44 protein-coding genes and 1 tRNA gene (1 of these 45 cut by a window edge) are annotated in these 57,671 nt (G+C 62.7%); 22 read left to right on the top strand and 23 right to left on the bottom strand.

All coding sequences use genetic code 11. The annotated features are described in order from the left end of the window. The 3 genes from JSV08_03615 to JSV08_03605 form a co-directional block, all read right to left on the bottom strand. Nucleotides 1-393, bottom strand: the start of a protein-coding gene (locus JSV08_03615) for a carboxypeptidase regulatory-like domain-containing protein (GenBank protein UCF81510.1). Its footprint begins 543 nt before the window's first position; the window shows 393 of its 936 coding nt (coding positions 1-393); its start codon is at nucleotides 391-393; the stop codon falls past the left edge of the window. Between the two features lie 35 nt (nucleotides 394-428). Beyond that, nucleotides 429-1,265, bottom strand: a complete 837-nt coding sequence (locus JSV08_03610) for a hypothetical protein (protein ID UCF81509.1) — start codon at nucleotides 1,263-1,265, stop codon at nucleotides 429-431. A 348-nt stretch (nucleotides 1,266-1,613) separates the two neighbouring features. Then, nucleotides 1,614-3,014, bottom strand: coding sequence for a YchF/TatD family DNA exonuclease (locus JSV08_03605; protein UCF81508.1), 1,401 nt, complete (start codon nucleotides 3,012-3,014; stop codon nucleotides 1,614-1,616). A 595-nt stretch (nucleotides 3,015-3,609) separates the two neighbouring features. On the opposite strand from JSV08_03605, the gene JSV08_03600 reads away from it, so the two are divergent. Beyond that, on the top strand, nucleotides 3,610-5,199 hold the full coding sequence (locus JSV08_03600) for a hypothetical protein (GenBank protein UCF81507.1): 1,590 nt from the start codon (nucleotides 3,610-3,612) through the stop codon (nucleotides 5,197-5,199). Between the two features lie 582 nt (nucleotides 5,200-5,781). Here JSV08_03600 and JSV08_03595 read toward each other — a convergent pair. Further along, the gene (locus JSV08_03595; protein ID UCF81506.1) at nucleotides 5,782-7,284 is read right to left on the bottom strand and encodes a mechanosensitive ion channel; all 1,503 of its coding nucleotides are present in this window, start codon (nucleotides 7,282-7,284) and stop codon (nucleotides 5,782-5,784) included. Nucleotides 7,285-7,529: 245 nt separating this feature from the next. On the opposite strand from JSV08_03595, the gene JSV08_03590 reads away from it, so the two are divergent. Next, nucleotides 7,530-9,068, top strand: a complete 1,539-nt coding sequence (locus tag JSV08_03590; GenBank protein ID UCF81505.1) for a 2-isopropylmalate synthase — start codon at nucleotides 7,530-7,532, stop codon at nucleotides 9,066-9,068. Between the two features lie 12 nt (nucleotides 9,069-9,080). Here JSV08_03590 and JSV08_03585 read toward each other — a convergent pair whose 3' ends face one another. The 4 genes from JSV08_03585 to JSV08_03570 form a co-directional block, all read right to left on the bottom strand. Continuing rightward, nucleotides 9,081-12,098 (bottom strand): mechanosensitive ion channel, encoded by a 3,018-nt coding sequence (locus JSV08_03585; protein UCF81504.1) that lies wholly within the window; start codon nucleotides 12,096-12,098, stop codon nucleotides 9,081-9,083. 55 nt (nucleotides 12,099-12,153) lie between these two features. After that, nucleotides 12,154-13,203: a glutaminase A gene (gene glsA, locus JSV08_03580; protein UCF81503.1), complete on the bottom strand. Its 1,050-nt coding sequence runs from the start codon at nucleotides 13,201-13,203 to the stop codon at nucleotides 12,154-12,156. Nucleotides 13,204-13,369: 166 nt separating this feature from the next. Beyond that, nucleotides 13,370-15,853: a TAXI family TRAP transporter solute-binding subunit gene (locus JSV08_03575; protein ID UCF81502.1), complete on the bottom strand. Its 2,484-nt coding sequence runs from the start codon at nucleotides 15,851-15,853 to the stop codon at nucleotides 13,370-13,372. Between the two features lie 269 nt (nucleotides 15,854-16,122). Continuing rightward, nucleotides 16,123-17,544, bottom strand: coding sequence for a DASS family sodium-coupled anion symporter (locus tag JSV08_03570; protein ID UCF81501.1), 1,422 nt, complete (start codon nucleotides 17,542-17,544; stop codon nucleotides 16,123-16,125). A gap of 218 nt (nucleotides 17,545-17,762) precedes the next feature. Here JSV08_03570 and leuC point away from each other — a divergent pair, with 218 nt between their 5' ends. The 9 genes from leuC to glmS all read left to right on the top strand — a co-directional run bounded on the left by leuC (nucleotide 17,763) and on the right by glmS (nucleotide 30,394). Further along, on the top strand, nucleotides 17,763-19,151 hold the full coding sequence (gene leuC / locus JSV08_03565) for a 3-isopropylmalate dehydratase large subunit (GenBank protein UCF81500.1): 1,389 nt from the start codon (nucleotides 17,763-17,765) through the stop codon (nucleotides 19,149-19,151). Nucleotides 19,152-19,183: 32 nt separating this feature from the next. Beyond that, nucleotides 19,184-19,798, top strand: a complete 615-nt coding sequence (gene leuD, locus JSV08_03560; GenBank protein UCF81499.1) for a 3-isopropylmalate dehydratase small subunit — start codon at nucleotides 19,184-19,186, stop codon at nucleotides 19,796-19,798. After that, nucleotides 19,785-20,858, top strand: a complete 1,074-nt coding sequence (gene leuB, locus JSV08_03555; protein UCF81498.1) for a 3-isopropylmalate dehydrogenase — start codon at nucleotides 19,785-19,787, stop codon at nucleotides 20,856-20,858. The genes leuD and leuB overlap by 14 nt, the downstream gene beginning before the upstream one ends. Then, the gene (locus JSV08_03550) at nucleotides 20,855-21,463 is read left to right on the top strand and encodes a type II secretion system protein GspG (protein ID UCF81497.1); all 609 of its coding nucleotides are present in this window, start codon (nucleotides 20,855-20,857) and stop codon (nucleotides 21,461-21,463) included. The genes leuB and JSV08_03550 overlap by 4 nt, the downstream gene beginning before the upstream one ends. A gap of 259 nt (nucleotides 21,464-21,722) precedes the next feature. Beyond that, on the top strand, nucleotides 21,723-25,574 hold the full coding sequence (locus JSV08_03545; GenBank protein ID UCF81496.1) for a hypothetical protein: 3,852 nt from the start codon (nucleotides 21,723-21,725) through the stop codon (nucleotides 25,572-25,574). 17 nt (nucleotides 25,575-25,591) lie between these two features. Then, the gene (locus JSV08_03540; protein UCF81495.1) at nucleotides 25,592-26,143 is read left to right on the top strand and encodes a hypothetical protein; all 552 of its coding nucleotides are present in this window, start codon (nucleotides 25,592-25,594) and stop codon (nucleotides 26,141-26,143) included. A 195-nt stretch (nucleotides 26,144-26,338) separates the two neighbouring features. Next, entirely contained in the window at nucleotides 26,339-27,097 is a 759-nt protein-coding gene (locus JSV08_03535; protein UCF81494.1) for a hypothetical protein, read from the top strand. Between the two features lie 18 nt (nucleotides 27,098-27,115). Continuing rightward, nucleotides 27,116-28,540: a bifunctional UDP-N-acetylglucosamine diphosphorylase/glucosamine-1-phosphate N-acetyltransferase GlmU gene (glmU, locus tag JSV08_03530; protein UCF81493.1), complete on the top strand. Its 1,425-nt coding sequence runs from the start codon at nucleotides 27,116-27,118 to the stop codon at nucleotides 28,538-28,540. A gap of 6 nt (nucleotides 28,541-28,546) precedes the next feature. Further along, nucleotides 28,547-30,394, top strand: coding sequence for a glutamine--fructose-6-phosphate transaminase (isomerizing) (glmS, locus tag JSV08_03525; protein UCF81492.1), 1,848 nt, complete (start codon nucleotides 28,547-28,549; stop codon nucleotides 30,392-30,394). A 102-nt stretch (nucleotides 30,395-30,496) separates the two neighbouring features. Here glmS and JSV08_03520 read toward each other — a convergent pair whose 3' ends face one another. Together JSV08_03520 and JSV08_03515 are read right to left on the bottom strand one after the other, a co-directional pair. Continuing rightward, on the bottom strand, nucleotides 30,497-31,549 hold the full coding sequence (locus JSV08_03520; protein ID UCF81491.1) for a transglutaminase domain-containing protein: 1,053 nt from the start codon (nucleotides 31,547-31,549) through the stop codon (nucleotides 30,497-30,499). 75 nt (nucleotides 31,550-31,624) lie between these two features. After that, on the bottom strand, nucleotides 31,625-33,343 hold the full coding sequence (locus JSV08_03515) for an amidohydrolase (protein UCF81490.1): 1,719 nt from the start codon (nucleotides 33,341-33,343) through the stop codon (nucleotides 31,625-31,627). A gap of 260 nt (nucleotides 33,344-33,603) precedes the next feature. Between JSV08_03515 and JSV08_03510 the strand changes: the two genes are divergently transcribed. Then, a complete protein-coding gene (locus JSV08_03510; protein ID UCF81489.1) occupies nucleotides 33,604-34,782 on the top strand; it encodes a PQQ-binding-like beta-propeller repeat protein in 1,179 nt (392 codons plus the stop codon). A 24-nt stretch (nucleotides 34,783-34,806) separates the two neighbouring features. Here JSV08_03510 and JSV08_03505 read toward each other — a convergent pair whose 3' ends face one another. Continuing rightward, a complete protein-coding gene (locus JSV08_03505) occupies nucleotides 34,807-36,252 on the bottom strand; it encodes an RtcB family protein (GenBank protein ID UCF81488.1) in 1,446 nt (481 codons plus the stop codon). A 105-nt stretch (nucleotides 36,253-36,357) separates the two neighbouring features. On the opposite strand from JSV08_03505, the gene JSV08_03500 reads away from it, so the two are divergent. The 6 genes from JSV08_03500 to JSV08_03475 all read left to right on the top strand — a co-directional run bounded on the left by JSV08_03500 (nucleotide 36,358) and on the right by JSV08_03475 (nucleotide 41,079). Further along, nucleotides 36,358-37,071 (top strand): SDR family oxidoreductase, encoded by a 714-nt coding sequence (locus tag JSV08_03500; protein ID UCF81487.1) that lies wholly within the window; start codon nucleotides 36,358-36,360, stop codon nucleotides 37,069-37,071. Nucleotides 37,072-37,120: 49 nt separating this feature from the next. Then, nucleotides 37,121-37,831, top strand: coding sequence for an SDR family oxidoreductase (locus JSV08_03495; protein UCF81486.1), 711 nt, complete (start codon nucleotides 37,121-37,123; stop codon nucleotides 37,829-37,831). A 22-nt stretch (nucleotides 37,832-37,853) separates the two neighbouring features. Next, on the top strand, nucleotides 37,854-38,567 hold the full coding sequence (locus JSV08_03490) for an SDR family oxidoreductase (GenBank protein ID UCF81485.1): 714 nt from the start codon (nucleotides 37,854-37,856) through the stop codon (nucleotides 38,565-38,567). Nucleotides 38,568-38,616: 49 nt separating this feature from the next. After that, complete coding sequence (locus JSV08_03485) at nucleotides 38,617-39,327, top strand: SDR family oxidoreductase (GenBank protein UCF81484.1); 711 nt, start codon at nucleotides 38,617-38,619, stop codon at nucleotides 39,325-39,327. A 49-nt stretch (nucleotides 39,328-39,376) separates the two neighbouring features. Next, complete coding sequence (locus JSV08_03480; GenBank protein ID UCF81483.1) at nucleotides 39,377-40,084, top strand: SDR family oxidoreductase; 708 nt, start codon at nucleotides 39,377-39,379, stop codon at nucleotides 40,082-40,084. Nucleotides 40,085-40,206: 122 nt separating this feature from the next. Further along, nucleotides 40,207-41,079 carry a hypothetical protein gene (locus JSV08_03475; GenBank protein UCF81482.1) on the top strand — a complete coding sequence of 291 codons (873 nt, stop codon included), beginning with the start codon at nucleotides 40,207-40,209 and terminating at the stop codon, nucleotides 41,077-41,079. Between the two features lie 45 nt (nucleotides 41,080-41,124). On the opposite strand, the gene JSV08_03470 is transcribed toward JSV08_03475, so the two are convergent. Continuing rightward, on the bottom strand, nucleotides 41,125-41,634 hold the full coding sequence (locus JSV08_03470) for an SET domain-containing protein (protein UCF81481.1): 510 nt from the start codon (nucleotides 41,632-41,634) through the stop codon (nucleotides 41,125-41,127). Between the two features lie 103 nt (nucleotides 41,635-41,737). Between JSV08_03470 and queD the strand changes: the two genes are divergently transcribed. From queD to JSV08_03455, 3 genes are all read left to right on the top strand, one after another. Continuing rightward, the gene (gene queD, locus JSV08_03465) at nucleotides 41,738-42,127 is read left to right on the top strand and encodes a 6-carboxytetrahydropterin synthase QueD (GenBank protein UCF81480.1); all 390 of its coding nucleotides are present in this window, start codon (nucleotides 41,738-41,740) and stop codon (nucleotides 42,125-42,127) included. Further along, nucleotides 42,118-42,189, top strand: a tRNA-Val gene (locus JSV08_03460). The genes queD and JSV08_03460 overlap by 10 nt, the downstream gene beginning before the upstream one ends. Before the next feature lie 34 nt (nucleotides 42,190-42,223). Next, complete coding sequence (locus JSV08_03455; GenBank protein UCF81479.1) at nucleotides 42,224-43,081, top strand: UbiA family prenyltransferase; 858 nt, start codon at nucleotides 42,224-42,226, stop codon at nucleotides 43,079-43,081. A 4-nt stretch (nucleotides 43,082-43,085) separates the two neighbouring features. Here JSV08_03455 and JSV08_03450 read toward each other — a convergent pair whose 3' ends face one another. The 11 genes from JSV08_03450 to JSV08_03400 form a co-directional block, all read right to left on the bottom strand. Continuing rightward, nucleotides 43,086-44,102 carry a VWA domain-containing protein gene (locus JSV08_03450; GenBank protein ID UCF81478.1) on the bottom strand — a complete coding sequence of 339 codons (1,017 nt, stop codon included), beginning with the start codon at nucleotides 44,100-44,102 and terminating at the stop codon, nucleotides 43,086-43,088. A gap of 16 nt (nucleotides 44,103-44,118) precedes the next feature. Then, nucleotides 44,119-45,126, bottom strand: a complete 1,008-nt coding sequence (locus JSV08_03445; GenBank protein UCF81477.1) for a VWA domain-containing protein — start codon at nucleotides 45,124-45,126, stop codon at nucleotides 44,119-44,121. Then, nucleotides 45,123-46,073 carry a hypothetical protein gene (locus JSV08_03440; GenBank protein UCF81476.1) on the bottom strand — a complete coding sequence of 317 codons (951 nt, stop codon included), beginning with the start codon at nucleotides 46,071-46,073 and terminating at the stop codon, nucleotides 45,123-45,125. Before JSV08_03440 ends, JSV08_03445 begins: the two co-directional genes overlap by 4 nt. A gap of 114 nt (nucleotides 46,074-46,187) precedes the next feature. Continuing rightward, complete coding sequence (locus JSV08_03435) at nucleotides 46,188-47,081, bottom strand: DUF58 domain-containing protein (GenBank protein UCF81475.1); 894 nt, start codon at nucleotides 47,079-47,081, stop codon at nucleotides 46,188-46,190. A 100-nt stretch (nucleotides 47,082-47,181) separates the two neighbouring features. After that, the gene (locus JSV08_03430; protein ID UCF81474.1) at nucleotides 47,182-48,162 is read right to left on the bottom strand and encodes a MoxR family ATPase; all 981 of its coding nucleotides are present in this window, start codon (nucleotides 48,160-48,162) and stop codon (nucleotides 47,182-47,184) included. 81 nt (nucleotides 48,163-48,243) lie between these two features. Then, nucleotides 48,244-49,710, bottom strand: a complete 1,467-nt coding sequence (gene gcvPB / locus JSV08_03425; protein ID UCF81473.1) for an aminomethyl-transferring glycine dehydrogenase subunit GcvPB — start codon at nucleotides 49,708-49,710, stop codon at nucleotides 48,244-48,246. Continuing rightward, complete coding sequence (gene gcvPA / locus JSV08_03420; GenBank protein ID UCF81472.1) at nucleotides 49,707-51,062, bottom strand: aminomethyl-transferring glycine dehydrogenase subunit GcvPA; 1,356 nt, start codon at nucleotides 51,060-51,062, stop codon at nucleotides 49,707-49,709. The genes gcvPB and gcvPA overlap by 4 nt, the downstream gene beginning before the upstream one ends. A 9-nt stretch (nucleotides 51,063-51,071) precedes the next feature. Further along, nucleotides 51,072-51,470 carry a glycine cleavage system protein GcvH gene (gene gcvH, locus JSV08_03415; protein ID UCF81471.1) on the bottom strand — a complete coding sequence of 133 codons (399 nt, stop codon included), beginning with the start codon at nucleotides 51,468-51,470 and terminating at the stop codon, nucleotides 51,072-51,074. Continuing rightward, a complete protein-coding gene (gene gcvT / locus JSV08_03410; protein ID UCF81470.1) occupies nucleotides 51,467-52,594 on the bottom strand; it encodes a glycine cleavage system aminomethyltransferase GcvT in 1,128 nt (375 codons plus the stop codon). Before gcvT ends, gcvH begins: the two co-directional genes overlap by 4 nt. Beyond that, nucleotides 52,591-54,462, bottom strand: a complete 1,872-nt coding sequence (locus JSV08_03405; GenBank protein UCF81469.1) for a bifunctional homocysteine S-methyltransferase/methylenetetrahydrofolate reductase — start codon at nucleotides 54,460-54,462, stop codon at nucleotides 52,591-52,593. The genes gcvT and JSV08_03405 overlap by 4 nt, the downstream gene beginning before the upstream one ends. A gap of 194 nt (nucleotides 54,463-54,656) precedes the next feature. After that, entirely contained in the window at nucleotides 54,657-56,861 is a 2,205-nt protein-coding gene (locus JSV08_03400) for a hypothetical protein (protein UCF81468.1), read from the bottom strand. 428 nt (nucleotides 56,862-57,289) lie between these two features. Here JSV08_03400 and JSV08_03395 point away from each other — a divergent pair. Next, on the top strand, nucleotides 57,290-57,671 hold a 382-nt coding region (locus tag JSV08_03395), incomplete at its 3' end, for a hypothetical protein (GenBank protein ID UCF81467.1).

Genomic DNA, 57,671 nt, shown 5'->3' with positions numbered 1-57,671 from the left:
AACGATGATTTCTTTCGGAACAAACCCCGGAGTCTCCACCTCGATGGTATACGTGCCGGCCTCGACGTCCGGGAAGCGGTAGTAGCCGTTCTTGCGCGTTATCTGGGGGCCGATGCGCTCCTCGCGGTCCTCCTGGCTGAGATAGATGCAGCAGGCTTCGGAAAGGGGCTTCCCTTCGATCGTGGTGACGATGCCTTCGAGCACCCCTCCATGGGCAAGCGACGCGCCGCACAGGGCGGCGAGGGCGATCCAGCCCGGGAGCGAGGCGACGCCGCGCCTTTTTCCTCTTTCCTTGAGAGCGTGAAGGAGCGTCGTCAGGATGCGCGCGCCCGTGATGCAGGGCTTCCCATGGCAGGCGTTGGGGTCCATACTTAAGCGCTCACGCCAGTCCATGACGCTCTTAGAATACCACGCCTGGCCGATGGCGTTCAATTCGCGCCTTCGGATGGTTTCTCTTCCACTAAAAAACGGCCCTCTTTGTCGAGAATCGGAGTGTCTGCCAACTCGGCCACCGTTTCGGCAGCCTTGTAGATATTACAGTACCTGTCATACGTAACTTGTTCATCCAGAGTCTTTTTCAGTTCCTCGATGCAATGTTTTATTTTATTCGCCGCTTCGAGCGGGATGGTTAGCCCCTTTCTCTGGCGTTCCATTTCCGCAACGGTCGCCAGCATGCTGGCAATATTCCTTACGGCCCCGATTTGCTCATCGAGGAGTTCCCTTTTTTCTTCGATGGAGCTTCTTATTTCGCCGGCTCGCGCCGCGGCGAGGTTCAGTCCCTTTTGTCGGCGCTTTATTTCCTGGATGGTTGCCTCGATTTCGGCAATTTCTTTTTCAACCGCCGTTTTAAATTTTCCCGCTTGGAAATAATCCTTCATGCCGACCTCCAGAACAACGGGACCCGCAACCGTTCCGCCGAGCTTCTCAGCCCCGGCTCCGCCGCCGCTTTCTCCCGCCGCGATCGAGCCTGCTCGAAACCACGCCAGGGCGGCGTTCGTTGCGGCGGCGGCCGATAAAACGTTGATGGAGGTGCCGGGCGCGGCCGTGCCCAGCAACTTCACGAGTCCGTAAACGCCCGCGGCGGGGGCCCCTCCCTCCATCCTCGACGAGACGATGGCGTTAAATATTTCCGTCGCGTTGATGGATACGATGTTCCACTCCTTCAGCTTCTCGGCTTCAATGTCGGAGCTTTTACGAACCTCTTGATTTGTCAGTCTTGCCTTCCCCAGCAGGTCCGCGGCTTTTTCCATCGATACCGTCGCCACGAGTTTCGTCTTTCCCAGGTCATCGAAGGCTTCCTCGGCGGCTTTTCCTTTCTGCTGGTACTGCTCCTGGGCGCTCTGGTATTGTGCGACGGTGCGCTCGTGTTTTCTCCTGGTCGCCTTGAATTTTTTCCATGCCCTGTACGCCAGATACAGGCCGACGATCGCGGCAACGGCAAGGGCGGCCAATACGATAATCAGCGTTCGCATTTCAACGTTCATGGCTATCGGACGACGTTAATTAGAGTATCACTTTTCCATGAAATGAAACGTAAGCCACAATAGAGGCAAACAGAGTATCATAGTCCAGGTATTTATGCATAAAATCCTGTAAAGAAACTTCATCCGGAATTACCCCACCACGTTCAATTCCCGCGTCCGGAACGCCGCGCCCATCTTCTCCGCGATTCTCTTGCAGGTCTCGACGTTCACGCGCGGGTCCGCGACCGCCGTAAGCTCCACTTTCGGCTTGCCCCGACTACGTCGGGGCAGGAGCCGCACGCATTCCTCGGCGAATTTCAAGACCTCCGCGAAGACGTCCACCCCCTTGAACTTGGGCCGGCTCACCTCTTGATACGTCCTGCTGTCGTGCGCGTCGAGACTTACCGAGACGCGGTCGATGACGCCGACCAGCTCGGGCACGACGTTTCTTCCATGGATGAGGTTCGCGTGGCCGTTCGTGGTGAGGCGGAAGCCCCGCGCGCCGCGCTTGCGGAGCTCCTTCGCCGCGGCCTTGATGACGTCGAGGCGGAGCGTCGGCTCGCCGTAGCCGCAGAAGACGATCTCGTCGTAGCGCGACGGGTCGCCCACGGCGTCGAGCACCTCCCGCACCGAGGGTTCCTTCCGGAGCCAGAGGTAGTAGCCCGAGACGCCGTCGAGGTACTCCCGCACGCAGAACGAGCACTCGTTCGTGCAGCGGCTCGTCAGGTTGAGGTAGAGCGAGTCGCGGATCGGGTAAACATAAGTGTCCTCCTCCGGGCGCGTCGAGAGGCGAAAGAGCCTTTCGAAGTTGGCGAGCGTGATGCGCGCCACGTCGCCGGGGCTCAGGGGCATGAACTGCGCGACGGCCTCGGCCGTGTGGACGACGAAGGCCGGCTCGTTGCGCTTGCCGCGCACGGGGACGGGCGCGAGGTAGGGGCAGTCGGTTTCGATGAGGAGGTTTTCGTAAGGCAGCTTCTTGACCACGTCGCGCAGGGCGGTTGAGCTCGGGAACGTGACGATGCCCGAGAGCGAGACCATCCAGCCGTTCTCGATCGCCGCGCGCGCCATGCGCCCGCTCCCCGTGAAGGAATGAAAAATTCCGCCCGGGAGCCAGCCGTCCTCCTCGTCCAGGACGCGGAGCGTGTCCTCCTCGGCCTCGCGGGAATGCACGACCAGGGGCAGCCCCGTGTCCTTGGCCAGGCGGATGTGGCTGCGAAAAACCTCGCGTTGCGTCTCGCGCGGGGAGTTGTCGTAGTGGTAGTCGAGGCCGGTCTCGCCGATGGCGAGCACCTTCGCGTTTTTCGCGAGCTCGCGCAGGCGCTCGAACGCCGTGCCGTCGGCGGTCTTCGCCTCGTGCGGGTGGATGCCGACGGCGGCGTGCATGCCGTCGTGGCGCTCGGCAAGAGCGATGACTTTCTCGGAGTCGGCGAGGTCGCTTCCCGCGTTCAGAATGCGCACGACGCCCGCCTCGCGGGCGCGCTCGAGCACTGCGTCCAAGTCCGGGGCGAACTTCTCGTCCGTCAGGTGGGCGTGGGAGTCGAGGAGTTTCATGGGGATAGGCCGTTCCCCTTAGTGTAAATCCCGTTGCGGGCAGAGGCAAGGACATGTACGGGTCCCTGATCCCGACACAGGAATGACATGTTGGGGACTTTAGCAGGGGTTTCAAACTGTCAAAATGGCGGGGCTCGGATTTTCCATAAATTCCCTTGACAAACGCTTTTTTCCGTGATAAGCTTATATCTACATTATGCAAACGGGGTGCCTTAAGAGGGCGTCCCGGCCGGCGGAAGGGAGCCGATAATTTAGCCCCTCATTTAGCCTTTTGACCCCCTTCCAAAAGCCGAAAAAGGTCCGCCAAGAGCGGGCATAAGTGTGTGTAAACAAAAGAGGAAATTGGCTTTCGCCCTATAGGGTGGAGGTAGAAAAATACATATAGAATGGCTTACTGCGGAGGGGGTCGAAAGACCTCCCAAGGCATTAAAGCAGCGGCAGGCCCTAAGCGCCCCGATGGGCGGGGCGGCTGGGGCGTGCTCATTTCCCGACCCAAGGTCGGGGACTTTACCGGTAAAGGCTCCCGAGGGCCCTCCAGGGAACTTGGGGACCAAAGACAACTAACTTACTCTACCTTTAGGAGGTAGCGAAGAAAATGAAGAAACTGTTAATCATGTCCGTGGCGGCGCTGCTCGTCGCGCCTGTCTTTGCAGGCACCGTGACGACGGTCGGCAACACGGATCTCGAAGTCTCGGGGGGTCTCCGGATCCGCTGGGATTACTACAACAACATCTACGACTTCACGGATCACAATGACGACTGGAGCAGCAACGCTGTCTGCCCTTCCATCTTCTGTGACGACGACTTCTCCTACACCCCGTGGCGCGCGAACATCGTGTTGAAGGCTCTCGTGACGCGCAACGTGGACGTCGTGGTGAACCTCCAGGACGTGGGCTGGTTCGGCATGGGTTGGGGCGAAGACGGCTACATCTTTGGCCCCGAGAATGGCATGGCTCCCATCGTCCGGCAAGACGTCACGTTCGATGACTATTGGGAAACCGCCGGCTCAGGCCTCGGCACGCAGTATGACTACTTCAGCCTGTTCGAGGCCTACATCCACATCCGGAACGCCTGGGACAGCAACTGGTCGTTCAAGCTGGGCCGCCAGACCTCGCCCCTCGGGGACGAGTTCCTGATGGGCGACGACGACTGGTACGACGGCGTCTCGTTCGACGGCCTCCGCGCGGACTGGGGAAATGACCAGGTCGACCTCGCGATCTTCTGGTACAAGGTCTACACGAGGACCATCAACGATTACTCGAACGAGGACGACGGCGACCTCCGCGGCGTCTACACGACGTGGAGAGTCACCGACCGCCAGGGCGTCGAGGGCTACCTGCTGCACGGCAACTTCAACGCGAATGCTACGACCCAGGTGGCTTCGGACTTCGACACCATGACCCTGGGCGTGCGCTGGTTCAGCAGGGAGGCCTTTGCCGGCTTCGACTGGTCGGCTGAGCTCGCGTGGCAGGACAACAGCTGGGATACCGGCTGGGGCGGACCCATGAGCAAACAGGACGGCAACGGCATCGCCTTCAACGGCGTCATCGGCTACACGTTCGACAGCGATTACGAGCCGCGCCTCGCCTTCGGCCTCACCTACATCACGGGCGACGACGCGACGGACTATTCCGCCGATGAGGACCGGGACGGCTTCTGGCGCCTCTTCGGCGACAGCCACGGCCGCTGGGGCAACGCCGACCTCCTCTACTCGTCCATCCTGAGCAATGGCTGGAACTACGACATCACGTCGCCGTTCTACACCATGCTGGGTCCGACGAACGGCGCCTCGTCGGGCGCGCTCATCCCGCAGCTCAACTTCAAGATGAAGGCGAACGACTCCATCAACTTTGGTGCGAACCTCGTGTTCTTAATGGCTTTGGAGGACGAGTTCGACATGGGCAGTTACGACTGGTGGAACGATAGCACGCAAGACTCCATCGACGTGGATTCGGATCTGGCGACCGAGCTCGACGCCTGGCTCACCTACCAGTACAGCGAGCACCTCAGCTCGGCGTTCAACCTCTCCTACATCATCGAGGGCGACCGCGTGGCCGCTGCCACCGACGCCTACTACGGCGGCTGGGAATACTGGACAGACGAAGACGCGATCGACGATAGCGAGACCGAATGGGGCGAAGACAACGCGTACCGCGCGTACGCCAGCTTGGTGGCGACCTGGTAATCGTCTAAGCCACAACGACTCTTTTTTTGTAGGGGCGCGGCCACCGCGCCCCTACGATTTTAAGGGACTCGGGAGGCGGCGCAAGCCCGCCCTTTCGGTTTTTTGTAGGGCGGCCTCTCCATCTCCAGAAGTCAAAAGCGGCCAGTAGGGGCAACCCTTGTGGTTGCCCATGATCGTCAGGGCAGGCACGGAGGACTGCCCCTACAAAAAAGCGGCACGTCCGATGGTTGAAAACCCCCTTTGGTAGAGGGGGCCGGGGGGATTACTATAAAACAAGGAATCCATTCATGGTAATCCCCCTTGTTCCCCCTTCCTCGCTCCGCCGAAGCGCCCACCTTCCAAAGTTGCTCGTCGTTGCGGAACGTCTTGGCAGAACATCATAGTGCGGAGGACAGGCTTCGCGAAGGCGAGTAGAAAAGGGGGAAAAATCAGAAGCGGCAGATGCGGCAACCCCGACTTTGGTCGGGGCAGGCCCCTACGCTCCCGCAGAAAGCGGCACATCCCTTCTTCCTTCTTATGGGAGCTTTCCGTTCCCGACGCGATGCGTCGGGACAAGCCCCGCCGCTTCGCACGGGACAGGCGTCAGGACTTCTTGCTTTTGAGGGACTTGAGCCAGGCCTCAAGCTCGCGCGCCGCGATGTCCCGGCCCCCGAGGCCGAAGGCCAGGGCCACGGCCACGGCCACGGCCCCGAGCAGCAGGCCGAAGGCGAGATTGATGATCTCGTTCGCAAGGTCCATCTGCCGCAGGGCCATGGCGCCCCCGAGCGCGATGATGGAAACCCGCGTCGCGAGGGCGAGCAGGCTGGCCTGCGTCGTCCCGCTCGCGAGCACGGCCTGCGCCGCCACGCTGGCCAGGTAGAGGCCGATGGCGAAGACAAGCAGCCCCACGAGAACCTGGCCGGCCGCGACGAGGAACTGGTAGACCAGGTCGGCCACGAGGGAGAAGCCGAGAAGCTGGAACGCCTCCACGCTCGCAAAGAGCACGACCGCCACGAGAACCAGACCCCCCGCAATCTCGGAAGGCGTCCTCTCGCCCTCGGCGGGCTCCTTGCCGAGGCCGAGCTGGCGCAGGATGGCGTTGAAGCCCAGGCCCTCCAGCAGGTTGGTGATCCACCCGGCGACCACGCGCCCGATCCAGTAGGAAACCAGGAGCAGCAGAACGGCGGCGAAGATGTTGGGAAGGGCCACCCAGATCCTGTTCAGCATGTTGGTTGCGGGCTGCGTGATGGCCGCCAGTTTCAGCTTGTCGAGGGCGGCGATGAGCACGGGGATGAGGACCAGCACGTAGAGGATGAGCCCGAGCAGGTCGGAGAGCCGGTGTTTTCCGAGCACCGCGGTCAGCCCCGCCTGTTCGCTCAGCCGGTCCGCGCCGGCGGCGGCCGTAAGGTTGGCCACAATCCGCTGCAGAATGCGCGCGATGAGCCAGCCGCCCACCAGGATCACGCCGGCGTAAAGAATGTTCGGCAGAAAGCTGAAGACTTTGTTCATCATCCCCTGCACCGGCTCCAGCAGCCCCTGCAGCCCCAGCCCGCTCAGCACACTCAGCACCCCGGGCAGAAAGAGCAGGAAAACCAGCCAGTACGCCGCGTTGCTGAGCGTCTGACTCACCGCGGCCTGTCCCTCCTCTTCGAAGCCCGCGGAGGTTGCGAGGTGCTTGTCAAGTCTCGCGGCGCTCAACACCCGCATGAGGGTGAGCCTCAGCACCGTGGCCACGACCCAGGCGAAGAGCAGCAAGGCTCCCGCGCCGATCAGCTGCGGGGCCACCTCGGAGAGCTTGGTCAAAAACCGGATGAGCGGCTCGGTGATGAGCGTGAACCCCAGCACCTGGAAAGACAAGCCCAGGAAAACGACAAGGATGAGGTAGAAAATCACCTTTGCGATCGCCTGCTCCACTTCCATCGATCTTGCCCTCACGTCGCCGAGGAACCACCGCGCCAGCCGGTTGTCGATCTCCGTGCGGCGGAGCGCCGCCCGCACGATGATGAATAAGGCCAGGGCAAAGAGCACTCCAAAGACCAGAATGCCCACGGCCTTGAAGGCGTTTAAGATTCCCGTTTCCTCGGCAATGGCGAAAAGTTCTTGCATCGCGTTACCTCCTCTGGAAGGACGTGTCCCAGTCCGTCAGATTGAAAATAGGTCTTCCGACATGTTGCATTCGCATTCTTATTTTAAGTGTTCCGGCAAGCGTAAGAGTATATACAAAGGCGGCGTCCCATAGCAAGAGAAAAAGTCAAGCTGGACAACCGGTTCTTGACTCCGCCCCGAAGATGGTCTACTTTTATTAAAGATACGCGTCGAAGCGGAGCACGGCGAAGAAAAGGCGAGAAAAAATGTCCAAAAGGGTAATCATTTTCGACACCACCCTAAGGGATGGCGAGCAGAGCCCCGGGGCCAGCTTGACGATCAACGAAAAATTGATTATCGCCAAGCAGCTCGCGAAACTGGGTGTGGATGTCATCGAAGCTGGCTTCCCCATCGCCTCGGAAGGGGATTTCGAGGCCGTTAAGCTGGTTTCCAAGAACGTAAAAGGCTCCGTTATTTGCGGCCTGGCTAGAACTATGCCGCAGGACATTGACCGGGCATGGGAAGCGCTGAAGGATGCCGAGAAAGCCCGGATCCACATGTTCATAGCCACGTCCCAGATCCACCGGGAGAAAAAGCTCCGCAAAAGCAAGGAAGAAGTGATTGAAATGGCCACCGAGTCGATAAAGCGGGCGAAGGGATACACCGGGGACGTGGAGTTCAGCCCGGAGGACGCGGCCCGGACCGACCTGGACTACATGTGCGACGTGGTGCGCGAGGCCATTGCCGCGGGGGCCACGACCATCAACATCCCGGACACGGTCGGGTACGCGCAGCCCGAGGAGTTCGGGCAAAGGATAAAGTATATTTTTAAGAAGATTCCTGAAGCCAAGGACGTGGTGATCAGCGTCCACTGCCACAACGATTTGGGACTCGCCGTTCCCAACTCCCTCGCGGCCGTCCAAAACGGCGCCCTGCAGGTGGAGTGCACGGTCAACGGCATCGGCGAGAGGGCCGGAAACTGCTCCATGGAAGAGGTCGTGATGAACCTCAAGACGCGAAAGGATTTCTTCGGGGACTTCCACTGCAACGTCAATACGAAGGAAATCTTCAAGACATCGAGACTGGTTTCGAGCCTGACGGGCATCGCGGTCCAGAGAAACAAAGCCATCGTGGGGGCCAATGCGTTCGCCCACGAGGCCGGCGTCCACCAGCACGGCGTCATATCGCACAAGCGCACGTACGAAATTATGAACCCGGAGGACATCGGCTGGGTAGGCACGAATTTGGTCCTGGGAAAACATTCGGGCAGGCATGCCGTGGAGAAAGTGGTCCGGGAGATGGGCTACGACGTCAAGGAGGAGCAGGTGGACGAGATCGCCACGAAGGTCAAGGAGCTGGCCGACAAGAAAAAAGAATTGACGAGGGACGACATCGTCGCCATCGCGAGTGACGTGGTGGGAGAGCTGAGCGAAGAGGAGACCAAAATCCAGCTGGTGGATTTCCAGATCACGACGGGAAACAAGACGAGGCCGACGGCGACCGTCGAGCTTCAGGTGAACGGCGTGAGAAAAGTCGGGCAGGGCACCGGCGTGGGGCCGGTGGACGCCGCCTCGGCCGCCATTCGAAACGTGGTGGACCCGAAAATCAAATTGAAGGAATTCAAACTGAAAGCTATTACCGGAGGCACGGACGCCCTGGCCGACGTCACGGTGCGGCTGGAAGACGAGAACGGAAACATTTTCCTGGGGGACGCCATCGACCAGGACGTGATCATGGCCTCGGTGCTGGCGCTCATCAAGGGGATGAACCGGGCGCTGAACTTCAAGGCCTCGGCGTTGAATTAAGGGGTTTTTTCTTCACTCTTCTTTGGCTCGCGGGCCTTTTTCCGGTTCGAATGCGATCTGCGGGCCATCGAGCTGAAAGCGCCTGCGCGGCAGTGGAATCCCTTCCTCCTGAAATCTTCGAAGGGCATTGTCCAAAATATCGCAGCCAAGCCTCCATGCTTTATCAGGATCATCCGCCCATGCCGCAATCCACAGGCAGATGGTCTGCTCGCCCAGTTCCATGAACCACACCTCCGGCTCATCCTTTCCATTCCAGTTCTTGCTTTCCTTGGCTACCTCAATCAGGATCTCACGGGCTTTCTTCACATCGGCGTCGTAGTCGAGGTAGATCGGCACTTTGGTCCAAATTTTCTGGTCGCGTAGGGAGTAGTTGACGATCTCCCGCCCCGCCAGGACTTCGTTGGGAATGACCATACGCCGGTGGTCCCACACGAGGAAGATCGTATGGAATAGGCCGATGTCCTCAATCGTACCCCATTCGTCACCCATCTTGACCGTGTCGCCGATCCGGATCGGCTGGGAGAAGGCGAGCGTCACCCCCGCCACCGCGTTGGCAAGCAGGCTCCGGGCGGCGAGCCCAACGACGACGCCCGCGATTCCCGCCGAGGCGAGAATCGATAGGCTGATGCGCTGGAACGTCTCGAATTGCAGCAGGACAAGGAGGGTTCCCACAATGCCAATGAGTGGAACGGCAATCCGGCGGATCAGCACGTAGGGAGTGTGGATCCGTTTCGTCTTCTCGGGGTCCGTCACGCCCCGCAGGCTCAGGCGTTCCTTATCTCGAACCAGGCGATGGACCCACACGGCCAGCCCAATCGTAAGCGCGGCAAAAAAGCCAGCCAGCCCCCGCTTTCGAATCTTTTCGTTGAAGAGCTCTGTCTCTTCTTCGCGCAGCCGTGCCGCGGCATCCTCGGCGGCCCGGTGCATCGACTCGGCGTGGAGGCGTTTTTCTCGCGCTCGCTGCCTGTTTTCCTTCATCGACTGTTCGAGCTGGGACAGAGTTGTCTGGATGCGGGCCAGCGTGCCTTCTAGAAAATCAATCCTTTCCTGGGCGGCCGCGGTCGTATCCGGAGAAACCCCCTCCCTCTGGAGCCTCTTCAGCACATCCCGCGCATATCTCAGTTCCCACTCGAAGTCTGTCATTTCCTTCAACTCTGTGACGGTAAGCTCCCTGGCTTGATCGGCCTCCTCCTCAGCAAGGTCGGCTTTGTTCTCGGCGCTTTGGGCTTCAGCTTTCCTACGCTCCGTCTCCCGCTTGAGTTCGTCCAGGGTGGCGCCGGCAGGAAGGCTTCTCGTGGAATCGGGCCTCGCAGACACATCCGGTTTAGGCTCCAATTTCAGATGCTCCTTTGAGATCTCCAGTCGCTCTCGTGCCAAGGAGACCTGATTCTTCACTTGCTCCAGTCGCCGAGCGGCCGTGTCGGCATGTTGCGCGAGGATGGTGATTTCCCTGGGCGCCTGCTCCAGCTCGTCACGAAGGGTTTTTAGGTCTTCGGCAGCCACTTCCGTCTTCCCGGGTTCTGCCATCAGCTCTTTCAATAACTCCTGATGTCTGACGTATTCATGGCGCGCATCCTCCAACGAGTCCACCAGCGCCTGAACATAGCGATAGAGGTCTTCGGTCATGGCCACCCGCCGGTACGCGGCGTAGACTTCCTTGATCGACGTCGTCGTTGCTGCGGTTTCGGCCATGGACAGCCGGTGCTCCTTGAGCTTCCGCTCTTGTTCGAAAACACTCACCCGGTGCTTTTCGGCCTCGACACGGGCCGTGAGGGCTTTTTCTTTTGATTCTTGAGCAGCCTTCAGGGCCTTGGGCAGTTCGGCACGGAGGCGTTCGCGCACAGAATCCAGCTCCATTTCAGAATCGGCCAAATCATGCTTGGCCCGAAAGTACTCCTCCTGCGTCACACTTCGCCTGCCAAACTCGGTGGGAGGCTGTTGCCTGCGTTCCAAGGATCGAAGGTGTTCCGCAGCCGTCAAGGGGGCCTCCCTTGGTGGGCTCGGTGCAGCGGTTCTCGGAGGAGAGATTCCGACGCCGTGCGTGCGTCGCGCCAGAGTTTCGGATTGCTCCTTCAGAACGTTCGCCAGATCAGAGATGGTCTTGATACCGAGTTGTCGGGCTTGCTCGCTTCGCATAACAAGCGTCCAGGTGTTGTTAAAACCAAAGCGGTCCAGCCATACGAGGTCATACTCGTCTGCGAATTTGTGCCGAACCGTTTCAAACGCTTCGCCCGGCTCCTGGATGATCTGACTCAGCAGCGGCTCCAAGAGAATCAGCCCTGTCCCCGTGTATTCGACGTAGAGATCGATTTGGCCTCTCCGCAGCGCGTCGAAACAGGTTGCCGTCCCGATCAACTTCAACTTGCGCAAAACTTTGACGTTGGAATGGTGCTCGATTAGGACGGCCATCAGTCTTGTGAGGATGTCGTGCTCGGCGAAAAACTTGGCCCCAATTGTGATGGTGCCGGCCGATCCGTCTCCCGGCTCATTGCCTGGATCAATGAGCTTTCTTGAAACGAGAAAATCCCAGGCCACCTCTGCGGCGTCCTTGCCGCGGTACTCTACTTGATAGTTCATTTCACGAATTTGCTCTTCCGAAATCTGCCCGGCGAGCTTCCCGAGGATGTCCTTGAGTTCGGGATGCTCATCAAGCGTCTGCCGCCGAACGAGCGGCGCCGCTTCGTAGGGCAAAAAGAAATTCCTGTCGTCTTCCAATATGGCTAAGTCATAACCTTGCATACTCCCAGCGGTAGAGTGGCCGCTGATCACATCGACCCGCTGTTCGGCTACTTGCTGGTAAATCATGTAGGGATCGAACTCTTCCGGGTCAGAGGGGAACCTCAGTCCGTAGTGCTCCCTGAGACCGGGGTATCCATCATTGCGGGTGATGAACTCCTCGATGAAACCAGCGCGGAGCGCTTCGAACGAGGCAGGCCGGCGGATTTTGCCCAGGAAGTGTGTGATAACGATCCCGACGCCAACGCTGAAGACGAGTGCGCCGAGGATAAGCTTCCAGCCTTTATTGGACATTACGTTTCTCTGCTGCGTTTTCCGCTGCTGCTCTCGAATGAGCGCACGAGGTCTCTCAGCGTGACTCTTCCCTGCGCGGAGAAAACATGTGCAAATCCCATCGATTCGACAGGTCTTGAACGACGTGGACACCACGGACGCTGTTGCCGCTCGAGTCTAGAGGCGGAGAATAGACGGCAACGGCGAATCTTCCCGGAACGACCGCCACAATGCCGCCTCCCACGCCGCTTTTCCCGGGCAGGCCGACCTTGAACAGCCATTCCCCGGAGTCATCATAGAGGCCGGCCGTTACCATGGCGGAGAGGATGTTCTGCACATACTTTTCTTTGATTGCCCGTTCCTGCGTGAGAGGATTGGCGCCCCAATTGGCTAGGGTTGCTCCCATGATGGCCAAATCTTTTGCCGTGACGCTTTGGGAGGTTCCCTTGAGGTACAGCGCGATGGTGTCGTCCACCTTGGCGTAAAGAAGATGGTAGGCGCTTAAAAGTTCCGCCAGCGCCCGGCTCATGGCACTCTGTTTCATTTCCGCTTGGTACACCTGCTCGTTCAACGGCAGTGTGTGGCCGGCATAGCGAGAGAACACGCGGCGCACGCGGGCCCATTTCTTTTTCGCGGTCGAGCCTTTGATGAGGCTTGTCGTGGCAATCGCTCCGGCGCTGACCATGGGGTTTTGCAATTGCTTCGCCCGAACAGTGGAAGCGATGATGGAGTCGTAGGGAAGGCCCGTGGCATTCACGCCTACTTTCTTCAGCATAATCTCGCGGCCGTGGTCTTCCAAGGCCAGCCCATAGACGAAAGGCTTGGCGATCGATTGAATCGGAAAGGGCGTGTCCGCATTCCCGACCATGTGGACGCGGCCGTCAACCGTCGCGATGGCGATACCAAACCAGTCGGGATTCACCTGTTCTGTTCCGGAGATATACACCTCTCCGTCCTTAAGGGCCATATATTTTTGGTGCATTTCTGAAAGCGTTTGCTCTATCTCTTGGGGCGAGGTGGGAAGAATCGTGCCTGCGGAAAAGGCCTCCTCGGCCCAGGAAACATGGGGACTCGCTATAAAGAGGACAAAGAGCAATAGATGGATATATATTTTCAAAACTTTCACTATTGCCTCCTGTTTTCTTTTTCCCAGCTAAAAGCCGAAGCTCTGCGGACAAGCTCCGCGGGTATTTCGTGACCAGCCTGCCGCGCGGCTTCCGCTCATTATACTCACCTCGCCAATTTTCCACCAAGCCGTCCCCACGCCGAGCCGAACGGCCAGGCGACAAGCTTTAGGACTCATCTTTTTCATCGCGGGGCGTCTGTTCCACGGAGTCTTGCGGGGCGTGGTCTTGCAACATTTTCAAGAGCAGATCGTGCTGTGCCGCCTCCAGTTCGCCCGACTCGAAGAAAGCCCAGATGCGTTGCATGAGGGAATCATGCCGCGCTTGCCGCACCGCACCATCCATGGCGCCGTCCTTCCCGTAGCGTCGGATCTCGGAGACCAGCGCCCTCGTCAGGATTTTCTTTGCTTCGTTCACCCTGTCGTCAATCAGACCGTGCAGGTAGCGCCAGTGAGAGTTGTCCAGCTCTCCCAAGTGCCACCATCTTCTGCGAACTCGCTCTTGAATTTCATCGCGGATCACCAGCAACTTTTCCACCGAGTCCGACTCGGTCACTCCAGGAGAGATAGCGAGAATTTTTCTTCCAATTTCGGTGGCGGTTCGGTTACGCTTCAGCTTGATGACGCCCGCACAGCCGGCGACAACAATCACGAGAGTCGCCAGGAGGCGCCACGTTGCATGGATCCACTCGAAAGGCTGGTGCCACACGAAGGTGGCGGGAAGGTGCCCGGCCTCCTGGTAATACTCCTTCGCATCGGGATGCAGCGGGAGCGAAGCGAGATCCAGCGCCAGCGCATCCGCCCCGCCAGCAATGTTCAGAAACGCTTCCCCTTCGAAGATCGCCCTCGTGATGGCCTTGACGTCGAACGGCAGGTCTTCCGTGGTGGCCAGCACCTCGTGGATGGAAAGGGTTTGAATCGCCGGCTCGTCTTCCCTTTGACACGCGTACGTGCCGGGCTCGATCGTGGACATGGTGAAAACGGTTCCCGACATCAGAGCCTGTTCTTTCGGCGCCATGGACAGAAGCTTGATCGAGTCGTCGTTGAGGATCGTTCTTATCGCCAGGCAGGGCACGTAGCTGACGAAGAAACCCACGTCTATCTCTTCGCTGTGGAGCCGTGCCACCATGTTCGGAACCGACAGAAACAACGGCGTGATTGAATCCGAGTGAACACCATGGTGCTTCAAGACGACTCGCGCGACCATCTGCGTGGCGCTGTTCACCGGGCCGAGGCACACCCGGAGCTTCGGCTCGCCCGGCGGCAGCTTCCCCAGAGCCGTTGCTACCTCACCCAGCGTCGTGATCGCCGTTCGTTTCGAAGGCGGAAGGCCTTGGTTGAGGCTTTCCTCCAGTAGTGCAAGCTTCTCTCTGCGTATGAACATTTGGACTTTCGCGTCGTGCAGAACGGCGAGTCGCTGTATGTTGCTGACGGTGGGAACGCTGAGCTCGTCGAGATCGAGGTTATACACGAATCGGGGCTTGCCGAAGCGCGAGGCCAGGGCGGCGTCGTATTGCATGATGGCTATCGAAGGGCGCTTGCTGAGCAGCATCGCGTTTTCCAGAGATCCGTCGCTGTGGGTCACCCGGGCGGGAATCCCGCGCTCGGCGAGCAGCGCCTGCATCATCTTGCCGAGTCGGTAGTTTTTCCCCTCGATGGCTCCCGTGGCTATGAGCAGCGAGCCCTCCTCCGTTTTCCGGAATTTCGCCGCGCCCGCGTGAAAGGGGAGGCCTTCCGGCACATCGAAGGCCTCCGTCAACTTGACATCCTGGGCCTTGGGGTGCGCAAGCAGCAAGTCGGCGATATTGTCGAAAAGCGCCTTGACGATGATAAAACCTATGTCCCGCGGGAGGTCGTTCCGGGCGACGAGAAAGACGTCCGCGGACATGGTGTGGATGCTTTTGGGTTGATTCGGAAAGAGATTCGCAGGCAACTCGTCCGCTGCCAGCCCGATGCTGTCCGGGCCCGATGCCAGTTGTCGTCGGGTCTCGGCAGCCATGCTCAGCAGTTCGGCCCCTCCCCATTCAAGTACTCTCTGCACTGCTTCGGCCGGCATCCCCACCATGAAGAACGCCGCGTCGATATCTCCTTCTATGAGTCTGTTCGCGGCCTCCGCGAAGCTTCCAGCGTCGTCGGCCGTATAGTCATTTTCGGAGAGGCCGACGGTTTCGAGGATATGCGTCGCCGCCATCCGTGTTCCGCTGGTCCGGGAACCAATGAAGAGTCTTGCATTCTTCAGGCCGGCTATGTTCCTAATTCCCGTCTCCTTGCGTACCACGACGAGAACGTCATCCTTGTAGAGACGGGCGAGAACGCTTATGGTCGACTCGGCTTCGGGACTTTCGCGGATAGCCCTGAAAAGTGCCGGCCCCATGACAAAAGCAACATCAGCCTGTGCGTTGACCAGGCGCTGGATGTTCTCGACCGAACCGTTTGACTGTTCCGCCACCGCGCGCTGGATGGGCCGGCCTGGAAGTTGCTCGAGAATTCGGGCGAGTTGAGCCCCTAGCGGGTAGTAAGTGCCCCCTATGGTTGCGGTTGATATCTTCAGGTGCTGCAGTGAAGGCTTCGGCCTGAGCCGGACAACCACCGCCACCAGCACGATCAGAATGGCACTCAAGGCAACGAGCCATGCGAGCGTGCGGCGGCTCATGCGATCCTCCCCATGATAACCAACAAACACCGTTCTTTTTGGCTCATGGAAAAGCCTTTCTTTTGCGAACTATCATTATAGCATGATCGGATTTGCTATATTTGATGGCGCCCTGCCACGGCGCTGCGCTAAAGAGAAGCACCCCGCGACCGACGAAACAGAGTTTGGTAATGAGCGGGCTTCCCACGACACCTCACCCATCCCAAGTCCTTCGTCTGCTCCCGTCGAAGCAGGACATTCTTGAGCCTTGGCTGAAGAATGCCCTGGACTCACCACCAGCCGAGGATTTTCCACCAAGCCATCCCCACGCCAAGCCATACGGCCAGGTGGAAAAGAGATACGAGCGCGCCGACCTTGAACCAACTCTGCGACGGCACGTAGCCCAAGCCGAAGTAGATGATCACCGGCCCCGTCGAGTAGTTCGTGGTGCAAGCGCACAGGTTCGAGAAGTACGCCAGCAGCGCAATCGTGAGCATGGGCGGGGCGCCGGCGCTCGCGGCGATTGCGAAAAAGGCGGTCGCAAGCGCCGAGATGTGGGCCGTCAGCATCGAGAAACCGTACATGGAGTAGAAATAAATGAGGGCGAGGATCAGCACGAGCGTGATGCTGCCAAGTCCGGCCACCTGGTCTTGCATCGCCTGCGCGAACCAGCCGACCACGCCCTCGGATTTGAGAGCGCCCGCCATGGCCAACAGGCCGCCGAGCCAGAACAACGTGTCCCAGGCTCTGGCGTTTCCCGTCACGTCCTGCCAGCCCTCGGTGCCCGATACGAGCAGTATGCAAACCCCGAGCCAGGCCACCAGCCCGGTCCCCATCCCGTGGATCGGCTTTGTGGACCAGAGCACCAGCAGTAGCACGAAAACCGCCGCCATGACTATCTGGCCTCGCGTCCAGCGGCCCATGGCCTTGAGGTCGGAGCGCGCCTTTTCCTGAGCGGCTCGGGAATCCTTGAGCGTCGGCGGGGAGAGCTTATACATTAACAGGGGGAGCAGACCAAGCGAGACAAGTCCTGGAACGAGCGCTCCGATCGCCCAGGTGCAAAAACCGAAATCTATCTGAAAGACATCTTCAGCCGCCGCCTTCAACAGCGGGTTAGCCGCCATTCCGGTCAAAAACATGGCGGCCGTAACGAGGTTCGCATGCGCCCCCACCAGGGTCAGATACCGACCCGCCCGCTCCGGTTGCTCGGAGGGATGTGAGTTGAGCTCTACGCACAGCGATCTTATGATGGGAGCTATGATTCCACCACCGCGGGCCGTGTTGGATGGAACGATCGGCCCAAGGACAACCTCCGAGGCACAGACCGAGTAGCCGAGCCCGAGCGTCGAGCGCCCGAGAAAGGCCATGAAGCCGAGCGCGATCCTCCGGCCAAAGCCGGTTCGGCCAACCGCTCCGGCGAGAAGAAACGCTGCAACCACCAGCCAGACGGTAATGTTGCCGAACGCCTCCAGCATGCTCTTGTAGGGAAGTGTTCCTGTTACGGAGAGTGCGATCAATCCGAGCAATACCATCGCTCCCATCGGCAGCGGCCGTATGACAAAGCTCGCAATCGTGGCGGCAAAGACCCCGAGCACATGCCATCCCGCCGCCGTTAACCCTTCGGGTGCGGGAACGACCCATGCGGCCGCGCCAATGGCCAGACAGACGGCGAGCCGCCGTATGGAGATAGACGTTGGTTTTTCCGATGCCATGGGTGCTTACCTCCTTTACAATTTGTTGACGGAGCCAACGTATTGTTGTTCACGCAGTCCCGAGGCAAAAGAGTATCCCGACACATGCCGCACATGCCGCGCGGCTTCCGTCCATTATACTCACCTCGCCGATTTTCCGCCACCGCTTGCCCACCCCCTCCTGTCCGTGATAATCTTAGCCTGTAGGATGCACGTTTCTTTTTTTCTCGGAACTTTCCATGGGAAAAACACTGCTGGATAAAATTTGGGAAATCCACAAGGTTGCGGAGCTGCAATCGGGATTGGACCAGATATTCATCGGCCTGCACCTCATTCACGAGGTGACGAGCCCGCAGGCGTTTTCCATGCTTCGGGAGCGCGGGTTGAAAGTGAAGTACCCCGGGCACACCGCGGCCGCCGTGGACCACATCATTCCCACACTGGACGCGTCGAGGCCGTTCGAGGACCCTCTCGCCGAGGAGATGATGAGGGCCTTGGAGGAAAATGTCAGGGAAGGCGCGATCCGGTTCTTTGGCCCGTGGGACGAGCGGCATGGAATCGTGCATGTCGTCGGTCCCGAGAACGGCCTGACGCAGCCCGGCATGACGATCGCCTGCGGCGACAGCCACACGAGCACGCACGGCGCCTTCGGCGCCCTGGCGATGGGGGTGGGAACGACGCAGGTGCGGGACGTTTTGGCCACGGGGTGCCTGGCCATGGCGAAGCCGAAGCTGAGAAAAATTCGCGTGGAGGGACGCCTGGGGAAAGGGGTATACGCGAAGGACGTTATCTTGAAAGTCATCCGGGAATTGGGAGCCAAGGGAGGCATCGGCCACGCCTACGAGTACGGGGGAGAGGTTATGGATAATTTCTCCATGGATGAAAGAATGACCGTGTGCAACATGAGTATCGAGGGAGGGGCGCGGATGGGCTACGTGAACCCGGACCGGGTCACGTACGACTACCTGAAGGGCCGGGAGTACGCGCCGAAGAACTTTGACGACGCGGTGGAATTCTGGAACTCCGTAAGGTCGGACGAGGACGCGCGCTACGACGACGAGGTCGTTCTGGGTGGCACTGACATTGAACCCATGGTTACGTACGGCGTAAACGCCGGACAGAGCATAGGTATCGGCGAAGCGATTCCCCGGAGCGTTGAAAAGGAGGAGGAGAACGCTTTTTCCGACGCGCTCGCGTACATGCGGTTCGAGAGGGGAGAATCTCTCAAAGGGAAGAAAATCGACGTGGCCTTTATCGGCTCCTGCACCAACGCCAGGCTCTCCGACCTGCGGGAGGCGGCCAAGGTCGTCCAAGGCAAGAGCGTCCGCCAGGGCGTCCGCGCCATGGTCGTTCCGGGCTCCGCGGCGGTGAAGCGGCAAGCCGAAGAAGAGGGCCTGGAAAAAATTTTCAGGGCGGCCGGATTCGAATGGCGGAACGCGGGGTGCAGCATGTGTCTGGCGATGAACCCCGACCGGTTGGTGGGCGACGAAGTTTGCGCGTCCTCGTCCAATCGGAACTTCAAGGGCAGGCAGGGGAGCCCCCAAGGAAGAACCCTGCTCATGAGCCCGGCCATGGTCGCCGCAGCCGCCGTCGAAGGCCGCGTGGCTGACGTGAGGGAGCACCTGTGACCCTTTTTCCAAAGCGAGCCCCGTAGATAAAGATGAAAAAAATCACCGAAGTGAAAGGCACCGGGATCTTCGTGGAAGGCGACGACGTCGACACCGACCAGATCATCCCGGCAAAATTCTTGAAGTGCGTCACGTTCAACGACCTGGGAAAACATGTGTTTTATAACGCCCGCTTCGGCGAGGACGGCAATGCAAAGGAACATCCGTTCAACGACGGGCGGTTTTCCGGCTCCTCCATTTTGGTCGTGAACAAGAATTTCGGATGCGGCTCCAGCCGGGAGCATGCGCCCCAGGCCCTGCTCCGGTTCGGGATAAAGGCCATCGTCGGCGAAAGCTTTGCGGAAATTTTTTCCGGAAACTGCATCGCCAACGGGCTGGCCATCGCGGCGGGGCCGAAGGAGGACATACGGCGCTTGATGAACACCATACGAGAAAATCCGACGGTCGAAATTCGGCTGGACCTGGTCTCCGGCAGCGTGGAGTACGACGGCTGCCGCTTCGGCGTCGAGCAGCGGGAGAGCCACCGAAGAAGCCTCATCGAGGGGACGTGGGACCCCCTGGACGAGATGCTTCAGGACGAGAGCCTGGTAGAGCGGGTGCGGGCGGGACTTCCATACGCGGGAGCGTTTCAAGATGAAAAGCGATAACGTTGCGGTGCTGCCGGGGGACGGGATCGGCCCGGAAATCATAAAGGAAGCGATACGGGTTCTGGAAAAAATTTCCGAAAAGCTTCGCTTCAAGCTGCATTATCAGTTCGAGGACGTGGGGGGGGCGGCCATCGACAAACACGGCGACGCCCTGCCCGACAGGACCCTCCGGACATGCGAAGGGGCCCGGGCCATCCTTTTCGGCGCCGTGGGAGGGGCGAAGTGGGACGTGCTTCCCCCAGAGGAGCGGCCGGAGAGGGCGGCGCTGCTCAAGCTGAGGAAGCACTTCGATCTCTACGCGAACCTGAGGCCCGCCATCGTCTTCAAGGCCCTGGCGGACGCCTCGACGCTGAAGAGGGAGGTGATCGGCGACGGGTTCGACATAATGGTGGTTCGGGAGTTGACGAGCGGAATTTATTTCGGCAGGAGGGAGCTGGACGCGGATTACGCCGTGGACGAGGCCAGATACACGAAGGGGGAAATCGAAAGAATCTCCCGGCTTGCCTTCGACATCGCGAGGAAAAGAAAAAGGAAGCTGACGCTGGTGGACAAGGCCAATATTCTGGCGACGAGCATATTGTGGAGGAGCACGGTCCAGGCCTTGGAGAAGGAATACCCGGACGTGGAGGTGAATTTCCTGTACGTGGACAACGCGGCGATGCAGCTCGTGAGAGACCCCAGGCAGTTCGACGTGATGCTGTGCGAGAACATGTTCGGGGACATCCTGTCGGACGAGGCGGCTATGTTGACGGGCTCCCTGGGCATGCTGCCGAGCGCCTCGATCGGTGGAGAAGGATTCGGGATGTACGAACCCGCGGGAGGCTCCGCCCCCGACATCGCGGGAAAGGGGGTTGCGAACCCGATCGCCCAAATCCTGTCGGCCGCCATGATGCTCAAGTACAGCCTCGGCCGGGAAAAGGGCTACGAGATGATTATGAAATCCGTGACTCAAGTCCTGGAGAAAGGCTACCGAACGCAGGACATTATGGAGGACGGGAAAACGCTCGTGAGCACAGAGGAAATGGGAGCGGCCGTTTGCGAGGAATTGGAAAAAGCGTGAGCCGCGCTCGCGCATCGAAGCGTTCCGCCGCCATGACGGGCAACATCGTGAAACGCCTTTGCGCCCTGAGTCTCATCGTTGCGATCGCCTCCGCCCTCGCATGCGGCGGCGACGGCGACCCGAAAGAGGCTCGTGAGATGTACAAGCGGGCGCTCGACCTTCAGGCCGAGCAACAAAACGCCGCGGCGCTCGCGGTCTTCCGGGAGCTTCTGGAAAAATATCCCGGGGCCAGCTTCCGGAGCGACGTCGAGTCGAACATCTCCTTCATCGAAAACCTCTTCGAGATGGAGCGGCGTGGGCGCTCGCGCATCGTCGTGGACCACCTCAAGGCCCTGGCCCGCGCCTGCGAGCGCTACAAGAGAAGGCGCGGCGCCTACCCGGCGGAGCTCGGGGCGCTCGTGCCGGAATACATCGAGAAAATTCCCTCCTGCCCGTGGGGCCATGTCTACAACTACCGCACCGAGCCCAACAGAAGAGGCAAGCCCCGCCAGAAATATTTTCTCGCGTGCTTCGGAAGCGACGGCATCCCGGGCGGCGAGGAGGACGCCTTCGACTGCATAGTCAAGGAGGGCGAGTTCATTCAGATTCACGAGTGGCTGCGCTGAGCGGCAGCCGGTTAACATAGGCTGCGGGGAGGTGCATGCCTGGAGAAGGAAAAGCGCGCTTTTCTCAGCTTGCCGTTTGTGGTATACTTTGACCTTAAATTTTTAAAGCTCAGATTCAGGAAACAATTTACAGGCAGAGGAGAGAAGCCCTTGAGAAGAACCATCATCGTTTCCCCTGTTTGCCGTTTTAGGTAGACACTCGCCTCAAGTATAAGAAGTCCGGTTCAGGAAACAACTTACAGACAAAGGAGAGAAGTCCATGAAGAAAACCTTTGCAATTTGCTTTGCCATGTTCACCGCGGTTACGCTCGCCTTCGCGCAGGCCACACCGCCCGATCTTGTTAACTTCCAGGGCGTCCTGCGGGATTCGTCCGACGCGCCGCTCGACGGCCCGTTCGACATGGTGTTCCGATTCTTCGACGATCCGGCGGTGGGGAGCGAGCTTCTGGTCGATTCCCACCTTGCGGCCGGAAGCGGCGCCGTCACGGTGACGGGCGGCCTCTTCAACGTCGCCCTTGGAAGCGGCACGGTGACGGGCGTTTACACGTCGCTCACGGACATGTTCCGTGACTACTCGGCGGTCTATGTGGAAGTGCAGGTCGGTGCCGACCCGGCGATGACGCCTCGCATCCAGGTGGTCTCGGCGGCGTATGCGCTGAATACCGACCATCTTGACGGGCTGGATTCGACGGATTTTGCCGCGCTGGGGCACACGCATGTGCTTACCGCAGGGGCGACGGACGTGACCGCCACGGCGGCGGAAGTCAACAGGTTGAGCGGCGTGGGCCCGACGGTGACGGCGGCGAACCTTACAGGACTCACGGACGGCTCGAACGCCGACGCACTGCACGCGCACTCCGGTGGAGGCGGTGACGCGGACACGCTGGACACGCTCGACTCGCTGCAGTTTCTCCGGAGCGACGTGGACGACACGGCGGCTGGGAACATTACGTTCAACCTGTCCGTTGGTGCGGGGGGAGCATCTCCCGTTACCAACTGGCGGATCAATTCAACGTATGGAGCCAGCGCAGCCTCGGGCTACGGCGCCGTGCGGGGAGAGGGGATAAACGGGCCTACGTACGGCTACCTGGGGGTACAGGGAGCCACGGATTTCGACGGCGTGCTTACGGCGGACTGGGGCGGGCGGGAAATCGGCGTGGCCGGAGTCTCGACCGGAGGTAGCAGCACAGACAACTACGGAGTGCTGGGCCATTCCAATTACACGGGCGTGAAGGGCGAGGCGGACGGCGCGGGCACGAACTACGGCGTCTACGGCACGGCCTTGGGCGGCACGGAGAACTGGGGTCTTTTCACGCCGAACGATGCCTACGTGGGCGGCATGCTCGACTTCGGCGGCGGACTGAACGACGACCTGACGGCGTCGGACGTGACGGAGCTGACGTACGGCGGGACGACTGCACTCCATACACACGCTGCGGGAGACGCCGATACGCTTGACAGCCTCGATTCGACGGATTTTGCTGCGGTTGCACATACGCACACGCTTACCTCAGGGGCTACGGACGTGACGGCCACGGCAGCGGAAGTCAACAGGTTGAGCGGCGTGGGCCCGACGGTGACGGCGGCGAACCTGACCACGGTAACGGACGGCTCGAACGCCGACGCGCTCCACGCGCATGACATCACCGGAACGGGCGACGTGCGCTACCTGCGCAAAGACATCGATGATACCGCGGCGGGCGCGATCACGTTCAGCAAAACCATCGGCGTGGGCATTGCGCCCGACAGCCTCTATGGGGTGTACAGCTCGGGGTCTTCCACCGGCGGTCGCTTCATAGGGACCACCCGAGGTGTGTGGAGCCAAGTGAACGAAACTTCAGCTTCCGATATCTTCGGCGTGTCTACCAAGGCGACAGATGCTGGCACTACCGCCACCACCGTCCATGGAACATTCAGCGTGGCCGACGCTACTGGAGCCTCAAACAACAAATCTGTTTATGGGCTTTGGGCGGAAGCAAAGGGAGCTGCCAGCAGCCAGGGAGTACATTGTGGTGTTTTTGGGTCGGCAAGCAGCGCCAGCAACGGCCCCAACTACGGCGTCTACGGCGCGGCCTCGGGCGGCTCGGAGAACTGGGGACTGTATACGACGGACTATGCCCACGCGGACAATCTCAACGTGGGGACGACGACGCAATTGAGCAGTTGGCGGATCGATTCGACCTATGGAACAGGCGGGGCGGGCTACGGCGCCGTGCGGGGGCAGGGGGCGAATGCTCCCACGAAAGGTTATCTGGGCGTGCAGGGAGCGACGAATTTCGACGGCGTGGCTACGGCGGACTGGTCCGGGTGGGAAATCGGCGTGGCCGGAATCTCGACGGGGACTAGTGCCCCCCTCACCGACAACTACGGCGTGCTGGGCCATTCGAATTACACGGGCGTGTTTGGCGAGGCGATCGGCACCACGGGCACACTCTACGGCGTCTACGGCACGGCCTCGGGCGGCACGGAGAACTGGGGGATCTTCACGCCGGACGACGCGTACGTGGGATCCAGCCTCCTTGTGGACACCGGCACCATCGGCGTGGGCATTGCGCCCGAGAGTGCCAAAGGGGTGTACAGTTATGTGAACGGAAATTCATCTTCCAATCTCTACGGCGTGTATGCCGAGACGATAAATGCTGATACATCTAATTCCGAAGCCATCTACGGAACATTCAGCAAGGCCGATGCCACTGGTCCAGCCCCAAACACCAAACTGGTCTATGGGCTTAGGGGAGAAGCAACGGGAGCTTCCGGCAGTGATGGATCCCATGTCGGTGTCTCCGGCCGGGCATATGGCGGTGACGGTGATCATTTTGGCATTTCCGGGACTGCCAATCAAACCTCGAGTGGTGGCTTCCACTACGGCGTCAACGGCACGGCCTCTGGCGGCGCGGCGAACTATGGCGGCTGGTTTTCGGGAACAGACTACGGGGTTTACGGACAATCGAGTGGAGGCTGGGGCATCTACACGCCTGACAACGCAAGACTCGGGGACGCCATTACCGACCGCCACCGCTTCTGGGGATGGATTCAGGCTGGCTCCACGAGCGATGACCATCGCATCCTGTCAAACGCCGGCAACTGGGGCTACATCGGCGACGCTACCTATTACTGGTATCGGATGTACGCCAATCGTTACTACGCAATAACCCAAACTTTCGGCTCTTTCGACACCTATCCCGACCTCGACATGCTCGACGCGATGGAGATAGTTCCCCACACGGACGAGAAGACGGGCAAGACGGAGATGATTTTCACCAACCTGCCGCCGATGATTTTGGGCGACCCGGCCGTGGACGGCGAAAGAGCGGACCGGTTCGTTGATCTTTCAAAGGCCATCAGCTTCACCTTCGGCTCATTGAGGCAGATGCGTGCCGAGACGAAGGGCCGCGACGCGGCGCTGCGCGACGAGCTCAACCTGCGCACCCCCGACAAAAAGACCGGAAAGCAGACGATGGACGGAAATCTTCAAATCGTCCTCGACAAGGACGCAAACGACGCGTCGCGCTTCTCCATCTTCCGCGACGGCGCGGACGGCCTGCAGGAAGAGGTTTTCCGTGTGGACGAGGAGGGCAACGTCTACGCGCGCGGCTCGTTCCGTCCCGCGTCGCTCGACCTGGCGGAGTACCATCCCGTGGGCGAGGCGGTGGAGGCGGGCGACGTGCTCGTCGCGGACCGCTTCGCGCCGGGAGTTATGCGCAAGGCCACGTCCGCGGAGGACAAGGCCGTCGTGGGCGTCGTTTCCGCGACGCCCGGCATCGAGCTCGGGCGGAGCATCAAGCAGATTGCCGCCATGGAGCCGGAGATTGCGGCGTGGATTGACGAGGCGCGGGCGCTCGGTGACAAGGAAGCCGAGGACGCCGCATGGGCGCAGCTCGAGGAAATTTTCAGGGAAACGCACGCGGCGGTGGCGCTCTCGGGGACGGTGGCGTGCAAGGTGGACGCGGGCTACGGGGCGGTCGAGGTGGGCGACCTCCTGGTTACGTCGCCCACGGCGGGGCACGCGATGCGCGCGGACGAGCCCGCGCCGGGGACGGTGCTCGGCAAGGCTTTGGAGCCTCTGAATGCCGGCGCGGGTGCCATCAAGGTGCTCGTTATGCTAAGATAGGGAAAGGAAAAAACGCCATGAAACATTTTAGAGACATCGCACCGCTTCTCGCGCTCCTTTGCGTCGCCGGTCTCGTCGGCGCCCAGGAGAGCGCGAGCTACAAACTCAAAGAGCACACCATGAACGAGGGCGGCAATCCCGACGGAGGCGTGGTTCTCGAGTCTGCGAGCTACAAGCTCACGCTCGACGCCATCGGCGACTCCGTGGCGGAGGCGGGCACGCTTTCGAGCACGAACTACAAGGGGGAAGCGGGGTTCGTGCCGCCCTATCCGCCGCCCGGGGAGGTTCTGAATCTGCTCTTCACGGACGAGCAGACTCTCGCGTGGGACCCGGAAGAGAGCGTCGGGGCCTACAGGGTTGTCCGCGGCCTGTTGACGGACCTGCCCGGAGACTACGGCGACTGCACGCAACGTGTTCCCGCGAACACGGCGACGGAGGCGAGTGCGCCGCCGGCTGGGGAGACGTATTTCTATCTGGTGACGGCGGAGAACCGGCTCGCGGAGGAAGGGACGTTGGGCGAGGACAGCACGCCAGCGGAGCGGCCGAACACCTCCCCCCCGTGCCCGTGACGACGCGATATACGGCTTGTTTGGGGGGTTATCCAAACATGAGACGTATATAACGAAGTCTTCTCCGGCAAGAAATCAAATAATATCTTGGAAAGCCCGGGGGGGGGCATGGAATGGTCGGGAGCGCCCCGGCGTTGATTTACGCCGCGGCATCGATTATTCTCATACCTACACCGGGCATCGAAAAGGGCACATATGAAGAAAGCAACGAAGGTTGAAACGTTCCTCAAGAAGAACTACAAGGGCCTGACGAACAAAGAGCTCGCCGACGCGCTTCGCAAGCAGGGGCACCTCATAACGACGCAGGAGGTGCAGTCCCTTCTGCGGAAGCTTGGCCTGAGCCGCCGCATCGAGGGGCGCGGGGAACTCCCGAGCCGCATCCGGGAAATCGCCGCAATGAGCCTGACCCGCGAGCGCGCCAAGGAGTCGGCCGTATACGAAAAGGCCCTCAAGGATTACGAGGCCGCGCACAAAGCCATGCGCAGGAAGAAGCACAAGGAAGCGGAAAAAGCGTTCGCGCTCGTGGCGCAGACTTACGCGCAAAGCGAGCCCGAGCTTGCCGACCGCGCCCGCACCTACGAGGCCGTTTGTTCACGCCTCACCGCGAAGCCGGAGCCTCAGACGCTGCGCTCGTTTGACAACGCCTACGAAGCGGGCTTGTTCGCGTTCAATGAGCGCCGGCACGGGGAGGCGGAAAAAATTCTCCAAAAGGCGCTTGCGAAGGCCGGCAACGCCCGCGAGCGGGGCAAGGCGCGCTACGTGCTTGCGAGCCTCGAGGCCGGCCGCGAAAACGAGGCCGCGTGCCTTGAGCACCTCCGGAAAGCCATCAAGGAAGACGAACAATACCGGTTCCAGTTCCGCTACGACCTCGACTTCATGGACTACGTCTCCCGTCCCGAGTTCCGGGAGCTTGCGTCGGCTCCCAAGAGCGAAAAGAAGCGCAAGACGGCCTAGCTTCTTTCACCTGCAGCCATGGCGCGCGCTCCCTCTCGCGCTTCCCCACGCAAGGGCAAAGGCTCCAAGAAACGGGCCGTGCTCGTGCTCGCCGCGGGCGTGGGGAAACGCATGCGCTCGGCGCTGCCCAAGGTCCTGCACCCCCTCCACGGGCGGCCCGTGCTTTCCTACGTCCTGGACCTCGCGAGGCCCCTCGGCGACGTGTTCGTCGTGACGGGCGCCCAGGCCGGCCGCGTCCGCGAGATCCTGCCCAAGGGGGTTATTCCCGTCCTGCAAAAAAACCAGCTCGGCACCGGCCATGCGGTCATGGCGGCGGCGCCGCAGCTCAAGCGCTATCGGAGCGTTCTCGTCCTGTCGGGCGACTCCCCGCTCATTCGGGAGTCGACGCTTCGAATGCTGCTCGAAGAGCACAAGCGCGTGGGCGCGGTGTCCACGCTTCTCTCGGCACGCCTCGAAAACCCCTCGGGCTACGGGCGGCTTGTGCGAAACGGCGACGGCTCGCTCCGCGGCATCGTCGAGGAGGCCGACGCCGCGCCCGACGAGCGCGCCCTGCAGGAGGTCAACGGGGGCACGTATTGTTTCTCGTCGGCCGGGCTGCTTGAGTGCCTGCCGCGCCTCCGGCGCGAAAACAAGCAGAAGGAATATTACCTGACCGACGCCGTTTCCTGGCTCCTGAAGGAGCGGCGAACGGTCCACGTGGCACAGACGCCGGACTGGACGGAGGTTCTGGGCGTCAACACTCGCGTGGACCTCGCGGTGGCGCACGAGGTGCTCCGGCGCCGGAAGGTGCATGCCCTCATGGAGCAGGGCGTGACGCTGCTCGATCCGACGTCGGCCTACGTGGCCCCTTCGGTCGAGGTGGGCGCGGACACCGTCCTTGAGCCCAACGTCTTCCTCTCCGGCTCAACGCGCGTCGGCAGGCGCTGCCGCATCGGGACGGGCGCCCATGTGGAGAATTGCGTCCTCGCCGACGACGTTTCGATAAAACCCTACAGCGTCGCGGAGGGCGCCGCGGTGGGGCGCGGCGCGAGCGTCGGGCCCTTCGCGCGCCTTCGCCCCGGCACCTCGATCGGAGCGAACGCCAAGGTGGGAAACTTCGTCGAGACCAAGAAGGCGAGCCTGGGCGCAGGAAGCAAGGCGAACCACCTCGCGTACCTCGGCGACGCCAGGATCGGGAAGAAGGTGAACATCGGCGCGGGCACCATCACCTGCAACTACGACGGCGTCCGCAAGCACGAAACGGTCCTGGGCGACGGCGTTTTCGTGGGAAGCGACGCCCAGTTCGTCGCCCCCGTGCGCGTGGGCCGGGGGGCCTACGTCGCCGCCGGCTCGATCATCACGGAGGACGTGCCCCCTCATGCGCTCGCCGTCGCGCGCGGCCGGCAGGAGAACAAGGCGGGATGGGTCAAGAAACGAAAGCGAAAGCGCGCCAAGAGGAAATGAACTGACATGTGCGGCATCGTAGGCTACGTCGGCGGGCGGGACGCCGTGCCGCTCCTGATTGAAAGCCTCAAGCGGCTCGAGTACCGGGGCTACGACTCGGCCGGCCTCGCCGTCATCGAGCAGAACGGCGCCCTGGCGCTCCGCCGGAACGCCGGAAAGATTCACGACCTCGAAGCCGTCGTCCGGAAGGAGCCGCTTCGGGGCCTCGTGGGGCTCGGCCACACCCGCTGGGCCACGCACGGGCGCCCCACGGAGGAAAACGCCCACCCGCACCGCGACTGCAAGGGCGAGGTGGTCGTCATACAAAACGGCATCATCGAGAACTACGCCGCGCTCAAGGACGCCCTCTCCCGCGAAAAGCACGCCTTCGTCACCGAGACGGACACCGAGGTCGTCGCCCACCTCATCGAAAAGCACCTGCCCGCGTCGGCGACGCTCGCGGAGGCCGTCCGCAAGGCCGCCTCTGAGCTGGAAGGCCTCTACGCCATCACGGTCATCTCCACGCGCGAGCCCGGCCTGGTCGTCGCCCTGAAGCAGGGGCCGCCGCTCATCGTGGGCCTCGGCGAGGAAGAGAATTACGTCGCTTCCGACGTGCAGGCGCTTCTGCCCTACACGCGCGACGTCGTGTACCTCGAGGACGGCGACCTGGCCGAGGTGCGGCGCGACTCCGTGCGCGTGGTCGGCGGGGACGGGACGGTCCGCGAGCCCGTCCGGGCGCGGATTCCGTGGGACCCGGTCTCGGCCGAGAAAGGCGGCTTCAAGCACTTCATGCTCAAGGAGATTCACGAGCAGCCCACGGGCGTGCGCGAGACGCTCCTCGGGCGCATCAACCTCGAAACCGGCGCGGTGCACCTGGAAGAGATCAACCTCGACGACGACGCCCTGAGGCGCTTCGAGCGCGTCCACTTCGTGGCCTGCGGCACGTCGTGGCACGCGTGCCTCGTCGGCAAGCGCTACGTGGAGCACCTTGCGCGCCTTGCGTGCGAGGTGGACTACGGCTCCGAGTACCGCTACCGTGACCCCATCGCGGACGAGCGGACGCTCACCGTCGCCGTCAGCCAGTCGGGCGAGACGGCCGACACGCTGGCCGCGATGGAGGAATCGTCCTCCAAGGGCTCGACCGTTCTCTCCATCTGCAACGTCCGCGGGAGCATGATAACGAGAAAATCCCACGGCGTGCTCTACACGCACGCGGGGCCCGAGATCGGCGTCGCCTCCACCAAGGCCTTCACCTCGCAGCTCGCGGCGCTTCACCTGCTGGCGCTCCGGCTGGGGCAGGCGCGCGGCGTCCTTTCGGTCGACGAGTCCAGAGAGGCCGTGACCGACCTGGCCTGCCTGCCGCACGCCATGGAGAATTACCTCGCGAATCAGGAAGCCATGGCGGCGCTCGAGGAGGCCGCACGCGCTCACCACACGTACCGCAATTTCCTCTACCTCGGGCGCGGCATCCACTACCCGCTCGCGCTCGAAGGCGCCCTCAAGCTCAAGGAGATTTCCTACATCCACGCGGAGGGCTACCCCGGCGGCGAGATGAAGCACGGCCCCATCGCCTTAATCGACGAGCAGATGCCCGTGGTGGCGCTGGTCTTCGGCGGCGCGACGCGGGCGAAGATTATGGGGAACATCGAGGAGGTGAAGGCGCGCGGCGGCAACGTCATCGCGCTCACGTGCGAGGGTGACTCGGAGGCCGCGCGCAAGGCCGACACGCACCTTTCGGTTCCCCGCGTCGCGCCGCTCCTCGTCCCCGTTCTCGAGGCGCTCCCCCTGCAGCTTTTCGCCTACCACATCGCCAGCCTCCTCGGCTGCGACGTGGACCAGCCGCGCAACCTGGCCAAGAGCGTGACGGTGGAGTAGGAGGAATCGCCCGCCTACGTCGGGCCTGCCCCTAAGAAAGGGCCAAGGTTCAGCCGCCATCTGCCACTCGCCTTTGCGAAGTGCGGACGGCGGGCGCCGAAGCTAAGGGGCTTTTCTCTCCCTCCTCCTCCTCTTTCCTACATTCCCCGTTCCGGGTTGCTTCCCGAACGGCTTCGGCTTCGGGTGTTCCGCATAGTGGAGACGGGTCGTCACTTCCTCGAGCCTTTTGCCCGCCACCTCGACATGGGGGTGGATGAAGTAGTTCAAGGGGCCGGTCGTGTGCCCTTTTCCAAGCTCCAGGTCCCTGCCCGTCGTAAACAGGATGCGGTCCGCCGGCTGGGTGCCGAAATAGAGCGTCCGGCGCTTCTTGTGCTTCCACGCCTCGGAGGCGTCGACCGGGAACCAGCCCACGCCGGGCAGGAAAACCTGCACCCAGCAGTGGTAGGTGGAAATTTTCCCCGAGGCCTGGTTTTCGGGAATGGGAAAGCCGATCTCGAAGCGGGTGGGAATCCCTTCGGCGCGGGCGAGCGAGGTGAAGAGGGCGTGAAAGTCGGTGCAGTTCCCGTAGCGCTTCGTGCATGCCCACAGGGCGTCGCCGTGGCCCCAGCCCTCGCCTTCCTTTTTGTACTCCATGTTGTCGACGACGTAGTCGTAAATCGCCCGCGCCCGCGCGAGCGGAGAAGGACCGGTTTTCGGAAGCTCGGCCCGCACCTTGTCCAGGAGCGGGTCCGAGACGGGCACCCGCCGGTTGGGAATGAGGAAGAGCGCGGGTTTTTCCCGCTTCCAGGCCGCAAGGGCGCTTTTGTCCGGCGCCTCGGGGAGGCGTTTCTGAACTCGGCGGCGCTGCACCGCGTAGTTAACCCGGACGGTAATGGGCCTGCCGTCCGAGCGGTCCACGTGACCGTGCCAGAAACGGTTACCGTACCGAGCCTCGGTCTTTTCCCTGCCGGGCACGCTCGCCGTGACGAGGTAGCGCAGAATGTCCTGACTGTCGTCGGAGGCGGCGAGAGGCACGAAGACGTCGACGGGGCCGGCGCCCTCGGGCTGCGCCGCGATCTCCGCCTCGTAAACGAAGGCGAAGTCGCGTTCCGCCTGTCCGGGGTCGACGGGCTTCGCGTCCTCGCCCAAGGCAAGGGCGGCGGCGAGGGAGACCATGGCAAGCGCCAGAGCCTTTTCAAAAAGCTCTCGTATTCGTTTTCTAGACGGGTGATGTATCGTGTCCATAAAATCCTACGGCCTCCATTCAGGTTTAACGGTGAAACGTACCTTGCCGCCGGTCATGGTCAAAAGGACGCGCGCCTCGCGGAGCGCGAGCGGCGGCACTTCCATCACGTCGCGATCCACTACGATGAGGTCGGCGAACATCCCCTCGCGCAGCGCGCCCTTCAGGTCTTCCTCGAAGGCGGCGTAGGCGGCTGCGCGCGTGAACGCACGGAAGGCCTCCTCGCGCGTCAGGCGCTCCTCGGGCCGCCAGCCTCCCGGAGGATTTCCTTCCCGGTCCTGCCGCGTGATGGCGGCGTAGAGTCCGAAGAAAGGGTTTGGAGGCTCGGCGGGAAAATCCGAGCCCGCAGCGAGCGTGCAGCCCGCGTCGAGAAATTTCCGCCAAGCGTAGGCGCCCGCAAGGCGCGCTTCACCGAGGCGCTCGACGGCCCACGGCATGTGGGAGGTCGCATGGACAGGCTGCATCGAGACCAGGAGGCCGAGGCGCGCGAAGTGTGGAATGTCCTCCGTGGCGGCCACCTGTGCATGCTCGACACGCCAGCGGAGTTCTTTCGGGTTTTCCGCCGACGCGAGCACCTCCCTATACACCTCGAGCGCCGCGCGGTTCGCACGGTCGCCTATGGCATGGACCGCCGCCTGGTAGCCGCGCTCGAGCGCATGCTCGCAGGCGGCTTTGAAATCTTCCCGCGACAACGAGAGGAGAGGGCCTTTGTTTTCGGGATCGTCGGCGTAGGGAGCCAGGAGCGCCGCGCTCCTTAAGCCGAGCGCCCCGTCGAGCGAGAGCTTCAATGTGCGCACCGTAAGGAAGCCGTCGTGGAGCCCGATGCGGGGCGGGGCGAGGCCTTCTTCCGGAAGTCCGGCGCGCCCGTCAACCATCGCATAGACGCGCAGGGGAAGCATGCCGTTTTCGGCGAGATATTCGAGCACCTCCAGTAGGGTGGGCGACGCGCTGGCTTCGTGAACGGACGTGAGCCCGAGCGAGACGCAGGCCTTCACCGCGTCCAGGACGCGCTGCCCCACCTCTCCTCCCCGAAGAGGCGGAATGATGTGCCCGATAAAGCGCATGGCCGTGTCCACGAATACGCCCGTTGGGCTGCCCGTCTCGGGATCCCGCACAATGCGCCCTCCCGGAGGGTCGGGCGGCACCCGGTCGTCGAGACCCGCCAGCTCCATCGCCTTGCGATTGGCGAGCCCTGCTTGGCCGTCCACGCGCGTGAGCCACGCCGGGCGGTCGGGCACGGCCTCGGACAAGAGCTCGTGGGTGGGAAACGTTTTTTCCTTCCATCGATTCTGGTCCCAGCCGTACCCCAGCACCCATGCACCCGAAGGCAGCGTCTCCTCGTATTCTTCCACGAGCGCAACCAGTTCGACGTAGCTCGCGGCGTCGCTTAAATCCACGGTATAGAGCATCAACCCCAGGTTCAAAAGATGCCCGTGCGCGTCGATGAGTCCCGGAAGAAGCGCTTCGTCCGGTCCGAGTTCGACGAGGCGTGTGCCGGCGTCTCCGAGGCGCATGACCTCGTCGCGCGCTCCGACGGCCACGATGCGGTCGCCCGCCACGGCCACCGCCTCCGCCACGGGAGCACCGCGCTCGTCGAGCGTGTAGGCTTTTCCAGTAAAGATCCAGTCGGCCGGCCCGCCGGGCGCTTCCGAGGAACAGGCCGTCAGGAAGGTGAGTGCTGCAACCGCTGCGATCTTTAGGGATTGACGGGGAACGAAATCAGACATTTTTTAAGGAACAAGCTGCCATGGATAGTTCGTTTCTTCAAGCGTGCGGCGCGCGACTTCGGCCCGCAGCGGGAAATTTTCTGAAAAACAAACCCTTGGCGAAGCTCGGCTTTTTCGGGGCCATGGAAAAAAACTCTCCTATCGGGCAACCGGGCAGGGGGAAATTTTCATCGCCCCAGTATAGCGGCGGACGGGGGGGGGAAGCAAACGGTCCGCCCGCGTCGCGTTGCCCGCGGCGCATGTGCTACCATGCGGGCGGCATGCGCTATTTTAACGTTGCGTTCGCTTGTGTCGCGGCGGGTCTCGCCCTTTCCTGCCTGGGGTGCGGCACGCCGGCGCCCGCTCCCGTTGTCAGGGAATGGCTGACGCAGCAGTACGACCTTGCGGGAACGGGCGTGTCGCCGGGCCCGGGCCCGCGGCAGCTGACCCACATCGTGTGGGAGCTCGAAACCGGCGGCGCGATCTGGAGCGGCGCCGTCGTGACGGAGGAGCGGGTGTTCTTCGGCAACCAACATAGCCAGTTCGTCGCCGTCGAGCGCGCAAGCGGAACCCTGGTATGGAACAACGACCTGGGCCCGGGCGCCGTCATTCGCCGCATGCCCACCCTCTACGAGGGAACGCTTTACGTCGCCGCCCAGCATGGCCACCTCTTTGCGCTCGACGCCGAAAGCGGGGAGATTCGGTGGACGTTTCTTTCGGAGGACGCCCATCACGACCACCCCGGCAAGATGGCCTTCAGCGCTTCGCCGCGTGTCAAGGACGGGCTCGTCTATGCACCCTGCATGGACGGAAAGCTCTACGTCATCGACGCCTCCTCGGGAGAGGAGGTATGGAAATTTTCCAACTCGGCCGGACAGGGCATCGCCGCCGCGCCGGCCATCCGCGACTCCATGCTTTACCTCGGCACGATGGCGCGGACAGACACCCTCCTGATGGCGCTCGACGTGACGGAAAGGAAGCTCGTCTGGCAAGCGGAACTTCCGGCGCACGTCATGTCCTCGCCCGCGGTGGACGAGGCGCGCGTCTACGCCGCCGCCGGGAACGGCGGAATCTACGCCTTCGACGCAAAGGGCGGCGAGAAACTCTGGACGTTCACGGCGGAGTACGCCGTGTTCTCCTTTCCCGCGGTGGACGACGCGCGCGTCTACTACGGCTCGCGCGACGGCTACGTCTACGCGCTCGACAAGTTCACGGGGGAGCTCGCCTGGAAGTTCGACGCGGAAGGCTACGTCGAAAGCGGCCTCGTGCGCGCGGGGCCGCTTCTCTACGTCGGCTCGTCGGACGGCAACGTTCACGCCCTGGACGCCGAGACGGGCGAAGAGGTCGCCCGCTTCACGGCCCGCAACGCCGTTCAATCGACGCTCGCGGTTTACGACGAGACGCTATACTTCGGCGACATGAGCGGCTATTTCTACGCCGTGGCCGATCAAGCTCAGTAGGCCCGCCCGGCGCCTCGAACCCCGCTACCCCTTCACAACCCCGATGGGGCGCAGCTTCGCAACCTTGACGGAGAGCCCCGCGCCGGCGACGGCGTCCACGACGTCCGCCACGTCCTTGTAGGATTCGGGCATCTCCTCCGCGACGGTGCGGACGCTGGCGGCCTTGACGGTGACGCCGAGCTCGCTCATCTCCTCGAAAAGCCTGCGCCCACGCGCCGCCCGGCTCGCCTTCTTGCGGCTCATCCGGCGCCCCGCGCCGTGGCAGGTGCTTCCCCACGTCTCCCGGAAACTTCCCTCCGTCCCCGTCAGGACGAAGGAGTAGCGCCCCATGTCGCCGGGGATGAGGACGGGCTGGCCGACCGGGCGGTAGGCCTCGGGGATTTGAAGATTTCCCGGCGGGAAGGCGCGCGTCGCGCCCTTGCGGTGGATGCAGAGTATCTTCTTTTTTCCGCCCACCTCGTACTCCTCCATCTTGGCGATGTTGTGCGCGACGCCGTAGACCAGGCGCATGCCCATCTCCTCGGGCGATTTTTTGAGGACGCGCTCGAACGCCTCGCGCACCCAGTGCGTGATCATCTGGCGGTTCGCGAACGCGAAGTTCACGGCGCAGCGCATCGCACCCAGGTATTTTTCCGCCTCGGGCGAATGAAGCGGCGCGCAGCAGAGCTGCCGGTCGGGAAGCTCGATGCGGTACTTGCGGGCGGCCTCGTCCATGAGGTCGAGGTAATCCTCGCACGTCTGGTGCCCCAGGCCCCGCGAGCCCGTGTGCACGAAGGCGACGACCTGCCCCTGGAATAATTCCAGCCTCGCGGCCTTCGCCTCGTCGAAGACTTCCTCGACGACGTCGATCTCGAGGAAGTGGTTGCCCGAGCCGAGCGAGCCGAGCTGCCCCTTGCCGCGCTCCTTGGCGCGGGGGCTCACGAGCGAGGGGTCGGCGCCCTTCATCCGCCCGCCCTCCTCGATGCGCTCGAGGTCGCCGCGCGTGCCGTAGCCCCTATCGACCGCCCAGCGCGCGCCCTGCACGAGGAGCTCGTCCATCTCGCGCGCCTTCACCTTCACGTGGCCCTGCGAGCCCACGCCCGAGGGCACGGAGCGGAACAGGGTGCTCATCAAGTCTTCGAATTTATCCGCGATCCCCTCGCGCCTGAGGTCCGTGCGAATCAGCCGGACGCCGCAGTTGATGTCGTAGCCCACGCCGCCGGGGGAGACCACGCCGCCCGCGTCCGCGTCGAAGGCGGCCACGCCGCCGATGGGAAAGCCGTAGCCCCAGTGGATGTCGGGCATGGCCATGGACTTTCCGACGATGCCCGGAAGGCACGCGACGTTCGCCACCTGCTCGACGCACGGGTCGCCGCGAATGCCCGCCATCATCGCCTCGGTGGCGAAGATGAGCCCCTCGGTGCGCATCCGGCCCTCGCGCGGAACGCGCCAGCGGTAGTCGTCGATTCTTTCGACGCTGAGATTCGGCATGGCTATGTACGATTATGATACCACGGCGGCGGGCGGCCCGTTCGCCGGCGGCGTAATGTTGACACGGCGCAAACGACGTTCTACCCTACGGAGGAAAGAAATTCCATGAATCTCCAAGACAACACGGCCATCGTGACCGGCGGAAGCCGCGGCATCGGCTACGCCGTGGCCGAGGCGCTCGCCGACCGGGGGGCGAGGCTGGCCATATGCTCCCGCACCGAGAGCGAGCTTCGCGCGGCCGAGAAGCGCCTCGCCGAGAAAACGGAAGTCCTGGCGCAGCCGGCGGACGTCTCGGACGAGCGCCAGATCGAGGCGTTCGTCGCCGCCGCGCACAAGCGCTTCGGCCCGCCGCACATCCTCGTGAACAACGCGGGAGGCCCCCTTCTGGAGACCCTCGTCGAGGACATCGCGACCGAGGACTTCGACAAGATGCTCGCCGTCGACCTGCGCGGCACCTTTCTCATGACGCGCGCCGTGCTCGCGGAGATGAAAAAACGGCGCGACGGCTACATCGTCAACATCGCCGGCGCCTACAACGTGGGCGGGGAACCCGAAGAGAGCGCATACAGCGCGGCGAAGTTCGGCGTGAGGGGCCTCACCGAGAGCCTGATAGAGGAAGCGCGTCCGTACAACGTCCGCGCCTGCTCCATCTGTCCCAACTACGTGGCGACCGCCCCCGCGGACGACGACCCGCTGATGCGCAAAAAAGATATGCTCCAGCCCGAGGACATCGCGAAGACCGTCCTATGGCTCCTCGACCTCTCGCCGGTCTCCGTGGTGAAGGAGGTCGTGCTGGATCACCTGGTGCAGGTAGACTAAGAATGAATAATGTTCCACCCTTCTTTCGCATGAACCGACAGGAGAACTTATGGACATTCAAGGCAAAACAGCCATCGTAACCGGCGCGAGCCGCGGCATCGGCTACGCCGTGGCCGAGGCGCTCGCCGACCGCGGGGTGAAATTAGCCTTCTGCGATCGCATCGAGAGAGAGCTGCGCGCGGCCGAGAAGCGCCTCGCCGGGCGCACCGACGTCCTGGCGCAATTGGCGGACGTCTCGGACGAGCGCCAGGTCAGGGCTTTCGTCGGCGCCGTGCGCAAACGGTTCGGCACGCCTGACATCCTCGTGAACAACGCGGGCATCTCCGGCTCGTATGCCATCGTTGAGGACACCACGCCCAAGGAATTCGACGAGATTCTTGCCACCAACCTGCGCGGCACCTTTCTCGTGACGCGCGCCGTGCTCCCGGAGATGAAGAAGCGGCGCAACGGCTACATCATCAACATCGCCTCCATCGCGGGCAAGGAGGGCGGTGCCGACATGAGCGCCTACTGCGCCTCGAAGTTCGGCGTAGTGGGCTTCACCGAGAGCCTGATAGAGGAGGCGCGTTCGCACAACGTCCGCGCCTGCTCCATCTGCCCCGAATGCGTGGCGACCCCCATGACGCGCGACGAGCCCATACCTAAGGAAGAGATGCTCCAGCCCGAGGACATCGCGAAAACCGTCCTCTGGCTTCTCGACCTCTCGCCGGTCTCCGTGGTGAAGGACGTCGTTCTGGATCGCATGGGGGAGGAAGAGTAATCAAGAATCGACAGGAGAACTTATGGACATTCAAGGCAAAACGGCCATAATAACCGGAGGGAGCCGCGGCATCGGCTACGCCGTGGCCGAGGCGCTCGCCGCCCGTGGGATGAAGCTGGCCGTCTGCTCACGCACCGAGAGCGAGCTGCGCGCGGCCGAGAAGCGCCTCGCCGGGCAGACGGAAGTTCTTGCGCAGCCGGTGGACGTCTCGGACGAGCGCCAGGTCGAGGCGTTCGTCGGCGCCGTGCGCAAGCGCTTCGGCCCGCCTTACATCCTCGTGAACAACGCGGGCGTCATCGGCCCGTATGTCCTCGTTGAGGACATCGCGCCCAAGGGCTTCGACGAGGTGCTCGCCATCAACCTGCGCGGCGCCTTTCTCATGACGCGCGCCGTGCTCGCGGAGATGAAGAAGCAACGCGACGGCTACATCGTCAACGTCTCATCCGTCTCGGGCAAGGAGGGCGATCCCAAATTGAGCGCCTACAGCGCCTCGAAGTTCGGCATGGTGGGCTTCACCGAGAGCCTCATCGAGGAGGCGCGCTCACACAACGTCCGCGCCTGCTCCATCTGTCCCAACTACGTGGATACACTCATGTCGCAGGGCGATCCGGAGGTGCCCGACGAGGAAATGCTCCGGCCCGAGGATATCGCGAAGACCGTCCTCTGGCTCCTCGACCTCTCGCCGGTCTCCGTGGTGAAGGAGGTCGTGCTGGATCACCTGGTGGAGGTAGACTAGGCATGAATAATGCTCCACCCTTCGTTCGCATGAATCGACAGGAGAACGTATGGACCTTAAAGGTAAAACAGCCATCATAACCGGCGGGAGCCGCGGCATCGGTTACGCCGTGGCCGAGGCGCTCGCCGACCGCGGGATGAAGCTTGCCATCTGCTCGCGCACCGAGAGCGAGCTGCGCGACGCCGAGAAGCGCCTCGCCGGGCGCACCGACGTCCTGGCGCAGGCGGTGGACGTCTCGGACGAGCGCCAGGTCGAGGCGTTCGTCGCCGCCGTGCGCGAGCGCCTCGGCCCGCCCTACATCCTAGTGAACAACGCGGGCATCTTCATCTCGTTATCCCTCATCGAGGGCACCGCGCCCAAGGAATTCGACGAGACGCTCGCCGTCAACCTGCGCGGCACCTTTCTCATGACGCGCGCCGTCCTCGCGGAGATGAAGAAGCAGCGCGACGGCTACATCTTCAACATCTCCTCCACCTCGGGCAAGGAGGGCGAGGAAGAATCGAGCGCCTACTGCGCCTCGAAGTTCGCCATGATAGGCTTCACCGAGAGCCTGATCGAGGAGGCGCGCTCGCACAACGTCCGCGCCTGCTCCATCTGTCCCGACTACGTGGCGACGCCCATGACGACCGACGAGCCGATACCCGCGGAGGAGATGCTCCAGCCCGAGGACCTCGCGAAGACCGTCCTCTGGCTCCTCGACCTCTCGCCGGTCTCCGTGGTGAAGGAGGTCGTGCTGTGGCGTCTGGGGGAGGCAGACTAGGCGTGAATAATGTTCCACCCTTCTTTCACATGAACCGACAGGAGAACGTATGGACCTAAAAGGCAAAACAGCCATCGTAACCGGAGGAAGCCGCGGCATCGGCTACGCCGTGGCCGAGGGACTCGCCGACCGAGGGATGAAGCTGGCCATCTGCTCACGCACCGAGAGCGAGCTGCGCGCGGCCGAGAAGCGCCTCGCCGGGCGCACCGACATCCTGGCGCAGCCGACGGACGTCTCGGACGAGCGCCAGGTCGAGGCGTTCGTCGGCGCCGCTCGCAAGCGCCTCGGCCCGCCTTACATCCTCGTGAACAACGCGGGCGTCATCGGCTCGGACGACCTCATCGAGGACATCGCGCCCAAGGACTTCGACGAGATGCTCGCCATCGACCTGCGCGGCACCTTTCTCATGACGCGCGCCGTGCTCGCGGAGATGAAAAAGCAGCGCGACGGATACATCGTCAACATCGCCTCCTATTCGGGCAAGCGGGGCATGGCCGAATCGAGCGCCTACTGCGCCGCGAAGTTCGGCATGGTGGGCTTCACCGAGAGCCTGATAGAGGAAGGGCGCCCGCACAACGTCCGCGCTTGCTCCATCTGCCCACCCTACGTGGCGACCCCCATGACGAGCGGTGATCCGGATGTGCCCGACGAGGAGATGCTCCAGCCCGAGGATATTACTAAGACCGTCCTCTGGCTCCTCGATCTCTCGCCGGTCTCCGTGGTGAAGGAGGTCGTGCTGGGGCGCCTGGGGCAGTAGGCCGGTTGTCGGAGAGCCGGCTCTCGATCCCGCAACGTTGCCCTTACCTTTGAAAAAAAAGAGGGAACGCGGGACTCGGGAAAGGCGTTATAGTAAAAACGATGTGCTATCATAGGAAAACAATGACGCCGTATAGACATTGCAGCCAAACGCCGCTTTCCGTGAAGCACACGTCCGTCTGGATTTTGGGCGCCGCCCTGATCTTTCTCTTGAGCGGCGGGGCCGCCGTCGCGCAGCACGCGCGGCATCGGCATACCGGCCATGTCCATGAGCCGAAGCTGCACAGCAGGTACGCAGCGCCCCCAGACAAAGGCATGGAGCCTCCGCAGAATTACCTCGTTGGCTACGACCTGACGCTGTATTCCAATAAGGAGCGGACAGAAATCGTCTCGGAGGCGTTTCGCGTCGACTGCGACTGCGGCTGCAACATGACCGTGGCCCGCTGCCTTGTCAACGACCGGAGCTGTCTGCGGGTGCGGCAGATGGCCGAGGCTATCATCGAGCGCGTCACCGGTGAGCCTTATCTTGATGTGAAGATTGACCGTTCGCTCGACAAAGGCCCCATCGTGGGCGTGGACTTGGAGCAGCTTCCGAAGGAGCAAGCCGACAAGCTCCTGGAACGCCTTAAAAACATGTATTGCGCCTGCAGTTACGGACTCCTCCACTGCCTGGCCACCGATCCGTGGTGCAAGGCGTCGCCGCTCATTCTGGTGCGCACCTATCGGGAAATTACTGGAAGCGAGCTTCTGGGCGCGACCCCGCTCCGCGTGAGCGAAGTGGAGGTTAAGACGTACGACACGCTTCCCGGCGTGGACCTCTCGCGCCTGAGCGACGAGCAGCGCACCCTCGTCATCAAGTGGGCGAACGAACGCCCCTGCACCTGCGGCCGCGGCTATACGCTTGCCGAATGCCGACACGAAAACCCCGGGTGCGAACGCTCGCCTGCCAGCATCAACGGCATCATCTTCAGCGTCCTCACGAGAGTCGAGGAATAAAGGCGGGGAGAAAAAGGGATTCCGGGACGACGTGCGGCCGCACGTCTAAATTTTCTTTGACAAGAACATAGACAAGTACGGCCTCAACTCCTCTTTTTGCTCCGAAGACAAATACTTAAATCCCTTGATGTCTCCGAGACATTTCTTCGAGCCGCACCTGCACTTGAAGGGTGAGGCGAAATCCCAGTCGGTCGAGCAATAGTTCCAGCTCAGCTCCTCCCCGGCATTAATTTCTTTCAACGCCCTGATGGTAAAATCCTCAAAGTTGATGTACGTGTTCGGCTCGCAGGAATGATTCGCGTTTCCCCAAAACCCGTCAATATGCGTGTTCTCGTCGACCTGGATGGTGGTCTTTGAGGGCTTGTTGAGAAGCTCGCCGCCGAGGCGGGTAATGGAGTCGCCTTTGTGAAATCGGCGGCCAGCGTACAAAGCTTTCCCGTTATGGTTTGTACGCACCTCCAGAGCTTCCGTCGTCGTATGCAGGATTTGCTTTTCCTGTCTTAAACCGTGAGACGAACCTTTCATGCAGGTATTTTCATCGAATTCCTTGGCCATGTCAAGGAGATGCGCCGGCTCGACATCGCGGAGGGGAATCGACTATACTGCCGTATGGAAAAACTTTGTCCGCGACGCGTCGGGGCCTTCGGCGGAGAACGCGATGCATAGGTATACCGTTTGGAAAGAACGGGTCATCTCGTCGGCCCATAACCTCCGCAACTACAAGGGCAGGTGCGAGAAGCTGCACGGCCACAACTGGAGGGTTCGGGTCTCGGTTTCGGGAAATCACCTCGACGAGGCGGGCATGCTGATTGATTTTGCGGACCTGGGCCGTGTGATGGAGGAGGTCTGCGGGCGCCTCGACCACATTTACTTCAACGAAACGGCGCCGTTCGACGACATGAACCCCTCCGCCGAAAACATCGCCCGCCACATCTTCGAGGAAGTGGACGCGCGGCTCAAGGACGAGCGTTACGGGGTCAGCGAGGTAAAGGTGTGGGAGAGTGACGGCTGCTGCGCGATCTACAAGGCCTGCTCTGAGGGCGGTTAGCTCAGCGGTAGAGCACCTGCCTTACACGCAGGGGGTCGTAGGTTCGAATCCTGCACCGCCCACGCCTGGGGGCTTGCGAGTTCCGTGGACAAGGCCATGCTTGGGCGCCTTTTGACTTACGCGCGCATGATACGATTCTCGCACACGGCGTTTGCCCTGCCGTTTGCGCTGGCCTCGTACATGCTTGCAACCCTGCGCTACGGCTTCTTGTGGGAGCGCTTTCTCTGGATCGTCGTGGCCATGGCCGGAGCGCGAAGCGCCGCCATGATGTTCAACCGCATCGCCGACCGCGACCTCGACGCCCTCAACCCCCGCACCCGCGACCGGGAGCTTCCCAAGGGGCAGGTGAGCCTTCAGGAAGCATGGTTTTTCTTAATTTTTGCCGTGGCCCTCTTTGTCTACGCCGCCCATCGCCTCAGTCCGCTGTGCCTTGCGCTTTCGCCCGTGGCGCTCGTGGTCACAATGGGGTACTCGTTCGTCAAGCGCTTCAGCTGGGCGACGCACCTCGTTCTGGGTGCCGCTCTCGGCATCGCGCCCGTGGGCGCCTGGATCGCTCAAACGGGCCGAATCCATTGGCCGGCCGTGATGCTCTCGTTCGCGGTGGCGGCGTGGGTGGCGGGCTTCGATATCCTATACGCGTGTCAGGACGTCGTCTTTGATACGAAGACCGGCCTCTATTCTCTTCCCGCCCGCCTGGGCATGAAACGTGCGCTCCGTATTTCGTCCTACCTGCATTTGCTGACTCTCCTGCTTCTGCTTTCCCTTTACTGGTGGCTTCCCCTTGGATGGCTGTACGGAGCGGGCGTAGGGATCGTCGGAGCTCTTCTTCTCGCCGAGCATGTAATGGTAACGCCCGGCGACCTCTCGAAAATCCCCACCGCCTTCTTCACCATGAACGCCCTCCTGAGCACAGTGTATTTCGTGTTCGTGCTCGGAGACGTGGTGCTGAGGTAAAAGGTCAGCGCCCGCCCCCGCCCCGCCGCTCTCGCCGCCCTCCGACGAGCGCCGTCTCGGCCAGGAAGCACGCGAGGGCGATGCCGAGCGGCCACTGGTAGCGCTCCTTATGTTGCTGGCGAATTTCCGAGTCGAGGCGGCTGCGCGCGAGGCCCTCGAGCGCCTTGCGGAGCGGCTCCATGTTGATGCGTCCGCTTCCCGGCAGGTAGAGGCCGCCCGTGGCGGCGGCCATTTCCTTTAGGGTTTCCTCGTCGAGCCGGCTCAAGACGATTTCTCCCTTGTCGTCCTTCTTGTAGCCTTCCAGGGCGCCTTCCTCCTTGATAGGGATGGGCGCGCCCTGGGGTGCGGCGATGCCCACGGCGTAAAGGATGATGCCGCGCTCGGCGGCCTCCGAGGCGGCATCCACGGGCTCGCTCTCGTGGTCCTCGCCGTCGGTTAGAAGGATGAGCACCTTCGACGTGTCGGGGCGGTCGCCGAAGGCGTCGAACGATTTGCGCACGGCGTCGCCGATGCGCGTGCCCTGGGGCGAGAACGCCAGCGGGTTGAGCAGATCGAGGAAAAGCTCCACGGCGCTGTAGTCGAGCGTGAGCGGACACAGGATGTGCGCGTCGCCGGCGAACGCGACGAGCCCGATGCGGTTGCCTTCGAGCGTGCGCAAAAGCTCCTGCAGCGCCACCTGGGTGCGCGTGATGCGGTTCGGCTTCAGGTCCTCGGCCAGCATGCTCGTCGAGACGTCCACGGCGAGCACGACGTCGACTCCCTCGACGTTCACCTCCTCGTAGGCGATGCCCCACTGCGGGCGCGCGAGCGCGAGCACGGCGAAGACGAAGCCCGCGGTGAGGAGCATCAGGCGCAGAACGCCGCGCCTGCGCGGCGCGGCGCGCACGAGGCCGTCGAGGAGCGCGGCGTCGCCCATGCGGTGCAGGCGCTTGCGTGCCGCGCGGCGGCTCACCCAGACGGCCAGCGGAAGCAGCGGCGCCGCGAGAAGAAGCCAGAGAATGCTTTCGTGAATCCAGCGCATGGTGGTCTCGTGCGATTCAGGGCGTCTTTCGGAACACGGTGAGCCCCAGGGCGATCCCCGCGGCCAGAAGCGCGGCCCCCGTCCGAAGATATTTCTGATAAAGCTCGCGGTAGCGCGTGTAGACGCGGCTCTCGATGCGCGTTTTTTCGAGGCGGTCGATGGTTTGAAAAATTTCTTCGAGGGCGCCCGGGTCGGTGGCGAGGAAGTACTGGCCGCCGGTGCGCTCGGCGATGGCCCCGAGGGTGGCTTCGTCGAGCTCGATGCGCACGTTCCGGTACTGCTTGCCGAATATGGGGTGCTCGAAGGGGTAGGGCACGTCACCGCGCGAGCCCACGCCGATGGTATAGATTTTGACCTTCAGGGGGCGCGCGAGTTCCGCCGCAGTGAGGGGGTCGATGCGGCCGCGGTTGTTGACGCCGTCGGTGAGGAGGATGACCATGCGGCTTTTCGATTCGGAATGGCGCAGGCGCTCGAGCGCCGTCGCGATGCCCATGCCGATGGCCGTCCCGTCATCCAGTTCCCCCACCTCGAGGCCCGCGAGCACGCCGTCGAGCATCGAGTGGTCCAGGGTGGGCGGGCAGCGCGGCACGCTCTGGCCGGCGAACGCGACGACGCCGATGCGGTCCTGGGGGCGCTTGCTCACGAAATCGCGCGCCACGTCCTTCGCGACCTGAAGCCGGTTGCGGGGGCGGAAATCCTCGGCGAGCATCGAGCCGGACACGTCGAGAACGAGCACGATGTCCACGCCCTCGGACGTGATTTTTTCGAACTCGGTGCCGAACTGCGGCCGGGCGAGAGCCACGACGAGCAGGGCGAGCGCCGCGTACCGCAACACCGGAACCACGAAGGCCAGGCGCGCCCGGGCGCCCCGGGGAAACCGAACGAACGCCCCCGTGTGCGAATGAAGGACGGCGTCGCGTCCCTTGCGCCACGCGAGTGCCTCGCGCCATGCCAGGTACACGAGCGGCGCGAGAAGCAGGAGCCATGCAGGGTGCGCGAATTGGAAGAATTCGCGCTCCATCATGGCTCTCCCCGCCCCGACCCCCGGTTTTCCACTCGGGGGGTGGGCTGCAAGGCGGCCATTTCCGAAACCTGGGGCAGGGGGCGGCTGCGCTCGATGACGTCGCGGACGTGGTGCAGAATCTTTTCCCCCTCCTGAAGAGAGGCCGTGCCCTTCGCGAACTTGACCATGTCGGCCCTCGTCAGCACGTCGTGGACCTCGCTGGCGTAGTCGCGGAGCGAGACATGGAATCTAAGGAGCTGGTGCGTCTCCTGCGTCGTGCGCTCCAGGATCGGCACCTCGAACTGGCGCTCCAGGTAGCGCCGCAGGATAAAGGACAATCGGTCGTAATAGGTTTTGAGCTGGCCGTGCTCGAGGAGCTGCTCCCGCTCCAGACGCTCCAGCGCGTGGACGGCTTCCTCGTAGGGCGGCTCGCGCGGCTCTTCCCGTGCGGCGTCGTAGCCGCGCCTCGACCTTCGCACGAGGTACCAGAGCAAAAGCCCGAGGAGCACGGCCGCCGCGGCAAGAGCGGCCCACGCGCCCCACGGCAGCTCGAAGGCCAGCTTCATGGGAGGCTTCAGGTCTGCCAGCTCCGTCTCCCCCTCTTCGAGCACGGACTCGACCGCGATGGATAGGGGCTCGAGCGAAACGCTCTCGACCCCGTCCTCAGTCTGGGCGTGAAACTCGAAAGGCGGAAAGAACACTTCTTCTCCGAGCGCGAACGGCGCGAGTTCCATGTCGACCTGCGTAATGCCCGGCTCGACCGGCGTGAGAGAAACGTCGCGCAGGTCCCACGCCGCCGTGGTCATGGCCGGCGCGAGGATTTCCGCCTCCGGCGGGTGCACGATGCGCACCGTGAGCGTGACGACGTCGCCCACGCGCGCCGTGGTCGGCTCGACGCTCGTGCTCAGGATGACCGGCGCGGGCTGCGCGGGCGCCGCAGGCTGCGCGAGCGCGGACGCCGCAGCCATAAAAAAGAATGACCAATAACCAACTACCAATGACCGATGACCGATGACCGATGACCAATTAAAAAGGAATTTTTTCCTTCTTATCGGTAATCTGTAATCGATCATCGGTTATTTTTAAGCGGCGCGGCGGCGGCGCGTGCGCTCCTTCATGAAGCGCGCAAGCGGCGGCCAGTAGGGCTCGCCGGTTCGAAGCACGAGGTGGTCCACCTGCGCCTCGCGTAAAAATCCGGCGAAGGCCTCTTCCCGGGCGCGCACCTCCGCGGTGAACGCCCGCCTCCATGCGCGGCTTCCGGTGTCCACCAGGACGATTTTTCCCGTCTCCGGGTCTTCGAACTCCACGAGGCCGGCTTTCGGGACGCGCTCCTCGAGCGCGTCGCGGATGCGCACGGCGATGACGTCGTGGCGCTGGTTCACGAGGCGCGCCGTGCGGGCCAGGGCCTCTAGATTCCCCTCCAGGAAATCCGAGAGCACAAACACCACGGCGCGCCGGCGGTGAATGTTATGAAAATGGGCGAGTGCCTGCGCGAGGTTCGTGGAGCGCCCCTCGGGCTCGAAGTAGAGGATTTCCCGGAGCACCTGGAGCGCGTGCGCCTCCCCGCGCCGGGGCGGGATGTAGCGCTCGACGCGGTCGGTCGCAAGGAGCAGTCCCACGCGGTCGTTGTTGCGCTGGGCGGCGAACGCGACGAGCGCCGCCACCTCGGCCGCCAGCGTGGATTTGTATTCGCCGTGCGAGCCGAAGCGGAGCGACGCGCTCGCGTCCACCAGCAGCATGACGGTGAGCTCCCGCTCCTCGACGAAAATTTTCACGAACGGCGAGCCCATGCGCGCCGTCACGTTCCAGTCGATGGAGCGCACGTCGTCGCCGGGTTGGTACTCGCGCACCTCGGAGAATTCCATGCCGCGCCCCCGGAACACGCTGTGGTAGGAGCCCGCGATGCCGCGGTCCACGATCTTCTTCGACGTGATCTCGAGGCGCCGAACTTTTTTTAGGATTTCGCTGGGCTGCATGATAGTTTTATGACCGATGACCAATGACCGATAACCAATAATTAAAAAGGAATTTTTTCCTTATTATCGGTAATCGATAATCGGTAATCGGTCATTTTTATTACGGTACTTCCACGCCGTCGAAAATTTTCCGGATGACGCCGTCGGTCGTAGTGTTCTCGGCGAGCGCCTCGTACGTCAGTATGATGCGGTGGCGGAGGACGTCGTAGCCGATGGTCTTCACGTCCTCGGGCGTCACGTAGCCGCGGCCCCGCAGGAAGGCATGGGCGCGCGCGGCCTTGAGGAGGTAGAGCGAGGCGCGCGGCGAGGCGCCGTACTCGATGAGGCCCGCCAGGTCGAGGCCGAACTCTTTCGGCTCGCGCGTCGCGTAGACGAGGTTCACGATGTAGTCCTTGACCTTGTCGTCCACGTAGACCGACTCGACCGTGTCGCGCGTGCGCAGGATGTCCTCCCTCGCCACGACCGCCGAGGCCTCGGGCACCGCCCGCAGCCCCATGCGCTCCATGATGGTCTTCTCCTCCTCCTTCGAGGGGTAGCCCACCTTGACCTTCATCATGAAGCGGTCCACCTGCGCCTCGGGAAGCGGATACGTGCCCTCCTGCTCGATGGGGTTCTGCGTGGCGAGGACGAGGAACGGCTCCTCCAGGGGATACGTCTTGTCGCCGATGGTGATTTGCCTCTCCTGCATCGCCTCCAGGAGGGCGGACTGCACCTTCGCGGGCGCGCGGTTAATCTCGTCGGCCAGAATGAGGTGGGCGAAGAGGGGGCCCTTGCGGGGCACGAACGAGCCGTCCTTCTGGCTGTAGATGAGCGTACCCACCAGGTCGGCCGGAAGCAGGTCGGGCGTAAACTGGATGCGGCTGAAGCTGGCATCGATGGCCGCCGCCGTGGTGCTCACGGCCAGGGTCTTCGCAAGCCCGGGTACGCCCTCGAGGAGGATGTGCCCCGGCGCAAGAAGGCCGATCAGAATTCGCTCCACGAGGTCGTTCTGGCCCACTATGACCTTGCGTATCTCGCTCGTGAGCGCCCGCAGGGAGGCTCCGTCGCGCTCAATCTGTGCTTGAATTGCGGCTACGTCCATAGGGTTCGTGTTTCTCCTGTTTTTGCTAGTAGGAAACGCTTCATCTTAGCAAAAGGTTCGGGGGAAGGGCAAACGGCGGGCTTACGCTTCCTCCGGCGTCCACCTCAGGCGCAGCTTGCGCGCGGCGCGCACCTCGTCGAGGCGGCGGACGGGCATGCGCACGGGCGCCTCGCGCAGAATCTCGGGATTCTCCTCGGCCTCGCGGGCGATCTGCTTCATGGCCGCAACGAAGCGGTCTAGCTCCTCGGTGCCCTCGGTCTCCGTCGGCTCGATCATGAGCGCGCCCTTCACGATGAGCGGAAAGAACACCGTGGGCGGGTGGAACCCGAGGTCGAGGAGGCGCTTGGCGACGTCGAGCGCCGAAACGTCGTGCTCGCGCTGGCGGGCGTCGGAGAAGACGACTTCGTGGAGCGAGGGGGTCTCGTACGGAAGCTCGTAGTCGTCCTTGAGCTTCGCGCGAAGATAGTTCGCGTTGAGGACGGCGTTTCCGCTCACCTCGCGCAGTCCCTCGTGCCCCAGCGTGCGGAGGTAGGCGTACGCGCGCACGAGGACGCCGAAGTTTCCGCAGAAGCTGCGCATCCGGCCGATGCTCCGCGGGCGGTCCCTGTCGAAACGGTAGTACCCCTCCTCGTTCCGCCGGATGCGCGGAACGGGAAGGCAGGGCTCGAGGAATCGTTTCACGGCGACGCACCCCCCGCCGGGGCCCCCGCCCCCGTGCGGCGTCGAGAACGTCTTGTGCAGGTTGAGGTGGATGATGTCCACGCCGGCGTCGCCGGGGCGGTGGCGGCCGAGGAAGGCGTTCATGTTCGCGCCGTCGCAGTAGAGGAGCGAGCCGTTCTGATGAAGAAGCTCGGCGATCTCGACGACGTCGCTCTCGAAGATCCCGAGCGTGTTGGGGTTGGTCATCATGAGGGCGGCGACGGACGGGGTGAGTTTTTTCTTGAATTCCGCCAGGTCGATGCGTCCCGTTTCGTCGGAGGGAATTTCCACGGACTCGTAGCCCGCCAGGGTCGCGCTGGCCGGGTTCGTCCCGTGGGCCGAGTCCGGTATGAGCACCTCGGTGCGCTGCTCGCCCCGGTGGTCGAAGTGGGCGCGTGCTATGAGAAGGCCCGTGAATTCGCCGTGGGAGCCCGCCGCGAGCTGAAGAGCCGCCGCGTCCATACCCGTGACGGCGCAAAGGTAGCGCTCCAGCTTCCACACGAGGCCGAGCGCCCCCTGGATGTCCGAGTCATGCTGGCACGGGTGGAGGTTCACGAACCCGGGAAGGCGCGCCGCGTCCTCGTGGAGCTTCGGGTTGTACTTCATCGTGCACGAGCCGAGCGGGTACATTCCCTCGTCGATGCTCGTGTTCCACTTCGAGAGGCGCGTGTAGTGGCGGACGACGTCCACCTCGGAAAGCTCGGGGAAATTCTCGATGTCGTCCCTGAGGAGCGCCCCGTCGAGTCCGAGCGGCGCCTTTTCTTCTTCCTTGAACGTCTCGTCGGCGAAGGAGACGCCCTCGCGTCCCTCGCGGGAGAGCTCGAAGAGGAGTTTTTCCGAGTGGGTCATCGGAGCACGTCCCGGAACGCCTCCGCGGCCGTGACGAGGTCGCGCCGGCGGTTCATTTCCGTCACGCAGACGATGATCTCATGCTCGCGGCCCGGGTAGGTGCGCACGAGCGGGTAGCCCCCGACGATGCCTAGCTCCCGGAGATCCGTGAGCACCTCCCGCGAGGGCTGGGGAAGGCGGACGGTGAACTCGTTGAAGAACGGGGCGGAGAACGAGCGCTCCACGCCGGGAATATCGGTGAGCGCCTCGGCGAAGAGGTGCGCCTTGCGCGCGTTGTGCTCGGCCATGCGGCGCAGTCCGCGGCGTCCCATGAGCGACAGATAGATGGACGCCGCGAGGGCGCAGTGCGTCTCGTCGGTGCAGATGTTCGAGGTGGCGCGCGCGCGGCGGATGTGCGGCTCGCGCGTGACGAGCGTGAGCACGAAGCCGCGCCGGCCGTCCTTGTCCACGGTCTCCCCCGCGATGCGGCCCGGCATCTGGCGTTTGAATTCGTCGCGCGCCGTCATGAAGCCCAGGTAGGGCCCGCCGAACTGGAGCCCGAGGCCGAACGCCTGCGCCTCGCCCACCACGATGTCCGCCCCCTGCTCGCCGGGCGGCTTCAGAAGCGCAAGCGACAGGGGCTCCGCCACGGCGGCGACAAGCAGCGCCCCCGCGCCGTGCGCGGCGTCGGCCACGGCTTGCACGTCTTCGATGGCGCCGAAGAAATTGGGGCTCTGAATCACCACGGCCGCGACGCTCTCGTCAAGGTTCGCTTCCAGCTCCTTTTTCGAGAGCAGCCCCGTCTTCTCCTCAAAGGGCACTTCGATAATCTCGACACCGATGTGGCCGGTGTAGGTGTGCATGATCTCGCGGTACTCGGGATCGACGCTTTGCGCGGCGAGGATGCGCCGCCTATCGGGCCGGAGGCGCAGCGACATGAGGCACGCCTCCGCGGAAGCCGAGGCGCCGTCGTACATGGAGGCGTTTGCGATGTCGAGACCCGAGAGCATGGACATCATGGTCTGGTACTCGAAGATGGCCTGTAGCGTTCCCTGGCTACGCTCGGGCTGGTAGGGCGTGTAGGCCGTCAGAAACTCGGCGCGTTGGAGGAGGTGGTTGAGCGCGGCCGGTACGTAATGGTGGTACGCCCCCGCGCCGAGGAAGGATACATAATCCGTCGTCGGGCGGTTACGACCCGTGAGGCGCTCCATCTCCTTGCGCACCTGGTTTTCCGCGAGCGCGTCGGGAAGGCCGATCTTTCCCCGTAAGCGCAATTCCTCCGGGATGCTTTCGAAAAGCGCCTCGACGGAAGGCGCGCCGACGGCGTCGAGTAGGCGCTTCTGGTCCTGCGGCGTGTTGGGGATGTAGCGCATCAAGTGGAATTAATTGCCTTGCTCCGAAATATACGTCTCGTATTCTTCCGCCGTCATGAGCGATTCCACCTGCGCGGGATCGCTCAGCTTGACCTTGATCATCCACGCCACGTCGTGCGGCGACGCGTTGACGGTTTCCGGGGCACGCGAAAGCGCCTCGTTCACCTCGACGACCTCGCCAGAGACCGGCGCGCAGAGGTCGGAGACGGCCTTGACCGATTCGACCGAGCCGAAGGGCTTTCCGGCTTCGAGCTTCGCGCCGGGCTTGGGAAGCTCGACGTAGACGATGTCGCCCAACTCGCCCTGGGCGAAATCCGTGATGCCGACGACCCCGACCGAGCGGTCGGGGCCCTCGACGCGGATCCACTCGTGGTCTTTCGTATAGCGGAGATTCTCGGGATGTGTCACGCTGAATGCTCCTCGTGTGTGTTTCCTGCTCGCGCAGGCGAGCGCTTGTAGGGCGGCCCTTCGAGCACGCGCGCGCCGGCGCGGCGGCCGCGGATGTCAACCTCGAACTCGGCGCCCGAAGGCACCGCCTCGGCGGGAAGGTACGTCATGCCGATGGCTTTCTTTAAGAACGGCGCGTACGTGCCGCTCGTGACGTGAGAGAATTTCTCGCCGCGCCAGAGCACGTCGTAGCCGCGGCGCGCGATGCCTTTCTCTAACATCTCGAAGGCGACGCGCCTGCGCCGGACGCCTTCGGTTTTCTGCTCCTCGAGCGCGTCGCGCCCCAGGAAATCGCCCTTGTTCCATTTCACGATTCCTTCGAGACCGGCTTCGAGAAGCGTCGTCGTCTCGTCCATGTCGCTTCCGTAGAGGGGCATTCCGGCTTCGAGGCGCAGCGTATCGCGCGCGGCGAGGCCGCATGCCTTGACGCCGAGCTCCTTTCCGGCCTCCATCACGGCACTCCACACGGACTCGGCCTTTTCGGGCGCGGCGTAGATTTCAAAGCCGTCCTCGCCCGTGTAGCCCGTGCGCGCCAGGATGCACGTCGCGTCGGCCACGTCGGCCCGGGCGAAGCGGTAGGCTCCGACCTCGGAGAGCGGGTGCTCCGTCAGCGCCTGGAGGGCGCCCGCTGCACGCGGGCCCTGGACGGCAATTTGCGCGAAGTCCGCGCTTCGGTTCGCAACCTCGACATGGTTCGAGGCATGCCCTTTAATCCACGCGAAATCCTTGTCCGTCGTCGCCGCGTTCACGCAGAGGAAATATTCTTCGTCGGAGAGCTTGTGCACGAGAACGTCGTCCACGACGGTGCCCCGCTCCGTCGTGAGCGCGGAGTACTGCGCCCGGCCCGGGGCGAGGCGCGAGGCGTCGTTTGAGGCAAGGCACTGGATCTGGGCGAGCGCGCCGGGGCCTTCGAGAAAAATTTCCCCCATGTGGCTCACGTCGAAAACGCCCGCGGCGGTGCGCACGGCCATGTGCTCGGCCACGACGCCCTCGTACTCGAGGGGCATCTCCCAGCCCGCGAACTCGACCATTTTGGCTTTTAGGCGCTTGTGCATGGCATGGAGCGGGGTTTTTTTGACGGTCATAGCGCCTCGGCGCGGCGCACAATCTCCACGACCATGTCGTACTTTTCGAGCTGCGGCATGAAGTAGATGCCCTGAGCGCCGGCCTCCCGCATGCTGCGGTAGAGCTCCGCGGCGATGGTCACGCTCTCCTCCACCTGCACCTCCCTGCTCTTGTCCTTGACGGCCTCCATGCGCTTCAGGATGGCTTTCGGAATCGTTATGTAGGGGACTTCCTCTTCGAGAAACTTGGCGTTGCGGTAGGAGCGGATGGGAAGTAGGCCGACGAGCACGGGAAGCTCCGGAAACTCTTCCATGCGTTTTACGAATTTCTCCACGTCGGGCACCTCGTACAGGGGCTGCGTCATGGCGAAGTGGGCGCCGCCTTCAATCTTGGCGCGGATTTTCCCGCGCTCTGAATCCCAGTCCTCGGCCAGAGGGTTGACACCAACGGCGACCTTGAACGAAGTTGAGGAGCCGATATCGTTCCCCGCCAGGTCCTTGCCCCTGTTGAGGCTGTCGATGATTTTCACCAGGCCCGTGGAGTCCACTTCGAAGACGGCCTTGGCGTCGGGGTAGTCACCGATCTTGAGGGGGTCGCCCGTTATGGAGAGGATGCACCGCAGCCCCAGCGCCGAGGCACCGATCAGATCCGACTGGATGGCGAGCACGTTCTTGTCGCGGCACGTGTAGTGGATGATGGGCTCCGCGCCGGTCTCGTGCTTGAGAAGGTATGCGAGCATGATGGAGCTCATCCGGACGCGCGCGAGCGGGTTATCCGTTATGTCCACGGCGTCGATGCCCACCGCCCGAAGCATGCGGGCTGCCTCGACCATCGTGCTGCAGTCGGGCCCCCTTGGCGGGGTGATCTCGACCGTCTGGACAAATTCCTTGCCGAGCTTTTCGAGAAATTTCGAGGGCTCCGGCGCTTCCTCTTTCACGAGCGCCGGGAACGAAAGGATGCGCCCTTCCTCCGCCTTGGCCTTCGCCGCCGGTGCCGATTTCGCGGGCTTGGCTGCCTTGACCACGGGCGCCATCGCGGCGATGTGGTCGGGCGTCGTCCCGCAGCACCCCCCCACCACGCTCACGCCGCTTTCCAGGAAAAGCGCGGCATATTCCCTGAAGTAGTCGGGCGACGTCAGGTAGATAATCCGGTCGCCGATGACCTGAGGGTAGCCGGCGTTAGGCATCACCGCGAGCGGCACATCGGGAAGCGATGCGGCTTCTTTGTTCAGGATATCGTAGGTCTCCTTGGGGCCGAGCGTGCAGTTAATTCCCACGACGTCCGCCCCGGCCTTGGCCAGGCGGTGCAGGGTAGGGGAGACCTCGTCGCCCAATTTCGTGACGCCCTCGAAAGTGAAGGTCATGAGCGCCATCACGGGCACGGATGCCGCGGACTTTGCCACCTTGACGGCCACCTCGGTCTCGACGGCGCTCGACATCGTCTCGATGCAGAGCAAGTCGACGCCGCCCTCGGCCAGGGCCTCGATCTGCTCGCGGTAGATTTTCTGCACGTCCGCGAGCTTGAGCCGCCCGTACGGCTCGATAAGCGTCCCCAGCGGCCCCACCGAGCCCGCCACGAAGGCTTTCGTGCCCGCCTCTTTGCACGCGAGCTCGACGCCTCGAAGATTGATTTCTCTGACGTCCCCTTCGAGCTCGAAGGCGCTCAATCTCACGGAGTTCGCGCCCCACGTGTTCGTTTCAATCACGTCGGCTCCCGCGCGCAGGTAGTCGCGGTGAATGGAGCGCACGAGATCGGGGTTCGTCAGGTTGAGCTCATCCTTGCAGTACCCGAGCGGAACGCCGCGCGCGTTGAGGAGCGTTCCCACCGCCCCGTCAAACAGCAGGGCCTGCTCCTTGAGTTTTTTCAGAACGTTCGAGGCTTCTCCCATTCGGAATCTCCTTTGCTATCTTGCGGAATTACTCCATCTTTCCGCCGAGGGGCAAATCCCGACCTTGTGGGGACCGACAAGCCGAGGACATCGAGCGAACCGCCCATGGCAACTGGAAAGACTACGAGCACGGCACCTCCCTGGACACGGCGGCACCGGCCGTCGCCGGAGTCCGGTCGGGGTGCATCCGATTGTTATTCCCTGAGCTTCAAGAACGAAACGTACTGGCGGTAGTTCTCGTCTTTCGGGCGCCTGCTGTAGCGCTCGGCTACCGAGAGGTGCTTGCGGGCTTCTTTGTCGTCCGGGCGCAGCAGGAGGTATTCCCGGAACGCCTCAATGGTCAGTTCGGAATTCTCGTCCCAGAGGGACACGACGCCCCGGTTGTACCAAGACTTCTCGATGTACGCGTCCACTTCCTCGGGCTTCACCTGAAGGCTGTACCATCCGCGCGCCACCGTTTCTTGAAGCTCGCGGCTGTAGTAACGAACCTCCTTCATCCGGTAGAATTGGCGCAGGGCTTCTTCGTAGTTCCTCTCTTTAAAGCTTTTCAGGGCCCGCTCGTAGCGCGCCGTTTCCTCCTGGGAGGCGGCTAGGGCCAAGTCGACTTTTTCCTTGAAGTCGATGGCTTCCAGATTGGTTGGATTCAGAGAGGTCGATTCGGCGATGGCGGCCGCCGCCTCGGCGTACTTGCGTTTGGAATAGAACGCACGGGCATCTTTGAAAAGGCGTGCAGCCTTCTCCTTCTGCGCAGCCAAAAACGCTTCCTTCGACGGTCCATCAAGCTCGGGCTCCGGCTCGGGTTCCGGCTCCGGAGGCGGCGGAGGCGGCTTGGGCTTCGGGGCGACAACCTGCTGCGTATCCTCGACGGGCGCCGGCTTGGCGAACCACATAAAAAACGCCGCCAGCCCCCCACCGATAAGCAAAAGGATGACCATCAAAACGATCAGGAGAAGAGGCGCTCGGCTGGATGGCGGTGCGGCGATTTTAATCTCCTGCTGGGCCACCGGCGTGAACGGTTCGGGGGAAACAGCCTCGGCCGGGGTCGCTTCCGCCCGGGCGGCCTCCTTGCGCTCCTCGCCCTGCATCTTCAAATTGGCATCGTGGATGAGGCGGTTCGCTTCCTGGTGGCCGGGCTCAATCTGAATGATGTGCTCGCATTTTTCCGCGCTGGCCGCGTATTTTCCGGCTTCAAGAAGTTTCTTCGCTTCCTCGAGAAGCGTCTCGATGGCCTGCTGCGGTCCCTCGGCCATCGCCTCCGCCGTCATGGAGGCGTCGGTTGCCTCGAGCACGTCCTGCGCCGGCAGGTCCAGCGTGACCTTCTTGCCCTGCATTTCGAGTTCGCGCTTGGCCTTCTCGATTCGCCGGAGCGCGGTTCTGTGGTTCTCATCCACGAGGAGAATCTGATACCACGTGTCGATGGCGAGCTGGCATTGACCGCGCTCAAAATACGCGTCGCCCTTCTTCGACAATTCCTCAATGTGCTTCTGCTCTTCGGGGGAAAGGGCCTTCCCCGGAGGGCCCGTTTCCTCAAGCTCGAGCGGGGCCTCCTCGCCCGCGGCGGGCGGAGCTTTGGGCTCGGCAAGCTCGAAGGACGGCGCCGCTTCTTCTCCCTGCGGCTCCGGCATTTCAATCTCGCCGGGCGATTCGGCCGAGGCCGAGGCTTCTATCTCGTCAAGATCGAAGGACGGCGCCGCTTTCCCTCCATCCGGCTCCGGTGTTTTGGCCTCGCCGGGCGATTCGGCCGGGGACGGGGCACCGTCGGCGGTCGTTTCCTCCGCGGGAGGCGCCTCTCCACGCGCGGCGCTTTCAAGCTCAGCCTCCAGCGCCGCCTCCTCCGCACTCTTTTCCTTATCCACCACGAAATCGATTCCCGGCGGCGGCTCGTCCACGACTCGGGCGCCAAACTCCTCCGCCGCCTCGTGCATGCGCTCGCTCGTAAGGAGCGAGTCCGATATGTCGTCCACAATTTCGAGTTCCTTGGAAGCGCCCGGGATGGTCGGCACGGCTTCCGCACCGGGAGCCTCGGTCCGCCCCTCGGGAGCCGGAGCGGGCGGCGCCTCCTGCGGCGCCGGAGGAGCGGCTTCGTCGCCGAGCGCGAAGGGATCGTCGACGTTGATGCCGAACGGCTGCTCCCCGGCCTCCTTCGAAGGCTGGGCGGGAAGCGCGCCGCCTTCAGAAGCTCCTTCTTTCAGCGCTTTAATTTGGGCGATGCGCTCCTTGGCGCGCGCGTTTTCGGGGTCCACGTCGAAAACTTTCTGGAACTGCTCCAGCGCGGCGTCGTAGTCACCCTCGCCCGCCGCGCGCTCGGCCAAGCTAAAAATGTCATCCAGAAGGCGCTGATTAAGCGTACTCTGCGCCGTCTCCAGTTGTTTCGAAACCTCCGGCTGGTCCGGATACACGGCGAGAACCTTTTGGCACCAGGTGACAGCGTCATGATAAGCCTCATTTTCGAGGAGCTGCTGCCCCCGAAGAATGGCCTTTCTTAGACGTTCGTCGGCTGTTGGATCGCTTGGCATGCGTTCTTCCGCAACTTTCCTTTTCGGAGGAAAAAACACCCCCGTCGCAAACGGCAAACCTCGGTGCGCCGGGTGAAAAACTAGCTTAACAAACGACGCGTGTGTTTGTCAACTAACCGCGTCGCGCCCTAACCCCGATATAGAAAAAGAGGATTAGAAAGCAAGGCCTTATGGGATAAAGATTTTCCATCCCCAAACATTAGGGTGGCGCAGGCGCTTGCCTTACCCTTTCCTTGCTTCTATATCGGGATTGGGGAGGAGCGTCGGTGCTTGACAATTTCCCGTAAGCGTGTATTATACGTCTTTACCTTATGCACACGCTGAACGCGCTGCTACCCACCATGAATTTGGGGAGAATTGTGACCAGTCTGCTGGTAGTATTCGTGCTCTCCTTTGCCCCATTCGTGACCGCATTGGCGGATCCTCCTCGCTCTGAAGCGCCCCAGGAAGAACTCTCTCAGCCGGGCGAGGAGCGTTCACCCGCCGCTTCAGAACAACAGGAAGAAGGGCAGGAAACGGAGGGAAGCGTAGAAGAAGAGCAGACGCAGCAGGCCGAGCCGGAAGAGGCCGTGGCGGTAGAGGAGGCGGAAGAGGTAGAAGCGGTGGAGGAAGCGGTGGCGATAGAGGAGGCGGAAGAGGTAGAAGCGGTGGAGGAAGCGGTGGCGATAGAGGAGGCGGAAGAGGTAGAAGCGG

It is taken from the genome of Acidobacteriota bacterium, assembly GCA_020349885.1.
Taxonomy (GTDB): Bacteria; Acidobacteriota.
This window is presented reverse-complemented; position numbering and strand designations above follow the sequence as displayed.

What these genes read in the sequence shown, in the direction of transcription:
- JSV08_03505 (UCF81488.1), bottom strand. Translation starts at nt 36,252, where the DNA reads ATGCCGAATCTCAGCGTCGAAAGAATCGACGACTACCGCTGGCGCGTT.
- gcvT (UCF81470.1), bottom strand. Translation starts at nt 52,594, where the DNA reads ATGACCGTCAAAAAAACCCCGCTCCATGCCATGCACAAGCGCCTAAAA.
- JSV08_03545 (UCF81496.1), top strand. Translation starts at nt 21,723, where the DNA reads ATGAAGAAAACCTTTGCAATTTGCTTTGCCATGTTCACCGCGGTTACG.
- JSV08_03405 (UCF81469.1), bottom strand. Translation starts at nt 54,462, where the DNA reads ATGGGAGAAGCCTCGAACGTTCTGAAAAAACTCAAGGAGCAGGCCCTG.
- leuC (UCF81500.1), top strand. Translation starts at nt 17,763, where the DNA reads ATGGGAAAAACACTGCTGGATAAAATTTGGGAAATCCACAAGGTTGCG.
- JSV08_03485 (UCF81484.1), top strand. Translation starts at nt 38,617, where the DNA reads ATGGACCTTAAAGGTAAAACAGCCATCATAACCGGCGGGAGCCGCGGC.
- leuD (UCF81499.1), top strand. Translation starts at nt 19,184, where the DNA reads ATGAAAAAAATCACCGAAGTGAAAGGCACCGGGATCTTCGTGGAAGGC.
- JSV08_03430 (UCF81474.1), bottom strand. Translation starts at nt 48,162, where the DNA reads ATGGACGTAGCCGCAATTCAAGCACAGATTGAGCGCGACGGAGCCTCC.
- JSV08_03535 (UCF81494.1), top strand. Translation starts at nt 26,339, where the DNA reads ATGAAGAAAGCAACGAAGGTTGAAACGTTCCTCAAGAAGAACTACAAG.
- JSV08_03445 (UCF81477.1), bottom strand. Translation starts at nt 45,126, where the DNA reads ATGATGGAGCGCGAATTCTTCCAATTCGCGCACCCTGCATGGCTCCTG.
- gcvPB (UCF81473.1), bottom strand. Translation starts at nt 49,710, where the DNA reads ATGACCCACTCGGAAAAACTCCTCTTCGAGCTCTCCCGCGAGGGACGC.
- JSV08_03575 (UCF81502.1), bottom strand. Translation starts at nt 15,853, where the DNA reads ATGAGCCGCCGCACGCTCGCATGGCTCGTTGCCTTGAGTGCCATTCTG.
- JSV08_03450 (UCF81478.1), bottom strand. Translation starts at nt 44,102, where the DNA reads ATGCGCTGGATTCACGAAAGCATTCTCTGGCTTCTTCTCGCGGCGCCG.
- glmS (UCF81492.1), top strand. Translation starts at nt 28,547, where the DNA reads ATGTGCGGCATCGTAGGCTACGTCGGCGGGCGGGACGCCGTGCCGCTC.
- JSV08_03590 (UCF81505.1), top strand. Translation starts at nt 7,530, where the DNA reads ATGTCCAAAAGGGTAATCATTTTCGACACCACCCTAAGGGATGGCGAG.
- JSV08_03480 (UCF81483.1), top strand. Translation starts at nt 39,377, where the DNA reads ATGGACCTAAAAGGCAAAACAGCCATCGTAACCGGAGGAAGCCGCGGC.
- leuB (UCF81498.1), top strand. Translation starts at nt 19,785, where the DNA reads ATGAAAAGCGATAACGTTGCGGTGCTGCCGGGGGACGGGATCGGCCCG.
- JSV08_03490 (UCF81485.1), top strand. Translation starts at nt 37,854, where the DNA reads ATGGACATTCAAGGCAAAACGGCCATAATAACCGGAGGGAGCCGCGGC.
- queD (UCF81480.1), top strand. Translation starts at nt 41,738, where the DNA reads ATGCATAGGTATACCGTTTGGAAAGAACGGGTCATCTCGTCGGCCCAT.
- JSV08_03475 (UCF81482.1), top strand. Translation starts at nt 40,207, where the DNA reads ATGACGCCGTATAGACATTGCAGCCAAACGCCGCTTTCCGTGAAGCAC.
- JSV08_03600 (UCF81507.1), top strand. Translation starts at nt 3,610, where the DNA reads ATGAAGAAACTGTTAATCATGTCCGTGGCGGCGCTGCTCGTCGCGCCT.
- gcvPA (UCF81472.1), bottom strand. Translation starts at nt 51,062, where the DNA reads ATGCGCTACATCCCCAACACGCCGCAGGACCAGAAGCGCCTACTCGAC.
- JSV08_03595 (UCF81506.1), bottom strand. Translation starts at nt 7,284, where the DNA reads ATGCAAGAACTTTTCGCCATTGCCGAGGAAACGGGAATCTTAAACGCC.
- JSV08_03440 (UCF81476.1), bottom strand. Translation starts at nt 46,073, where the DNA reads ATGGCTGCGGCGTCCGCGCTCGCGCAGCCTGCGGCGCCCGCGCAGCCC.
- JSV08_03605 (UCF81508.1), bottom strand. Translation starts at nt 3,014, where the DNA reads ATGAAACTCCTCGACTCCCACGCCCACCTGACGGACGAGAAGTTCGCC.
- JSV08_03520 (UCF81491.1), bottom strand. Translation starts at nt 31,549, where the DNA reads ATGGTCTCCCTCGCCGCCGCCCTTGCCTTGGGCGAGGACGCGAAGCCC.
- JSV08_03510 (UCF81489.1), top strand. Translation starts at nt 33,604, where the DNA reads ATGCGCTATTTTAACGTTGCGTTCGCTTGTGTCGCGGCGGGTCTCGCC.
- JSV08_03570 (UCF81501.1), bottom strand. Translation starts at nt 17,544, where the DNA reads ATGGCATCGGAAAAACCAACGTCTATCTCCATACGGCGGCTCGCCGTC.
- JSV08_03435 (UCF81475.1), bottom strand. Translation starts at nt 47,081, where the DNA reads ATGCAGCCCAGCGAAATCCTAAAAAAAGTTCGGCGCCTCGAGATCACG.
- JSV08_03515 (UCF81490.1), bottom strand. Translation starts at nt 33,343, where the DNA reads ATGTCTGATTTCGTTCCCCGTCAATCCCTAAAGATCGCAGCGGTTGCA.
- JSV08_03540 (UCF81495.1), top strand. Translation starts at nt 25,592, where the DNA reads ATGAAACATTTTAGAGACATCGCACCGCTTCTCGCGCTCCTTTGCGTC.
- glmU (UCF81493.1), top strand. Translation starts at nt 27,116, where the DNA reads ATGGCGCGCGCTCCCTCTCGCGCTTCCCCACGCAAGGGCAAAGGCTCC.
- JSV08_03585 (UCF81504.1), bottom strand. Translation starts at nt 12,098, where the DNA reads ATGTCCAATAAAGGCTGGAAGCTTATCCTCGGCGCACTCGTCTTCAGC.
- JSV08_03500 (UCF81487.1), top strand. Translation starts at nt 36,358, where the DNA reads ATGAATCTCCAAGACAACACGGCCATCGTGACCGGCGGAAGCCGCGGC.
- JSV08_03470 (UCF81481.1), bottom strand. Translation starts at nt 41,634, where the DNA reads ATGGCCAAGGAATTCGATGAAAATACCTGCATGAAAGGTTCGTCTCAC.
- JSV08_03455 (UCF81479.1), top strand. Translation starts at nt 42,224, where the DNA reads ATGCTTGGGCGCCTTTTGACTTACGCGCGCATGATACGATTCTCGCAC.
- JSV08_03495 (UCF81486.1), top strand. Translation starts at nt 37,121, where the DNA reads ATGGACATTCAAGGCAAAACAGCCATCGTAACCGGCGCGAGCCGCGGC.